Raw genomic sequence first — 56,644 nt, 5'->3', positions numbered from 1 at the left:
AAATGGATGCTGACGCTGGGGATTGTGCTGGCTATTGTCACGCTGCTCGCCAGCATAGGCCTGCTCACGCTTTCCGGCTGGTTCCTGTCGGCCTCGGCCGTCGCGGGGTTCGCCGGATTATACAGCTTCAACTACATGCTTCCGGCTGCCGGGGTTCGCGGTACCGCCATCACCCGTACTGCCGGACGCTATTTCGAACGGCTGGTCAGCCACGACGCCACTTTCCGCGTGCTGCAGCACCTGCGTATCTATACCTTTAGCAAACTGCTGCCCCTCTCCCCTGCCGGGTTGGCGCGTTTTCGTCAGGGAGAATTGCTTAACCGCGTGGTGGCGGATGTCGACACGCTGGATCACCTTTACCTGCGGGTGATATCCCCGATCGTGGGCGCGTTTGTGGTGATTGTGGTGGTCACGCTGGGGCTGTCTGTTCTGGATGTCCCCGTTGCGCTGACGCTGGGTGGGATCATGCTGCTGACGCTTATCATTCTGCCGCCGCTGTTTTACCGCGCCGGGAAATCCACCGGGGAAAACCTGACGCGCCTGCGCGGGGACTATCGTCAGCAGCTGACCGCCTGGCTTCAGGGGCAGGCGGAGCTGACCATTTTTGGTGCCAGCAAGCGCTACCGCGCCCGCATGGAAAGTACGGAGCTGAACTGGCATGAAGCCCAGCGCCGCCAGTCGGAACTGACGGCCTTCTCTCAGGCGCTGATGATGCTGATCGGCGGCGTGGCGGTGATAGCCATGCTGTGGCTGGCATCCGGCGATATCGGGGGAAATACACAGCCGGGTCCGCTTATTGCCCTTTTCGTCTTCTGTGCGCTGGCCGCGTTTGAAGCGCTGGCCCCGGTGACGGGCGCATTCCAGCATCTGGGACAGGTCATCGCTTCTGCCCTGCGCATCACCCAGATTACCGAGCAGAAACCTGAAGTCACGTTCAGTGCCGGGCAGACCGTGGTACCAGAGCAGGTTGCACTGACGCTGGAAGATGTCACTTTCGCCTACGACAAACAGGCGCAGAACGCGCTGGACGGTATTACCCTTTCTGTGAATGCTGGTCAGCGGATTGCGATCCTCGGCCGTACCGGCTGCGGTAAGTCGACACTGCTGCAGCTGCTGACCCGCGCCTGGGATCCGCAGCGCGGCCAGATTCGTTTTAATAACACGTCGCTGACTGATTTTAGCGAGCAGGCCTTGCGCAAAACGGTCAGCGTCGTTCCGCAGCGCGTGCATCTCTTCAGCGCCACCCTGCGCGATAACCTGCTGCTGGCAGCCCCAGAGGCCACGGATGATGCGCTTCGCGCCATGCTGGAACAGGTCGGTCTGCATAAGCTGCTTGAGGACGAGGGATTGAACAGCTGGCTGGGCGAAGGTGGCCGTCAACTCTCCGGCGGTGAACTGCGCCGTCTGGCCATTGCGCGCGCGCTGCTGCACGATGCGCCGCTGATGCTGCTTGACGAGCCCACCGAAGGGCTGGATGCCACGACCGAGAGCCAAATCCTTGATTTGCTGGCCAATGTCATGACCGGTAAAACCGTCCTGATGGTCACGCACCGCCTGCGCGGACTGGCGAGTTTTGATCAGATAATTGTGATGGACAACGGACACATTATTGAGCAAGGTAGTCACGCAGAGCTGTTGGCGAAACAGGGTCGCTACTACCAGTTTAAACAGCGTCTGTAGACTATATTTGTAGCGTCCTCACTCGCGTACTGGAGTTTTGCTGTCATGCGCCTGGTCCAGCTTTCTCGTCATAATATCGCTTTCCCTTCTCCGGAAGGGGCGCTGCGTGAGCCCAATGGGCTGCTGGCCCTTGGCGGTGACCTCAGCCCTGCGCGGTTATTGATGGCGTACCAGCGCGGAATCTTCCCCTGGTTTTCTCCCGGCGACCCCATTTTATGGTGGTCTCCCGATCCGCGTGCCGTGCTGTGGCCAGAGCAGTTTCACCTGAGCCGCAGCATGAAGCGTTTCCATGCGAAATCCCCCTACCGCGTCACCCTGAACCACGCCTTTGGACAGGTCATTGAAGGCTGTGCCGAAGACCGCTTTGAGGGAACATGGATTACCCGCGATATCATTACCGCCTACCACCAGCTTCATGAGCTTGGCTACGCTCACTCCATCGAGGTATGGGACGGTGGAGCACTCGTCGGCGGCATGTATGGCGTGGCGCAGGGGACGCTGTTTTGCGGCGAATCGATGTTCTCCCGCGCGGTGAATGCCTCGAAAACGGCGCTGCTGGTCTTCAGCCAGGCGTTTGCCCAGCGCGGTGGACGCCTGATCGATTGTCAGGTGCTCAACGAGCACACGGCTTCTCTCGGCGCCGTTGAGATCCCGAGACGCCAGTACATCGAGCATCTGGATGCCAGTCGTCAGGAGAAGCTCCCCCGCGACTTCTGGATACCGAGAACGCTCTTTATGCCCAATGCCTAAATGTTTTCCGCATATTTTTTGTGAGGGTGTTATAATTATGCCGCAGAGTAGCTTCTGCCTGTTGCCCCGCCGCCGTTTGGGACCCTCGCTTCAGATAACGTCCTGACGTTTATCCTGTTGTCTCCCCTTTACGAATGCGCTTCCTGTTCGGTTGTACCGTGACGCTTGGGCAATGCGCCGAAACTGTTTTGCTGCGTTTTAATCGCGCAATTCTTTACTTAATTGATGAATTTCGGCATTATCTTGCCGGTTCAAAACTTGGTAGTGATACCCCAGAGGATTAGATGGCCAAAGAAGACAATATTGAAATGCAGGGTACCGTACTTGATACGTTGCCTAATACCATGTTTCGCGTAGAGCTGGAAAACGGTCACGTGGTAACTGCGCACATCTCCGGTAAAATGCGCAAAAACTACATCCGCATTTTGACGGGCGACAAAGTGACTGTTGAACTGACCCCGTACGACCTGAGCAAAGGCCGCATTGTCTTCCGTAGTCGCTAATTGTTTTCGCCTGTAATGGCAGATGAATATTAAATAAGGCCGGGGTTTTCCCCGGCCTTATTTTTTTGTGGTGCAGTTGATTATTTGAACAATTATTTAGCCGTTCGTTCCAGCTTCAGGGCTGTCTGTTCGACAGTGTAGAGAGTAAAGGGAGACCTTATTTTCTATTTTGCTAAACTGCGTGTACGGCAGTGCACCTTCTTTCCCTACGCGTGAGCTGGCTGTTGCCTTTCTAAGCTGTCTGTACGGCAGTGCACGGACGGGTTACCGAATACGAACAGATGCGCTATTTCTAAGCTGCCTGTACGGCAGTGCACAAGTCTGGCTGGCGCGCCACGCCGTTTGGTCATTTCTAAGCTACCTGTACGGCAGTGCACGGCGACGCCCCCAGGGCGCCCCCAAGGCATAGTTTCTAAGCTGCCTGTACGGCAGTGCACAATTCAACTACGCGGAAGACGCGGAAGTGATGTTTCTAAGCTGCCTGTACGGCAGTGCACAAACCGGAAACCGGTGTGCAAAACAAGCGCCTTTTCTAAGCTGCCTGTACGGCAGTGCACCACAACCAGCGTTTGACCATTTGCCCCCTGGCTTTCTAAGCTGCCTGTACGGCAGTGCACACCCCACCCGTCTGCCGCTGCCATTTCTTTGCTTTCTAAGCTGCCTGTACGGCAGTGCACGGGAGGCAATGCCGCACACATCGAGCCTTTGGGTTTCTAAGCTGCCTGTACGGCAGTGCACATCCTGATAACTGGCAATCAGGCCGGGCTCGTTTTCTAAGCTGCCTGTACGGCAGTGCACACTTGCCTCATGCATAATCCCTCTCATGTTATTTTCTAAGCTGCCTGTACGGCAGTGCACATCGAAAGCGAGCTGACATACGGCGGCACAGATTTCTAAGCTGCCTGTACGGCAGTGCACAGCGCCGAGGCAAAAGCCGCAGGGATAGCAATTTTCTAAGCTGCCTGTACGGCAGTGCACTGGTAGTCGATAGCTCGCGCACTGCTGAGCATTTTCTAAGCTGCCTGTACGGCAGTGCACTGCCATTTCTTGGCGGCGTGGTTTGCGAGCTTTTTCTAAGCTGCCTGTACGGCAGTGCACATTGCGCCCGCTTTGCCTTACTCCAGCTCTTTTTCTAAGCTGCCTGTACGGCAGTGCACGTAAAACGCTGGCGGCGGTTTCGCGTGCTGCTTTTCTAAGCTGCCTGTACGGCAGTGCACCGAATAATTTCAGTATAACGAGTGCCGCCGCGTTTCTAAGCTGCCTGTACGGCAGCGCACGTGGGCGGTTGGTATCTCCGCAGACTCAACCATTTCTAAGCTGCCTGTACGGCAGTGAACTTGGCTTCCAGCTCATCTAGCAGCGCCAGCACTTTCTAAGCTGCCTGTACGGCAGTGAACGGTAACAGTCAGGGTTTACCGCCATGTTCATGTTTCTAAGCTGCCTGTACGGCAGTGAACTGGGTCTGTTTTCAGGAGACGAGCACGTTCACTTTCTAAGCTGCCTGTACGGCAGTGAACGCAATGACTGAGGAACGGAGGACTGGCCACGCTTTCTAAGCTGCCTGTACGGCAGTGAACCGTTGCGCAAGCCCGTATCTGAATCGGGAACCGTTTCTAAGCTGCCTGTACGGCAGTGAACATTTTTTGCATGGATAATCGCCATATATGTTTTTTCTAAGCTGCCTGTACGGCAGTGAACAACCGGGCTAGTGTCGAACGTCGAAGCCCGGATTTCTAAGCTGCCTGTACGGCAGTGAACATGAAGCTGCTTATGGATGGCATGACCCGGCATTTCTAAGCTGCCTGTACGGCAGTGAACATATAAAAACAGTGTTCGAGGTATGCATCATGTTTCTAAGCTGCCTGTACGGCAGTGAACACATGACTGACGTGATTTCCAACATGCAAGAATTTCTAAGCTGCCTGTACGGCAGTGAACTTAAAAAGTTTGGCGAAGGCCTTGTTGAGCTCTTTCTAAGCTGCCTGTACGGCAGTGAACGCCATAAGAAAGGCCGGCTTTCGCCAGCCCTTTTTCTAAGCTGCCTGTACGGCAGTGAACACTTATCGCGGAGCGCTAAAAGGTCGCTGATCTTTCTAAGCTGCCTGTACGGCAGTGAACACGACGCGGGAGCGGTAGAGTCGATTTTCAGCGTTTCTAAGCTGCCTGTACGGCAGTGAACAATGATAATTAGCGCGTTAGTGTCAGCAAGACTTTCTAAGCTGCCTGTACGGCAGTGAACAGTCGTCAATCAGGAATGTGTTTTCCTGGTCATTTCTAAGCTGCCTGTACGGCAGTGAACTTCCCGCCCGGTGGCGGGGGTTGGGACGGCATTTTCTAAGCTGCCTGTACGGCAGTGAACTATACGTGTATGTGCCATCGTCCGGCGGAGTATTTCTAAGCTGCCTGTACGGCAGTGAACTTGTCGAAAGCTTGCTGCCCTTGCTGCTGAATTTTCTAAGCTGCCTGTACGGCAGTGAACTGAAAGGAAACAACGCCATCTTATTGTTAGCAAACAAAATAATCAACTTATACGCATAAAACCCTTTTTTCTGGAACGCAAATCCACACCATATAAATCAATATGTTACGTAAGCATCAGAAAAAAGGGTTTAAACCAATGGCGTCAGAGGCCCTCCCGACGCCTCGGATAGCACTCAGGAAATAATGTGAATTACCGTTTCTGCACTTTGAGGCGCAACGACATCTGCGACCATCGAATGCGCAATGTCATGAAGAAGCCCCGTGAGGTGCGGCAACATATCGCGGTCAAAATGCGACACCAGCAGCACATGGTTTAACGCCCGGCTGTAGTCACATTTCGTTTCGGTATCTTCCAGCAACCACTCTTTTTGTCGCGGTTGTTCCGCTTCGTCCTCAAATTCCACCACCTGAAAATCACGCATGGATTCTGTGAGGCCGAATTTCACCTCTTCCAGGTAAGCTCCGAGGCAACGGCAAACGGGCTGCGTTTGGGGGAGTGATTTGCAGTCGAGAAGGATTTCGGTGAGCAGTTTGCAGCGCTCGGCAAGGGTTGGAAGATCGGGGTTGAGGGAGAGTTCGGTGTAGAGCTGTGAAAAATTGTTATGTTCCATTTGGTTATGACTCCGTGTGAAATGATGAGATCTCCACCCGAACGCCAACTCAGGTGGCAGACTGAACCGGTTTGGCGTACCGACCCACACGGGAAAATCGGCGCTTCAAAAGAAGCCCCGGTTCAGCCCACCATAATTGAGTCTGCGGATTATATCGCTAGCTTTCAAAAGTGTGAACGAACCTGATGATAGTTGACGTATCAACATCATTTCTCGTGTGTAATCAGGACGCCAATCCCGGCACCTGATTTTGCAGGTGCGCCGCCATTTTATTACTGTGGATTTATCCAGCAACTGACTTCGAAAGAAACTGGAAAGCGCCTCGCAAAATTCCTCTGCGGTCTGTTACCCTCACCCCACCCCTCTCCCACAGGGCGAGGGAGAAAAGCAGGCATAAAAAAACCGGGCATTCGCCCGGTTTTTAACATTAACGTTCAACTCACTCAGTGAGCCGCTTCCGGCTTGTGCTTCGCCGCACTCTGGAAATCGTACGTCAGTTCGTTCTTCGCCTGGTCCAGCGCCACGGTCACCTGGCCGCCGTCCACCAGCGAGCCAAACAGCAGCTCGTTCGCCAGCGGTTTCTTCAGGTTGTCCTGAATCACACGCGCCATCGGACGGGCGCCCATCGCACGGTCGTAGCCTTTCTCGGCCAGCCAGTTGCGGGCCTCCTGGCTCACTTCCAGCGACACGCCTTTCTGATCCAGCTGAACCTGCAGCTCGACGATGAACTTGTCCACGACCTGATGGATCACCTCGGTAGACAGGTGATCGAACCAGATGATGTTGTCCAGACGGTTACGGAACTCCGGCGTGAAGATCTTCTTGATCTCCTCCATCGCATCGGTGCTGTTATCCTGGTGGATCAGGCCGATAGATTTACGCTCGGTTTCACGTACCCCGGCGTTGGTGGTCATCACCAGCACCACGTTACGGAAGTCCGCTTTGCGCCCGTTGTTGTCGGTCAGCGTCCCGTTGTCCATCACCTGCAGCAGGATGTTGAACACGTCCGGGTGCGCTTTCTCGATTTCATCGAGCAGCAGTACCGCGTGCGGATGCTTGATCACCGCGTCGGTGAGCAGGCCGCCCTGGTCAAAGCCCACGTATCCCGGAGGCGCACCGATCAAACGGCTGACGGTGTGACGCTCCATATACTCGGACATATCAAAGCGCAGCAGCTCGATGCCCAGCGCTTTGGAGAGCTGAACCGTTACCTCGGTTTTCCCCACGCCGGTCGGGCCGGCAAACAGGAAGGAACCGACAGGCTTGTGCTCATGCCCCAGCCCGGCACGGGCCATCTTGATCGCTTCGGTTAAGGCCTCAATGGCTTTATCCTGACCAAAGACCAGCATTTTCAGGCGATTGCCGAGGGTGCGCAGCGTGTCGCGGTCGCTCTGAGAGACGCTTTTCTCAGGGATACGCGCGATGCGGGCCACCACGGACTCAATATCCGCCACGTTAACGGTTTTCTTACGCTTGCTGGCCGGCATAAGACGCGCACGTGCCCCTGCCTCATCAATCACGTCAATCGCCTTATCCGGCAGATGACGGTCGTTGATGTATTTCACCGCCAGCTCCACCGCCGCACGCACCGCTTTCGCGGTATAACGCACGTCGTGGTGCGCTTCGTACTTCGGCTTCAGGCCGTTGATGATCTGCACCGTTTCCTCGACGGACGGTTCGGTCACGTCGATTTTCTGGAAGCGGCGCGCCAGCGCACGGTCTTTCTCAAAGATGTTGCTGAACTCCTGGTAGGTGGTGGAGCCAATCACGCGGATCTTGCCGCTGGAGAGCAGCGGTTTGATCAGGTTAGCCGCATCCACCTGGCCGCCGGAAGCCGCACCCGCGCCGATGATGGTGTGAATCTCATCGATAAACAGGATGCTGTTGGTGTCCTGCTCCAGCTGTTTTAACAGCGCCTTGAAGCGTTTTTCAAAATCACCGCGGTATTTCGTGCCCGCCAGCAGCGAGCCGATATCCAGCGAGTAGATGGTGCAGTCGGCAATCACTTCCGGCACGTCGCCCTGCACAATGCGCCAGGCAAGCCCTTCGGCAATCGCGGTTTTACCCACGCCAGATTCCCCCACCAGCAGCGGGTTGTTCTTGCGGCGACGGCACAACACCTGGATCGCGCGCTCCAGCTCTTTATCGCGACCAATCAGCGGGTCGATACCGCCAACGCGAGCAAGCTGATTAAGGTTGGTGGTGAAGTTTTCCATACGATCCTCCCCGCCTGCTTGCTCTTCATTGTTATTGACCTGATTGCTGGAATCCGAGGCCTGGTTAGGCTCGTCTTTGCGCGTTCCGTGAGAGATAAAGTTAACCACATCGAGGCGGCTGACTTCGTGTTTGCGCAGCAGATAGGCAGCCTGTGACTCCTGCTCGCTGAAGATGGCGACTAAGACGTTTGCGCCAGTCACTTCGCTACGTCCGGAAGACTGGACGTGGAATACCGCGCGCTGCAGCACACGCTGGAAGCTGAGCGTCGGCTGCGTGTCGCGCTCCTCTTCACTGGCTGGCAGCACCGGTGTGGTTTGTTCGATGAAGGCTTCGAGTTCCTGACGTAGCGCCACCAGATCCACGGAGCAGGCTTCCAGCGCTTCGCGGGCAGATGGGTTGCTAAGCAGTGCGAGCAGTAAATGCTCGACGGTCATAAACTCATGTCGGTGCTCACGCGCTCTGGCGAAAGCCATGTTTAAACTGAGTTCCAGTTCTTGATTGAGCATAGGCACCTCCCCCAATTTTATGCCTTATCAGGCCTTTTCCAGCGTACACAGCAACGGATGCTCGTTCTCCCTCGCATAGTCGTTCACCATCGCCACTTTGGTTTCCGCCACTTCGGCAGTGAAGATGCCGCAGATAGCTTTGCCACGATAATGAACGGTAAGCATCAGTTGCGTTGCACGTTCTACATCATAAGAAAAGAACTTTTGTAGCACGTCAATAACAAATTCCATCGGCGTGTAATCATCGTTCATTAACATAACTTTATACATAGATGGCGGTTTTAGCGCGTCACGCACTTTGTCTTCCGCCAGCTGGTCAAAATCCAGCCAGTCGTTGGTCTTACCCATTTTGCATAACCACTTTGAATCTACCTCAGATGTTAGATAACAATCATCTATTACTGTCATCCGCGATGTCTGTCACAAACTGTTGCAATAGCGTTAACTGCTTCAAACTTTGGTTGATTATTGTCCCATCTCCAGCGCCAAACGCTTGACGACTTCTTTCGTTTCTCTAAATTGTACAAGCGTGAGATGGCGAGGTTTTGAACAGCCCCCACTCCACCACCGGTTCATTCCATCTTAACTTATAAGATTTACGAAGGATGTCGAAGCATGGAAATGGGTACTGTTAAGTGGTTCAACAACGCCAAAGGGTTTGGCTTCATCTGCCCCGAAGGCGGCGGCGAGGATATCTTCGCTCACTATTCCACCATTCAGATGGATGGTTACAGAACGCTCAAAGCCGGGCAGTCCGTCCGGTTCGATGTACACCAGGGACCAAAAGGCAATCATGCAAGCCTTATCGTCCCCATTGAAGCAGAGACGGTTGCATAGCTCTCTGTTTTATTGTGTACATCCCGCAGTCAAAATGCCAGCCCGATCGGCTGGCATTTTTATTTTCGGGTTATTCCCGAGCCAGCGCATCCACCGGATCCAGCCGCGCCGCGTTGCGGGCGGGCAACCAGCCAAACAAAATGCCGGTAAAGGTTGAACACAAGAATGCGGTAATAATGGCCACCGGCGAGAAGCCAATCTCCCAGCCGGGTAAAAAGAGCTGGAGTGCGAAGGCGATCATCATCGAGAGCGCAATCCCCATCGCACCGCCGACCAGACACACCAGCACGGCTTCAATCAAAAACTGTTGCAGCACGTCGCTGGCTCTGGCCCCGACCGCCATGCGGATGCCAATCTCCCGGGTTCGCTCGGTTACCGACACCAGCATGATGTTCATCACCCCGATACCGCCGACGACCAGCGAAATCACCGCCACCAGTGTGAGGAACAGCTGAAGAGTACGTGTGGTCTTTTCCGCCGTTTTCAAGAGGCCGTCCATATTCCAGGTGAAGAAATCCTTCTTCCCGTGGCGCAGGGTTAACAGCCGCTCAAGCTGCTGCTCGGCCAGCGCGCTGTCGTAGCCCTCCTTCACGCGCACGGTGATGGAGTTGAGCCAGGACTGCCCCATAATCCGCCCGGAGATAGTGGTATAGGGCAGCCAGACGCGCAGGATCTTGCTGCTGCCAAACATCGACTGTTTCTCTTCCGCCACGCCGATGACCGTGGCAGGCATGTTGCCGACCAGGATCACTTCGCCCACCACGTTGGCTTTATTGGGGAAGAGCTGTCTGCGCGAATTCGCGTCCAGCACCACCACCTGCGCCCTGCCCGCCAGCTGCTCGGCGTTGAAGGTGGCGCCTTCGCTGAAGGTCATGCCGTAGACGTTGAAATAATCCCCGCTGACGCCGTTCGCGCTGGCTGCCACGTCAACATTGCCCACCCGCAGGCGCAGATTCTGCGACACCGCAGGCGTGGCGGAGTTGACCCACGGCTGCTTCTGAATGGCCGCCAGATCGTCGTATTTTAGTGCCTGCTGATACTGCGGCTCGTCGTCCCCGAAGTCTTTGCCGGGATAGACGTCAATGGTATTGGTGCCAATAGCGCGGATATCAGCCAGCACCAACTGCTTGGCCGCATCGCCCACCACCACAATCGACACCACCGAGGCAATACCGATGATGATGCCGAGCATGGTCAACAGGGTACGCATTTTATTGGCCGCCATCGCCAGCCAGGCCATGGTCAGCGCTTCACGAAAGCCGCTGGAAAACTGTCCCCAGCCGGTTGATGCCGGGAGCACTTCTTTCGGCGCCGCAGCCCTGGACTCACGCGGCGGCGGGTTGCTGACCAGCTCGCCGTCATGGATCTCAATGATTCGCTCCGCCTGCGCCGCCACCTGCGGATCGTGGGTCACGATGATCACGGTGTGCCCCTGATCGCGAAGCTGGTGCAGGATCGCCATCACCTCTTCGCCGGAATGGCTGTCGAGTGCGCCGGTCGGCTCATCCGCGAGGATCACCTGCCCGCCGTTCATCAGGGCACGGGCAATACTCACGCGCTGCTGCTGGCCGCCGGATAGCTGCGAGGGCTGATACTCCACCCGCTCCGCCAGCCCCAGACGCGTCAGCAGCATCTGCGCGCGCTCGAGCCGTTTTTTCCGCTCGACGCCCGCATAGACCGCCGGAACTTCCACGTTCTGCGCGGCATTGAGGTGAGAAAGCAGATGGTAACGCTGGAAGATAAAGCCGAAGTGCTCCCGGCGCAGCTTCGCCAGCGCGTCGCCATCCAGCGTGGAGATATCCGTTCCGGCCACGCGATAGGTCCCGCTGGTCGGCTTATCCAGACAGCCGAGAATGTTCATCAGCGTCGATTTACCGGAACCCGATGCCCCGACAATCGCCACCATCTCGCCCGCTTCCACGCGCAGGGAGATGCCCTTCAGCACCTCCACCGGGCCATCGCCCGACGGATAGCTGCGGCGAATGTCCTTCAGCTCAAGCAATGCCGTCATTTCGCCGCTCCGGGCAGGCTTTCACTGACAACAACCTCCTCACCCTCTTCCAGCCCTTTCACCACCACCACGTCGGTGTCATTGCGCGCGCCAATCACCACTTCACGCTCGCGCGTTTCGCCGTTGCGCAGCACTTTCACTTTATAGCGGCTCTCCCCGGCGGATTCACCCAGCGCAGAGAGCGGAATGGTCAGCACGTTCTTCAGACCGGTCAACTGAATATGCACCTGCGCGGTCATGTCGAGACGCAGCACGCCCTTCGGGTTCGGCACTTCAAAACGGGCATAGTAGAAGATGGCATCGTTCACTTTTTCCGGCGTCGGCAGAATGTCCTTCAGCACGCCTTCGTAGCGCGTCTGCGGGTCGCCCAGCACCGTAAACCAGGCGTTCTGCCCCGGCTTCAGATGGATCACATCCGCCTCGGAGACCTGGGCTTTGACCAGCATGGTGCTCATGTCCGCCAACGTCAGAATGTTTGGCGCCTGCTGCGCGGCAATCACCGTCTGCCCCTGCAGCGTGGTGATCTGAGTGACCTCACCGGCCATCGGCGCCACGATCTGGGTGTAGTCGAGGTTGGTTTTTGCCGTATCCAGCGAGGCCTGGTTACGTTTGATTTGCGCGTCAATCGTGCCAATCTGCGCCTGCTTCACCGCCAGTTCCGTGGTGGCCGTGTCTAAATCCTGCTTCGAGATCGCCTGGGTTTTGGCCAGCGCCTGCCGACGGGTCAGCGTCACCTGGGCCAGGTTACGCTCTGCCTGCGCCTGCGCACGCTGCGCGCGCAGCTCCATCAGCGTGGCTTCCACCTCGCGGATCTGGTTCTCAGCCTGTTCAGGATCGATCACGCCGAGCAACTGGCCTTTTTTCACCTTATCGCCAATCTCAACCGACAGCGTTTTCAGCTGACCGCTGACCTGCGCGCCGACGTCAACCTTGCGCAGGGCATCAAGCTTGCCCGTCGCGAGGACGTTTTGCTGCAGTTCGCCCGGGCGAACAATCAGCGTCTGATACTGCGGCACTGGCGCATTCAGCACCTGCCATAGCCAGTATCCACCGGCTAACACCACGACCGCCAGCAGCAGAAACAGCGTTCTGCGTTTTCCCTTGAGGTTCATAAATATTCCAAATAAATGTTCTGGCAATGATAAATGCTGATTCTATCTAAACGACTCCTCAACGAAACCCCTGTTCTCCGAAATCGTCACAATTTGTTTACGAGACGTTGAACGTTCGCCTGCTGAAATGGAAATCTTCATCAAGAAGCAGGATCTAACATGTCTTCCATCGTCGATACACCTTTTTCAAACCTGCCACAGCCTGCATCGGGTTGGCAGCTCTTCAGTCATCTGGCTTCCGGTAAGCTCACGCCAGGGCTGGCGTGGCAAAACCCCGCCTATCGACGTAAATTCATGCTACGTTCGCTGGCGACGCCTGTAAGTACCGCTCGCCTGTTGACGAGCCTTGCAAAACAGCCGAGCCTGATGCAAATGCTGCAGGTACAGCCAGGACTGCCGTGCCGTCTGCATCGCCCCTGGCTGACGGTGAATATGGATCGCCAGCAGGCCCTCGAGTCCCTTAACTGGCACTATCAAACGATGAGCCGCCATATGCCGGCGACGCTGCTGTCGGGCTATCTGTCGAAAAAGGGCTTCACGCTGCTCACCTTAACCGGTAAAGATGAAGAGCAATTTACCGTCCGCCTGTGCGCCGATGCGTTTCTGGATAAAGAAGGGGAAGCCACCCTCGCCTTCTGCGACCATCAGAATACGGTGCTGGCCGAGATGACCTTCACCCTGTGCCAGTTTGAGGGAAAATCGACGCTGTTTATCGGCGGCCTGCAGGGCGCAAAAGCCCACGTTCCCCATGAGCTGATCCAGGGCGCGACGAAGGCCTGCCATGGTCTGTTCCCGAAACGTCTGCTGGTCGAAGCCGCCATGACGCTCGGCACCGCCTTCCCGGTAGAACAGATTGTCGCCGTCAGTAACGACACCCATATTTATCGCAGCTGGCGCTACCGCAAGAAAAAAGAGGGGAAACTGTTGGCCGATTACGACAGTTTCTGGATCTCCATCGGCGGTGAAAAGCAGGATAGCGGCAACTTCATGCTGCCCCTCGTCATGCCGCGCAAACCGATGGAAGAGATCGCGAGTAAAAAGCGTTCCGAATATCGCCGCCGCTACGCGCTGCTGGATAGCCTGATTCAGCAGGTGAACCAGGCGACTCAACGTTAATCCGCTCTCCCGCGTGCCAGCCACAGCACGCGGGAGAACATCTTCCGCAACAGGGTCGGCACCGCCTCCACGCCCCGTCTCCCCGCTTCCGTCGCCACCTCAATGGCTAAATCCGGTTTTGAAGAACGATGAATAGCTTTGGCGATCACGCGCCGCATGTTCATCGGGACATCGACCGGCACCATGGCAATTCGGTGGAATACGTCGTCGAACCCCTGACGATACATAAAGTGCTCCATGTCCATGGCGGGCAGCATGGTTAGATGGTCGCGCTCTTCTTCTCGCTCGTTATTCAGCAGGCTGCGTACGGTCGAGGCATATTTTTTGCCCGCCTCATCACCGTCGACCAGAACGTGCCACTCGATCCCCATCCGGCGGGCAAATTTGATCAGCGGCTTGAGTCCCGACTGGGCGAATTCAATCACCTTAATGCCTTCCGCATCAAAATGGTGGCCGCACTGGCGCGCCAGTTCGTTGATGACCCAGGTTTCCGTCTCTCCCTCCACCAGCAGCCAGCAGCGGGCAAAGAGCGACGACGCGCGGTTAAAGCGAATATGAAACGCGATGCGCCGCCCGTCTTCCGCGTTCAATCCCCCCGGCCCTAAGCGGTAGGCGGAGACGCGGGAAGATTCACGCACCAGACGACAGACGTGCTCTACCGGCGTCAGCGATAATAATTCACCGGAATTGGTGGTCGTAATGCGCTGGAGCGGCAGCAGGTTCAGCAGATGCCATGCCACGGAGAGCATGATGGGATGCAGGCGCGTTTCCGGGTCTTCCACCAGCAGCAGCGGCCGGGCGTCCCGGTCAAGACGAACGGTGCCTTTAGCCTGCAGAAGCGTTGAAAACAGCCCCAGCAAAATCACCCGATGAGTACGACCGCCGGGCCGGTCGATCATCCGGTTAATGATATCGAGGTAGCGCCAGCTGCGCTGCTCGTCATGAGAGCGGCGGCGCATCAGGCGATGGCGCGACTCCGACGTCCCCTGCTCGGAAAAATAGTGCTCCAGAAGCTGTACCATCGCGGACAGCCCCTGACGAATTTGACCATCGGTCAGATTTTGCGGACGCGACACCAGCTCTCTTGCCAGAAAATCCAGCTCGCGGGCGGTGACTTCCACTTCCGGCATATTCGGGACGGTACCGTTACGTATACGCCGCATAAAACGCGCGTCGCGCAGGCGCAACACCGGCGTCAGGCGGATCAGGTGGCGGGCCAGATCGTCGATATTGTCCAGCGGGATCGGACTGGCTTTCTCATCAAGAAAATCACGCAGGGTCAATACGCCCTCGTTTTCCGCCATTTCACCCTCCAGCCGATAGAAAATTCGGTGGAAGCCGTCATCGCACGGCACCCAGCAGGGTGACAGCGGGCGGAAGCGACGCACCCGATGCCGTCCGGGCTCGGATTCGCGGAACGTCAGGATGATATGCAGGTGCTTCTCGCGCCCCGTCACGTCGCCGGGCGGGAACCAGAAGTCGTCGCGAACGAAGTGATACAGATCGTCTTCGGGCGAAAGCAGTAACGTCAGCGCATCCAGCAGGCTGGACTTACCCCACGCGTTCTCGCCGATCAGGACGTTGTTCTGTTCCAGCTGCAGCGACAGGCGGTTAATACCGCGAAACCCGACAATTTCCACACGTTCGAGAAGCATAAATCCCCCGCGCAATGAACACTTTTTCCTTTAAGTTATCAGCAGTATAGCGGGAGGCGCCTTGTCACGACAGCACAACATTCACCGTGGCGAGAATTGGTCTATGCTCTATTTACCGCTGATTTGAACAAGGATTGACATCACATTGCCTTAAATCAAATTAATCGAATTTATTTAAGTGGCGAAGGGGTGTTGTTGGTTTTTAAAATACGGACTCTTTGAGTTGTCATCCCTTTATGGCGATATATCCCGTGCGCGGGAAAGCGTGCGGAAAATTATTTGAGGTGGTTATGTTTAGAAAATTGGCTGCAGAATGCTTTGGTACATTCTGGCTGGTATTTGGTGGCTGCGGTAGCGCCGTTCTGGCAGCAGCATTCCCGGAATTAGGTATCGGTTTTGTCGGCGTCGCGCTGGCATTTGGTTTGACCGTATTAACCATGGCCTTTGCCGTGGGGCATATTTCCGGCGGTCATTTTAACCCGGCAGTAACGTTAGGTTTATGGGCCGGCGGTCGTTTTCCGGCGAAAGATGTGATTGGTTATATTGTCGCCCAGGTGGTTGGCGGTATTATCGCAGCGGGCGTTCTGTACGTGATTGCCAGCGGTAAAGCCGGGTTCGACGCGGCGGCCAGCGGCTTCGCCTCTAACGGCTTCGGCGAGCATTCTCCGGGCGGTTATTCCATGCTGTCTGCCATCGTGATTGAAATTGTGCTGACCGCAGGCTTCCTGCTGGTGATCCACGGCGCAACCGATAAACACGCGCCAGCAGGCTTTGCCCCTATTGCGATTGGTCTGGCGCTGACCCTTATTCACCTGATTTCGATTCCGGTCACCAACACCTCCGTTAACCCGGCACGCAGTACCGCCGTCGCCATCTTCCAGGGCGGCTGGGCGCTTGAGCAGCTGTGGCTGTTCTGGGTCATGCCGATTATTGGCGGTATTCTGGGTGGCGTGCTGTACCGCACCCTGTTGGAAAAACGCGATTAATTGCGCGCGGTGTCGGGCGGCGCTAACGCTTACCCGACCTACGTGAAAGTGCACTTGTAGGCCGGGTAAGGCGCAGCCGCCACCCGGCTTTTTTATTGCTCCTTTACCTGACAGCCTTTATTGGGTAGTGTCTCTGGCGCTCAACAGATACTCAAAAGGACCGGCTGTTCATGTTTTCAGGACTCCTCATTATTCTGCTGCCCCTGATTGTGGGCTACCTTATTCCGCTGCACAGAGAATCCGCATTACGGCTCATCAACCGTTTTCTCAGCTGGATTGTTTACGTCATTCTTTTCTTTATGGGGATAAGCCTGGCCTTCCTGGATAATCTGGCGACGAATTTGCTTTCCATCCTGCATTATTCGGTGGTCACCGTGGTGGTTATTTTGCTGTGTAATATCGCCGCATTATTCTGGCTTGAGCGCACCGTTCCGTGGAAAAACCATCATCATCAGGAAAAGCTGCCTTCCCGAATTGCGATGGCGCTGGAATCATTAAAACTGTGCGGCGTCGTGGTGCTCGGTTTTCTGCTTGGGCTGACCGGCTGGGCGTTTTTACAGCACGCAACAGAGGCCAGTGAATATACGCTGATCTTCCTGCTGTTCCTAATCGGTATCCAGCTGCGAAATAATGGCATGACGCTGAAGCAAATTGTTCTGAACCGTCGGGGAATGATGGTCGCGGTCATTGTTATCGCCAGCTCCATGGTGGCGGGCGTGATTAACGCTTTTATTCTCGACCTGCCGCTGAAAACCGGCCTCGCGATGGCGTCAGGTTTTGGCTGGTATTCCCTCTCCGGTATTTTGCTGACCGAATCATTCGGTCCGGTGATCGGCAGCGCCGCCTTCTTTAACGATCTGGCGCGTGAACTGATCGCCATAATGCTGATCCCGGGACTGGTTCGCCGCAGCCGCTCTACCGCGCTGGGCCTGTGCGGCGCGACGTCGATGGACTTTACCCTGCCAGTGTTACAACGCTCTGGCGGGCTGGAGATGGTGCCCGCCGCCATCGTTCACGGCTTTATTTTAAGCCTGCTGGTTCCGGTTCTGATGGCCGTCTTCTCGGCCTGATACTTCTTTGGCGGTAGGGTTCCTGCCGCCAAAATTGCGCTAAATCAATCTCCCTCTATTTAGTAGCAAAAAGCCCTTTTCACCGTTCTGGCACAGGCATAACCTTAAACATGTATATTAAATATAACTTTAACAGGTGTGATTATGTTTTGTGTGCAATGTGAACAAACCATCCGTACCCCGGCAGGCAATGGCTGCTCTTACGCACAGGGTATGTGCGGCAAAACCGCAGAAACATCTGACCTTCAGGACCTGCTGATTGCGGCCCTGCAAGGCCTTTCCGCATGGGCGTTTAAAGCCCGCGAATATGGCATCATCGACCACTACGTCGACAGCTTCGCCCCGCGCGCCTTCTTCTCCACGCTAACCAACGTTAACTTCGACTCTCCGCGCATTGTTGGCTATGCCCGCGAAGCCATTGCCCTGCGTGAAGCGCTGAAGGCGCAGTGTCTGAAGGCGGACGCCAGCGCCCGCGTGGAAAACCCGATGTCAGACCTTCAGCTGGTGAGTGACGATCTGGGCGAGCTGCAGCGTCAGGCGGCAGAATTCACGCCGAATAAAGACAAAGCGGCGATTGGCGAGAACATTCTCGGCCTTCGCCTGCTGTGCCTGTACGGCCTGAAAGGCGCGGCAGCCTATATGGAGCACGCGCATGTGCTCGGTCAATACGACAACGACATTTACGCGCAATACCATAAAATCATGGCGTGGCTGGGCACCTGGCCTGCCGATATGAACGCGCTGCTGGAATGCTCGATGGAAATCGGGCAGATGAACTTCAGGGTGATGAGCATTCTGGACGCCGGTGAAACCAGCACCTACGGCCATCCGACCCCAACGCAGGTCAACGTCAAAGCGACCGAGGGTAAATGTATCCTGATCTCCGGTCATGACCTGAAAGATCTCTACAACCTGCTGAAGCAGACCGAAGGCACCGGCGTTAACGTCTATACCCACGGTGAAATGCTGCCGGCGCACGGCTATCCGGAGCTGCGTAAGTTTAAGCACCTGATCGGTAACTACGGCAGCGGCTGGCAGAACCAGCAGGTGGAATTTGCCCGCTTCCCTGGCCCTATCGTGATGACCTCTAACTGCATCATCGACCCGACCGTGGGCGCGTATGACGACCGCATCTGGACCCGCAGCATCGTCGGCTGGCCGGGCGTGAGCCATCTGGAAGGTGACGATTTCGGTCCGGTGATAGCGCAAGCGCAGCAGATGGCAGGCTTCCCGTACAGCGAGATCCCGCATCTGATCACCGTCGGCTTCGGTCGTGAAACCCTGCTCGGTGCCGCTGACTCGCTGATCGATCTCGTCAGCCGTGAAAAGCTGCGCCACATCTTCCTCGTCGGCGGCTGCGACGGCGCGCGCGGCGAGCGTAACTACTTTACCGATTTCGCCACCCGCGTGCCGGAAGACTGCCTGATCCTGACCCTAGCGTGCGGAAAATACCGTTTCAATAAGCTGGACTTCGGCGACATCGAAGGTCTGCCGCGCCTGATCGATGCGGGCCAGTGCAACGATGCTTATTCGGCCATCATTCTGGCCGTTACCCTGGCAGAGAAACTGGGCTGCGGCGTGAACGACCTGCCGCTGTCGCTGGTGCTCTCGTGGTTTGAGCAGAAAGCGATTGTCATCCTGCTGACCCTGCTCTCTCTGGGCGTGACTAACATCGTGACTGGCCCGACCGCGCCAGGCTTCCTGACGCCGGACCTGCTGGCGGTGCTCAATGAAAAATTCGGTCTGCGCTCCGTGACCAACGTTGAAGACGATATGAAGCAACTGCTGAGCGCGTAAGGAGTAACTCATGACCATGCCAACCTCACACTGCCCGTGGCGCATGCAGGTTCATCACATCCATCAGGAGACGCCGGATGTGTGGACGCTGTCGCTGCTGTGCCACGACTACTATCCGTACCGTGCGGGTCAGTATGCGCTGGTTAGCGTTCGCCATTCGGCAGACACCCTGCGCGCCTACACCCTTTCTTCCACGCCGGGCGTGAGCGAGTACATCACGCTTACCGTCCGTCGCATTGAAGGCGGAGCCGGTTCAGAATGGCTGACCCGGGACGTGAAGCGCGGGGATTATATCTGGCTGTCCGATGCGCAGGGTGAATTCACCTGTGACGACAAAGCGGAAGAGAAATTCCTGCTGCTGGCGGCGGGCTGTGGCGTAACGCCGATTATGTCAATGCGCCGCTGGCTGGCCAAACACCGCCCGCAGGCCGACGTGCAGGTGATCTTCAGCGTGCGCTCTCCGGAGGATGTGATTTTTGCCGAGGAGTGGCGTGATTATCCGGTGACGCTGGTGGCTGAGCACAACGCGACGCACGGTTTTGTGCCCGGTCGCCTGAGCCGCGAGCTGCTGCAAAGCGTGCCGGATATCGCGAACCGCACCGTGATGACCTGCGGCCCGGCGCCGTACATGGCTATCGTGGAAGAAGATGTGAAAGCGCTCGGCGTGACCCGCTTCTTCAAAGAGCAGTTTTTCACGCCGGTGGCGGAAGCAGCAACCAGCGGGATTACGTTTACCAAACTGCAGCCTGCGCAGACCTTCTTTGGCCGCGTGGGAACCACGCTGCTGGAGGCGCTGGAAAGCAACCACGTGCCGGTGGTAGCGGCCTGCCGCGCCGGGGTGTGCGGCTGCTGTAAAACGAAGGTGGTTTCCGGGGAGTACACCGTCACCAGCACCATGACGTTGTCCGACGCGGAAATTGCCGAGGGTTACGTGCTGGCATGCTCGTGCCATCCACAGGGTGATCTCGTCCTCGCATAAAGGTTATGCTTTCGATCGTAGGCCCGGTAAGCGTCAGCGCCACCGGGCTTTTTTGCCGGGTGGCACTGCGTTTACCCGGCCTACTACCGCCCTACCGCCACGCAGGCGCTTTCCCCAGCGCAAACCGCCCTGCGCCTAAAAACGCCACCGCCAGCGAGCCGATAAAGAAGTACACCAGGCTTTCAATCGCCCATGCGCCAACCTTATCAAGGGCGAGCGTTTCCCCCATTCCCACCATCAGCCATGCCACGATCATCGTAAACGCCAGCACCAGCGCGGCCGGGCGCGTAAAGAGCCCGACAATAATCAGGATCGGCGCCACCACTTCGCCAATCAACACGCCGTAGGCGATAAACCCCGGCAGCCCTTTCTCCACCAGCATGCCGCTGATAAAGCCCACCCCACCAAACAGCTTATGCAAACCGTGAAAGAGCATCAGCCCGCCGACGGCAAGTCGTAACAAGAGTTTGCCAAGATCGTCGCACGATAGCTTTTCATTAACAGCAATTAACAATGATTTAACCATTTGAAATGATTCCTGTTTTCACTGAGGTATCACCAGATTATGCCGAATAATTGCACGTGAAAAGCACCTTTTAATTGGGGGGATTTGACGGGCAATACGGAGACTTTCTTCTAAGCTTGTAAGCGTTATCACAAAAAGGAGACGGACAACCATGAAACAAACCGTGGCTGCATATATAGCGAAAACGCTCGAACAGGCTGGCGTAAAACGTATCTGGGGCGTCACCGGCGATTCCCTGAACGGACTCAGCGACAGCCTCAACAAGATGAAGACCATCGAATGGATGCCGACCCGCCATGAAGAGGTTGCCGCGTTCGCCGCAGGTGCTGAAGCGCAGCTTACCGGTGAACTGGCCGTCTGCGCCGGATCCTGCGGTCCAGGTAACCTGCACCTGATCAACGGCCTCTTCGACTGCCACCGCAATCACGTGCCGGTGCTGGCGATTGCCGCCCACATCCCCTCGTCCGAAATCGGCAGCGGCTATTTTCAGGAGACGCATCCGCAGGAGCTGTTCCGTGAATGCAGCCACTATTGCGAACTGGTTTCATCCCCGGAGCAGATCCCGCAGGTTCTGGCGATCGCCATGCGCAAGGCCGTGCTGAATCGCGGCGTTTCGGTGGTCGTTATTCCGGGCGACGTGGCCCTCAAGGCTGCGCCAGAAGGGGCCAGCACCCACTGGTATCACGCGCCGCAGCCGGTGGTAACGCCAGCCGAGGAGGAGCTGAAAAAGCTGGCGCAGCTGCTGCGTTACGCCAGCAATATTGCCCTGATGTGCGGCAGCGGCTGCGCGGGCGCGCACAAGGAGCTGCTGGAATTTGCCGGTAAGCTGAAAGCGCCGATCGTCCACGCCCTGCGCGGCAAAGAGCACGTCGAATACGATAACCCGTACGACGTGGGCATGACCGGACTGATCGGTTTTTCTTCCGGCTTCCACACCATGATGAACGCCGACACGCTGATCCTGCTCGGCACCCAGTTCCCGTACCGCGCGTTCTACCCGACGGACGCCAAAATCATTCAGATTGATATCAACCCGGCCAGCATCGGCGCGCACAGCAAGGTCGATATGGCGCTGGTGGGCGACATCAAATCCACCCTTGCCGCCCTGCTGCCGCTGCTGGAAGAGAAAACCGATCGCAAGTTCCTCGATAAAGCGCTAAGCGACTATCGCGATGCCCGTAAGGGTCTGGACGATCTCGCCAAACCGAGCGACAAAGCCATTCACCCGCAGTATCTGGCGCAGCAGATCAGCCATTTCGCGGACGACGATGCCATTTTCACCTGCGACGTAGGCACGCCAACCGTCTGGGCGGCACGCTACCTGAAAATGAACGGCAAGCGCCGTCTGCTCGGCTCGTTCAACCACGGCTCGATGGCTAACGCCATGCCACAGGCGCTGGGCGCAAAAGCGACAGCGCCGGAGCGCCAGGTGGTGGCGATGTGCGGCGACGGCGGGTTCAGCATGCTGATGGGCGATTTCCTGTCGGTGGTGCAGATGAAGCTTCCGCTGAAAATCGTGGTCTTTAACAACAGCGTGCTGGGCTTCGTGGCGATGGAGATGAAGGCTGGAGGCTATCTGACGGACGGCACCGAGCTACACGACACCAACTTTGCCCGCATCGCCGAGGCCTGCGGCATCACCGGCATCCGCGTGGAGAAAGCCTCCGAGGTGGATGAAGCCCTGCAGCGCGCCTTCTCCATCGACGGCCCGGTGCTGGTGGATGTGGTCGTCGCCAAAGAAGAGCTGGCCATCCCGCCACAGATCAAGCTGGAGCAGGCCAAAGGTTTTAGCCTGTACATGCTGCGCGCCATCATCAGCGGTCGCGGTGACGAGGTGATCGAACTGGCAAAAACCAACTGGCTCAGGTAAAACATCTGGCATCGCCTTTTTAAATATAAGGACATGCCATGATTGATTTACGCAGTGATACCGTTACCCGCCCGAGTCGCGCCATGCTCGAAGAGATGATGGCCGCCCCGGTCGGGGACGACGTCTACGGCGACGACCCGACGGTAAACGAACTGCAGCGCTATGCCGCAGAGCTGAGCGGAAAAGAGGCCGCCCTGTTCTTGCCCACCGGCACGCAGGCTAACCTGGTGGCGCTGCTCAGCCACTGCGAGCGCGGTGAAGAGTACATTGTCGGCCAGGGCGCGCATAACTACCTCTACGAAGCCGGCGGTGCCGCGGTGCTCGGCAGCATTCAGCCGCAGCCGATTGACGCCGCGCCGGACGGCACCCTGCCCCTTGATAAGGTCGCGGCGAAAATCAAAGCTGACGATATTCACTTTGCCCGCACCAGGCTGCTCAGCCTTGAAAACACCCACAACGGCAAAGTGCTGCCGCGCGAATACCTGAAAGCCGCATGGGAATTTACCCGCGAACGCAGGCTGGGCCTGCACGTGGACGGCGCGCGCATCTTCAACGCCGTGGTGGCGTACGGCTGCGAGCTGAAAGAGATTACACAATACTGCGACTCATTCACCATCTGCCTCTCTAAAGGGCTGGGCACCCCAGTGGGTTCCCTGCTCGTCGGCAATACCGACTACATCAAGCGTGCCAACCGCTGGCGCAAAATGACCGGCGGCGGCATGCGTCAGGCGGGTATTCTGGCAGCTGCGGGGCTGTATGCCCTGAAAAACAATGTGGCGCGCCTGAAGGACGATCACGACAACGCCGCGTGGATGGCGGCACAGCTGCGTGAAATTGGCGCCGACGTGATGCGCCACGACACTAACATGCTGTTCGTCCGCGTGGGCGATGACCACGCCGCTGCGCTTGGCGAGTTCATGAAAGCACGTGGCGTGCTGATCAACGCCTCGCCTGTCGTGCGTCTGGTCACGCATCTCGACGTCAGCCGCGAGCAGCTGACCGAGGTGGTGAAACACTGGCAGGCGTTTTTACAGCGATAAGGAGCAGCACGTGCCGCAACGCATTCTGGTGCTCGGCGCCAGCGGGTATATCGGTCAGCATCTCACCGCGGCGTTAAGCCAGCAGGGGCACCAGGTGCTGGCTGCGGCACGCAACACCGAACGCCTGCAAAAACTCAGTTTAGCGGGCGTTACCTGTCACAACGTTGACCTCAACTGGCCAAAGTCGCTTCCCGCGCTGCTGGACGGGGTCGACACCCTTTACTACCTGGTGCACAGCATGGGCGAAGGCGGGGATTTTATCGCCCACGAGCGTCAGGTGGCGATGAATGTCCGCGATGCCCTGCTGCAAACCCCGGTGAAGCAGGTGATTTTTCTCAGTTCACTCCAGGCACCTGAACACGAGCAGTCCGATCACCTGCGCGCCCGCCAGCTGACGGCGGACATCCTGCGGGGGGCCAATATCCCCGTCACCGAACTGCGCGCCGGGATCATCGTCGGCGCAGGCTCTGCCGCCTTCGAAGTGATGCGCGATATGGTCTACAACCTGCCGGTGCTCACGCCGCCGCGCTGGGTCCGTTCGCGCACCACGCCGATTGCGCTGGAGAACCTGCTGCATTATCTGGTGGCCCTGCTGGATCATCCGGCGGAGCAACACCGCGTGCTCGAGGCGGCAGGCCCGGACGTGCTGAGCTATCAGGAGCAGTTCGAACATTTCATGCGCGTCAGCGGACGCCGCCGCTGGCTGATCCCCATTCCCTTCCCGACCCGCTGGATTTCGGTGTGGTTTTTGAATGTGATCACCTCGGTGCCGCCGACGACCGCCAAAGCGCTTATTCAGGGGCTGAAGCATGATTTACTGGCCGACGATCGCGCGCTGCGCGCCTTAATTCCCCAGGACCTGATCCGCTTTGACGATGCCGTGCGCAACACGCTCAAGGAAGAAGAAAAGCTGGTGAACTCCAGCGACTGGGGTTACGACGCCCAGGCGTTTGCCCGCTGGCGGCCGGAGTATGGTTATTACCCGAAACAGGCGGGCTGTACGGTGAAAACCGGCGCCAGCCTGGCCGCGCTGTGGGAGGTGGTGAACCAGATTGGCGGCAAAGAACGGTATTTCTTCGGTAATCTCCTCTGGCAAACGCGCGGGGCAATGGACCTGCTGGTGGGCCACCGGCTGGCAAAAGGCCGTCCGGCACGCCCGTATCTTGAGGTGGGTGACGCGGTTGACAGCTGGAAGGTGATTATTGTCGAGCCGGAAAAACAGCTGGCGCTGCTGTTCGGCATGAAAGCCCCGGGGCTGGGCCGACTCTGCTTTACCCTGAAAGACAAAGGCGATCATCGTGAACTGGACGTCCGCGCATGGTGGCATCCGCACGGAATGCCGGGTCTGTTCTACTGGCTGTTGATGATACCTGCCCACCTGTTTATCTTCCGGGGCATGGCGAAACGCATTGCGCAACGGGCAGAACAAAAGACGGAAAAGATCTAAATAAAACTCTCTTTCTTTCACCTTTCCCATTGCATAGCGCCGTAATTCACGAAAGAATGCGCACGAAATTCTTTTCAACACAGTGGATAGCTATGAAGGTACTGGTTACCGGGGCGACCAGCGGCTTAGGCCGAAATGCGGTCGAATTTCTGCGCAATAAAGGCATCAGCGTCAGGGCTACCGGTCGCAACGAAGCGATGGGTAAACTGCTGCAAAAAATGGGCGCAGAGTTCGTCCATGCCGACCTGACGGAGCTCGTCTCCTCGCAGGCGAAAGTGATGCTCGCCGGTATCGACACGCTATGGCACTGTTCCAGTTTTACCTCCCCGTGGGGGACCCAGGAAGCCTTCGATCTCGCCAACGTGCGGGCCACCCGCCGTCTGGGTGAATGGGCCGTTGCCTGGGGCGTGCGTAACTTTATTCATATCTCGTCACCGTCACTCTATTTCGACTATCACCACCATCGTGACGTGCAGGAAGATTTCCGCCCTGCCCGTTTTGCCTGTGAATTTGCCCGCAGCAAGGCGGCCAGCGAAGAGGTCATTGACCTGCTGGCGCAGTCAAACCCGCATACCCGCTTTACGGTCCTGCGTCCGCAGAGCCTGTTCGGGCCGCACGACAAGGTATTTATTCCGCGTCTGGCGCAGATGATGCACCACTACGGCAGCGTGCTGCTGCCGCGCGGCGGCGATGCGCTGGTGGATATGACCTATTACGAAAATGCCGTTCACGCCATGTGGCTGGCCAGCCAGCCGGACTGCGATAAGCTGATCTCCGGTCGTGCCTATAACATCACTAATGGCGAACCCTGCACGCTGCGCAGCATTGTGCAGCGGCTGATCGACGAGCTGCAGATCGACTGCCGTATCCGTTCTGTTCCCTATCCCATGCTGGATATGATTGCCCGCAGCATGGAGCGCTTTGGCAGTAAAACAGCCAAAGAGCCTGCGCTGACGCATTACGGTGTCTCTAAACTCAACTTTGACTTCACGCTGGATATTTCGCGGGCGGAGAATGAGCTGGGGTATAAACCGGTTGTGACGCTGGATGAAGGGATTATGCGCACGGCGGCGTGGTTACGGGATCACGGGAAGCTTCATCGCTAGCCTTTTTGCCCGGTGGCGGCTTCGCCTGACCGGGCCTACAACTGCTCCGTACTGCCCCATCGCCCCATTAGCCTCATGTACGAAAACGGCAACCCGAGGGTTGCCGTTTGCTTTTACAGAGCTGTCCAGGCATCTGCCCACGCCAGGCCAGCGCCTGGTTCGTAGTATGCCGGAGAGTTGTTACACCAGCCGCTGTACGGGAACGGTTTGCACTGGAACAGTTTACCGTGGTTGTTCACGATATCACCTGCGTTGTACTTGCTGTTCGCGCTCCACGCGGCGTAAGAGCCGGAAGTGCCTTCGTCCTTAGACGTGGCTTTCGCTTTCACGTTCAGCAGGTAGGACGTGGTGCTGGTCAGTTCGCCATCACTGACGGTCAGGCCGATTTCGTACTGCTGAGCCGTTGCAGACTCTGGTGCCTTGAAGGTCACCACCGCTTTGTCCTGACCGGTCACGGTCTGGCCATCCTGGGAACGCCAGGTGTAGGTCAGCTTGTTACCGTCGGCGTCTGTGGAGCCTTCCGCGCTCAGGGAAACCTGCGCACCCGCTTCAACTGCCCCGATTGGGCCCGCAATCTGCGCCACAGGGGCGTGATTCACGGTTGCCGGTTCAACAGGGGTGGTATCTTCCGCTGGCGTGGTATCCGCTGGCGGTGTGGTGTCTGCCGGAGTTTTGTCTTCGCCTGGGGTCACTGCCGAGCCGTCATCGTTAATGATGTTCACGTTATAGAACTTCTTAACGCAGTTGGTGTAGTCACCCTCTTTGAACGCGCTGAACGGCGTCTGGTAACCCACCAGCTGGCAGGAGTAGGTCTTACCGTCCGGCGTATCCGGACTCCATCCCCAGTCCTGCTCCCAGTAGATCTTCAGCGCACCGGAGCCGCCTTCATCGAACTGCTTCATGTTGGCGCAGCCCAGCACTTCATTCGCCGGAACTGGCACTTTCAGGTAGTTCGCGAACTCTTTGTAGTACTTGATGCGGTTTTCAGACTGGGCAATCTCGGTCGGACCACCGCACTCTACGCCACCGTTGATGATCTGGGTGGTCACGCCGAAGCCAGGAACTAGGCCGTTGGCTTTATCGTGATCGTTTGGCTGCCAGGTGCCATCGATAACCTGCAGCATGCTTGGTTTTGGCGGCTGCGGATAGGCGAAGAAGAAGATCGCACTCGCCAGGTTCAGCCAGGTATCCGCCACCAGCTCAGGTTTGTCGAGCAGGGTGCGGACGGTGCCAAACATCGCTTCCGAGAACGGACCGTAGTTGTAATTGTAAGACAGCTGCTTCGCGCCGCGGCCAAAGTAGCTTACGAAGTCGCCGTCTTTGTCCTTACCGCATGGCCAGGTCTGTCCTTGCCAGATGTCAGGGTTACATTCGCCGTTATAGCCGCCTTTCTGGCCTTCGGTCCAGCCCATTTCACGAACGTGAACCAGGGCCTGACGCCATTCGGCTTCCGGACGCCAGCTTTCATGACCGCCGGTTTCCTGCGCAAAGTGGGCAAACATGGTCGCCAGCTCTTTGCGGCAAATGGCGTCGCTGTCGCGACCATCGTTATAGGTCTTACACAGTGCCGGGAATTTACCAACAGCCTTCAGGAAGTTACTGTAGGTGTAAGACTGAGCGCGCAGCGGGAAGAGATATTCCCAGTCGCTGGCCTTCACGATCCCTTCCACGCGCTTGACGTTGTCAGGGTTCGACGCACGACCTGGCTCAATCTGCTCAACGAGGCTGTTGTCCAGAGTCGCAATGGTGTCTTTCACCGAAACCATCAGCGGGAAATTGGTCAGCTCTTTTTCCTTTTTCGCCAGATCGCTGGCTTTCATGGTGTACGGCTCGCTGCTGGCCGCCTGCAGTGATGCAGCCTGCGCCATAAAGGGTGCAATGCATGCTCCCGCCACGAGAACGCTCAGTAATGTCCTTTTCGTCATTTCAAATAATCCTGTATTTAAGCAACTAGGGTGAGTACATTCCCGGCTTATGTATTACTCCCTTAATAAATAAGCCTGAGAGTGTGGTTCTTTTTCATTTTCTGAAGAACACCAAAAGGAATTCTTCAAAAAACAAAAATGACGCCATCGTTATTTACCCGACTTTATTTGCTGATACTTCGCCCACACTTTATGGGCATAACGCATGCGCTGCGGATAATTTTCTTTTTTCAACCCGGCGTTATAGGCACCTACCGCTTCCCAGTTATAGCCATACACTTTTATCATCCCGGACAGGATGGACGCGCCGACCATAATGGAGGTACAGGGCTCCGTCATAAGCTGGTTCTCATCAATCCCCTGACGCTCTAACTCGCTGAAGTGCGAGCTATTAATCTGCATCAACCCGACGTCACGCGTGCCGTCGTGGTTCCAGCCTACCGCGTAGGGATTCATTCCGGATTCCACTTTGGCAATCGCATATAACAGCCACGGATCGACGTGATAATAATGTCCGGCGTTATCCCAACAGTTCGCAAATACGCTTTGACTAAACAGCAGTAAAAATAAAATCACGCGTTTCATGAGCACCTGCTCTTAAATACTGAACCTCTTCCTGCTCATAATTAGCGATCATTCTGAAGTGTTGGTCACACCCGAAGTGGGGTGTGACCAACCATTGCGGGTTGATATCATTCCCGCAATTCACGGTTCAGAAGGTTATTTGCAATCGGTTGATGCGCCTTCTTTCACCCATACGTCGCTGTTGGCCGGGTTATCACCCTGCGTCCACCATTTCGCACGGTAAACGTTGCCCTGGTAGGTCGTGGTTTCGCCGCCGTTGTATGCCAGGTCAGAGCGCCAGTTCATCTTCACGTTGCTTACCATTTCCCATGCGTCCACGCCGAAGTCAGGCTGGTTGCCCTGCGTCCAGTATTTCGCTTTCCACACCAGATGGTCGAAGCTGACGGTATCGCCCGTGTTGTAGATTTTGCTGGATTCCCACGCCGGATATTTGCTGGCGTTGGCGTCAACAGGCTTATCGCAGCTGCCGGTCGCCGTACCTTCATCAGATGGCGGAGTCACCTCGTCTGACGGTGGCGTCACTTCATCCGCAGGCGGGGTGACGTCTTCTGCCGGAGGCGTCACTTCGTCAGCCGGTTTTGGCGTGACCACGACCTGGACGTTGGACTGAACGCTGGTCTTGCCATCGCTCACCACCACGCTCAGGGTATAGGACGACTCAGAGCTCACCTCAGGCGCGGTGATGTTCACGTTCGCGCTATCGGTACCGGTCGCGTGCATATCAGCCGGTACGCTCCAGGCGTAGGTCAGCGCATCACCGTCTGGATCCGCCGCCTGCGCGTGCAGGGCATAAGTTTCGCCTGCCTGCAGGGTGACGTTCTGCATTGGGTTAATCACCGGCGCCTGGTTCGCTTTTGGCGCTTTGTTAACGACCTGAACATCAGCGGAGTTGCTCAGCCCCTTCGCGTCGGTCACGGTCAGTCGGAACGCCAGCGTCTGGTTGCTGGTGACAGCCGCCACATTGAAGGAAGCCTTCGCTTTGGTGCTGTTGGTGAGGGTCACCGATGGGCCAGAGATCTGGGTCCATTTGTAGGTAATGGCATCACCGTCTGGATCGGTTGAAGCCGAACCGTCCAGGGTCACGGTAGCCGGACCGGTTACCGTCTGGTCAACCGCGGTGGCAACCGGCGCATGGTTGGTCACGACCGGATCAACTGGCGCAGAGCCGCCCATCAGGCTTTCGTTCATCGCGTTCAGGATGTCGCCGGTATCGGAGTCGATAGACCAGGCGAAGAGGCCACCCAGGTTTTTCGACAGCACGTACTTCCCTTTTGCCGTGGTAGAGCGTGCATCTTCATAGGAGATCAGATCCCCCGTTGCCTTATTGAAGACGTACGGCGCTTCGGCAGTCGCATCGTAGCCGGATTCCCAGCCTGGCTTGCCTTTGTACTCGTTCATAATCTGACGATAGTCCACTACGCCCGGTTCCCAGGTGCCTTTCACCATGCCGGTTGCGGTACCGGTGAACGGATTGTCGCCGGTGTAGCCATGCACGCCCGTCCAGCCGCGGCCATACATGCCCGCACCCACCACGATCTTGCCTGGCTGTACGCCCTGAGCAAGCAGCGCGTCCACGCCGTTCTCGGTGGTGTAGTTCGTGTCCGGACGCCATGACGGCGCGCGCAGCGCTGCCTGGTGGCCCAGCTCGGTGTTGCTCCAGCCGCCGTAGAAGTCGTAGCTCATCAGGAAGATATGGTCGAGATCACGCTGAGCGGTGGTGTAATCCACGTCTTCGATCTTGTCGCGGCCTGCACCCACAGCGCTGGTCAGCTCATAGGTACGACCCGTCTGCGCGGAGAGCTCGTTCAGCATGGTACGCAGATCGTGAATCAGCGCCGTGTAGGTGGCTTTATCCTGCTGCGGGTTGCCTTTGGTTTCAGTCACGCCGCCGCCGCCCGGGAATTCCCAGTCGATGTCCACGCCGTCAAAGAATTTCCAGGTCTGCAGGAACTCCTTCACGGAGGCCACGAAGCGAGAGCGGATTGCCGGGTCGCCCATGTGGTAGAACGGGTCGGACAGGGTCCAGCCGCCGATGGATGGCAGCACTTTCAGGTCAGGATGCGCTTTTTTCAGCGCCATCAGCTGGCCAAAGTTCCCTTTGTACGGGTCGTCCCAGTCGGCGACGCCCGCCTGCGGTTTTTGCAGAGCAGCCCACGGGTCATGGATGGCCACGGTAAAGTCCGGACGTCCGGCGCAGTCGCGCTGCAGCACGGAGAAGCTGTTGCCGCCCTCAACGGTTTTCAGGCCGTCGTTAATGCCGTCGCCGCCACAGATTGGAATGAAGCCATAGAGGATGTGGTTAAGGTTTGCTGCCGGGATTTTATCAACCGGGAAGTTACGATCGTAAACGCCCCATTCAGGGAAGTACGCCGCAACCACTTTATCAGGATGTTTGGCGAACGTTTTGTTGTTCTCCTGCAGCGGTGCGTTCAGCGGCAGCAGATGGCTGCCGTCAGTATCCGCCACGATGATCAGCTTGCTGGCGCTTTTGGTACAGCCGCTGGCGTTACAGGCTTCCACCTGTTCCTGATAACGTCCGCCTTTTTTCACCTTAAAAGTGGCTGAGCCGCTTGCACCGGCTGCACCGGTCCACACGGTTTGACCATCGAGCAGCACTTTTGCAGAGGTTGGCGCGTCGCCGCTCCACACGTTCCACTCGACTTTCACATCCACGCCGTCGTTATGCACCTTGACGAGGCTGTTGTAATCCTGCGCGGCCTGATCCACTTCCACCAGCGCAAATTTGTCATTGCCGTAGCCGATGGTCGGTGCACCTGGCGCAGCTGCGAATGCAGAACCGGTTGCCGCTGCAATAAAGAGCGCCAGATATTTAGGCTTAATAAATTTCATTTTTATTTCCTGATAAATTTATTCGTAAACGTAATTGACCCATGTCTTCCTTTAAAACATGGAATATTATTCACATAGTGCGTTTTTTTAAATACGCAGACAGCCGTTACCCAAACCTTAAAGACGCGTTGTATTCCTCCATTAAAAGATACAAGCTAAAACTCCGTGTAGCTTATGCCTTTTACGATACACTGAGGATAAAAGGTCGTCCTTCTCTTTCCCCGTCGAAAAAATTGATAAAAAAACTTGACCCGGTTATTTAATATGTGAGCACAAATAACTGGCTGGTATAGAGTGCTATTCCAGCAAAAGCCAGATAAGGTCCGAAAGCGATAGTGAGGTTATTTTTATTTAATTTATTTAAAAGCAAATACCCCACGATGCCGCTTAATGCGGCAATTAATTCAATCTCAGGCAGCGCCTGCCAGCCGCACCAGGCGCCCAGCGCCGCCAGCAGCTTAAAATCGCCGTAGCCCAGCCCTTCCCGGCGGGTGAGTAGACGAAACGCCCAGTACACCAACCAGAGCGAAAGATAGCCCGCCACCGCGCCCAGCAGCGCATCGCGCAGGGGCAGTCCGTGGCTGAAGGCGTGGAACAGCAGCCCGGCCCACAGCAGCGGCTGCGTCAGGCAGTCGGGCAGCAGCTGGTGCTGTCTATCAATCATCGCCAGCGGCAGCAGAAAGGCCGCCAGCACCCACAGCGAGAAAAGGGATGCTAAGCCCGGTATCCACCAGGCGGTGACGCCAAAGAACAGCGCCATCACCAGTTCGAGTAAAAATAACCGCAGCGGAATCGCCGACTGACAGCAGCGGCAGCGTCCCCGCAGCGCCAGCCAGCTCAACAGCGGGATATTCTCCCAGGCGCGCAGCGCATGCTGGCAGACGGGACAGTGCGATGCCGGGAAAAGCAGGTTGCTGCGGCACGCCTCCTCCATCACCATCCCCGGCACGCGGTCCACCACGACGCCGAGAAAGCTCCCCAGGATCGCGCCGAGCACGCCGCTCATCGCGGCAAACCCGACGGGATAACTCTCCCGGACGAGCATCAGCCCGTTCATGCCACTTTTTTCCAGGTCAGCTGGATTTCGGCCTTCACGTCGCTCAGGTGATCCACCGGCGTGAGGTTTATTTTCTCCAGCCTGACGCCGGAGGCGAGGTTCATCTCACGCAGCCAGTTTTTTAATTCATAGACGTTGACCCGGTTCACCACAAAGGCCAGGGTCTGACCGTCCTGGCGAATATCGGTCAAGGTCAGGTTAATTTCATGCGCGCTATTCTCCACCACACTGCGTGGATTATCAGTTTTCACCTGTAGCACCGGTAGATGGTTTTTATCAATTTCTGTTTTCATCCAGTTTACCGTTTCAGTTTGTCGCGCCAGCGTCGCCTGGCTATTTTTTATCATGTTATCCAGGGGTATTACCCCCGCGTAATAGATGACGGCGCCGAATAAGGCTCCCGCCGCTATTTTTAAAATGCGTTGTTCTCTGACGCTGTATTGTTGATAACGAGATTTAAGCTGTGCAATTCGCCCTTTCATTTATATTTCCCTGTAATCATGGCCGTATACGGCGCGTCCTTTGAAATAGGCTGTAACGTAAAATCAAAATTCGCGCTGGCCTGATGAATGAAGTCCTGTAACGCCTGCTCGTTTTGCGCACTCACGCTTAACGTCAGGCCCCCCTGCGTGTCGTCATATTCAAGCAGCGTAATTTCCATTGACGGAACGGACTGACGGATTTTTTCCAGCTCGTCCATCTGCAAAAAAATGCCCTTAGGCTGCTTCTTGATGTTCTGCCCGAAGTGGTACTTGATGTTGGTCTGCTGGCGCATGCTAGGAAAATGGTGCTGATAGAGCTGGACCATCTCCTGCTGGACCTGATTTTCCTGATCGACCAGCATCCACGCCAGGGCGATGCGGGGGCCGAGCAGCAGGCCCAGAGAGAGAAGCCCCATCGCCGCGACGGCGGCCTTCATCCCTTTCGCCGCCCTCGCGCTGGTCGCCTTCGCGCTGAACGCACCGTGCAGCAGGTTGACGCGGCACGCCTGCCACTGGGGCTGGATCAGCACCAGCGGATGTTCGCCCGCCAGCTGGTCGTCAACCTCAACGCCTGGCGGGATCTCCCCGTAGCAACGCACCTCGCCGTCTCCGGCTTTTTGCATCAGCAGCGGCAAGAGACCCGCCTCAACGTTACAGGCGGTATGCGGGGATAAGCGCAGCCAGTAGTTCTCCTCCTGCGCGACCAGCGTGCTTCCGCCCGTCGTCACCGGCAGCAGCCAGGCGTCCGGCAGGGCCTGAATCACCTTCAGGCCCGCCTCGTGAAAGCGGGTCAGCCACTGCTGCAGGCGGGCGGTATCTATCGCCACGGCGTCCACCTCGGCGCCTTTTTTGTTCAGCACCGTCCAGTGGAGATCGTCCACCTCGCCGATCAGGGTCTCCTCCGCCATCCACGAGAAGGCGGTCGCCTGCGACGCGACTTTCTTCGGCAGCGTAAAGTGGCGGAAGATCATCTCGCTGGCGGGCAGCAGCAGACAGATGCGCGCGGCCAGCGGATGATCGGCAAGGGTATGCAGCGCCTGCGGGGTGTCCAGGGTTGTAACCTGTTCGCTTCCCGACTCACACCACATGATTTTCCCGTCCTCACGGCTGTCGGGACGAACAAAAAGGACCTGTTTCATAGCGTTCTACTTTTCTTATTCAATCATTCGGTAACGACGTTGCCACGTCACAATTTCACCGGCTTCGTTATTCACCTGAAGCTGGCTCACCACGCGAAGCGTTAACTCATCGGTATTGCCGGTATAGTTGACGCGGAAATACCGGCTGTTGATGGAGAGAACCTCAGCCACCTGCGGGAGATCGTCCTTCAGCTGCGGGAAGGCCTGTTCCAGCGCTTTGCTGAAGACTTCCATACTTTCCCAGCCGGTCTCCGGCCGCGACGCAATCAGGCGAACGGCATCGTCCGCGGTCAGTTTTCCCGGGAACAGGGCTGCCAGTAAGGGAGCCTGCTCCGGCGTCAGGGTATTGACATCCACCTTGCTGGCGGAGTCCGGCAGCGCGCATAACAGCTTGCTCACCTTCGGGTACGCCGCAGCAGGAAACGCCGGCAGCAGCTTTATCTCGGCAAGGGTGCGCATCATCTGATTCGCTGGCTGACGCGCCGGCACCACGCCAGCCCAGGCGTCCGTCTCCGCGCCCTCTTTCACCGTTGTGGTGTCGCCGTCGAGATAATCCACCAGCTGCTGATAAACCTCTTCCGCCGTCGTCTGGCTGACGCCGCCGTCCGTCAGGATCTGCTCGACAATCTTCTCTTTTCGCGGCTTTTCCGGCACGGCTGACGCCGTTTGATCCTGAGCCACTTTGTCTGCGGCCAGCAGGTTATTGACGTTGAAGCAGTCCTGCGCGTCCTCGACCTGACTGACCACCGTATAGTCTTCACCCTGCGTCTCCAGCGGCTGGTGCCAGTCGCCCTCCAGGTCGAGCGGTTTGCTCTCGCCGCTGGCGTCGCTCTGCAAGCGATCTTTCACCACCTTTTCCTGCGCCTGCATTGCCCAGCGCAGCTGCTGCTGGCTTACCTGATAGTGGGTTTTCTGCAAATTACGGCAGAACTGCTGGCTGATTTTGGCCGCCAGGGCCGACATCATGACCAACAGGATCAGCACAACCAGCAGGGCAACGCCGCGTTGTTGATGTATCCGGCTCATGGCTTCACGTCCGGCGCAGGCGCAGGTTGCGGGGCGGGCGTATTTTCCGCCGCCGGTGCCGCCGTTTCGGTACCCGGCTGCGGTGCCGCCGCTTCCGGCATATCTCCCGGCGTGGTAAACACCCAGCGCCAGGTCTCGCCATTTTCCATGGTCAGCGTGAGCTCCACGCCGTCTGGCAGATGGGCGGACTCACCCCAGCTTTTTTGCCAGCCCTGGCGATAAAACCGCCACTGCATCGATTTCACCTCGCTGGCAATCGGTACTTCATCGGGTTTGACGTCTGCCGGGCTGTCAATGACCGGCCAGACGTCGCGATACAGGCGCCCCTCTTCCAGCCGCCAGCGCACGCGCTCCAGCTGGACCGTGCCGCTCACGCCGTTCAGCGTGGTGAATTCAACCGCATCGCCATCCTGCAAAAACAGATCCGGCTCGTTGCGCGGCGCCCGCGCCTGCAGCTGGAAAAAATCGCGCTCCATCAGGCTCCAGGCACGCTGAAGCTGGTTGAGCTTTGCCGCACTGGCATCCGTGGCTGAACTGGTGCGCATCGCGCCGTCCAGAATTTGCCAGGCCAGGGTGCTGATGACCGCGAAGATAGTCAGCGCAATCATGATCTCCAGCAGGGTAAAACCGCGCTGGCGTCGGATCGTCTTCACTTGCTCTCTTCTCCCGGCCCGATAATCTGAAGCGAAATGACCGGCTGGCTTTCATCACCTTCGGCGTAAACGCGGATGGCATTGGCCCAGCCGCTATTGGCGGTTTTCACCCGCTGCTTGTGCCAGTACCAGCTGCGTCCCCCCATAATTTCCGTCCCCTGCTCCTCGGCATCGGGAAAATCGGCTTTACCAAGCTGGGCTTCTGCCAGCTGATTTTCCGCAACCCAGCTGGCCTGCAGCGTGTCGGCCAGCCCGTGGGTGAAGCGTACGTTCAGGGAGACGGAATTCATCAGCGCCAGCGCGGCGGTGGAGAAAATGACCAGCGCCACCATCACCTCCAGGAGCGTCATCCCGTTTTGCTTAACCTTGCCTTTAGTCATCGTTTTCTACCGATACCGGGGCAGCGCCCTGCGACACCACGCGGAAGTGATGCTGTTTGTCGTAACTTTGCAGCGTCAGCGTAAAACGGCCAATCTCGCCGTCCGGCAGAAAGAGGATCTGGGGGTCGGCCTCGACGGTCGCCGCCAGACGCTGAGGCGAAAGCGATACGTGCATCTCTTCCGGGAAATCGCCCTTCGTGGTAATACGGCCTGCGGATAATGGCACCCAGCGACGTTCGCCGTTTTTATCGTCGAGCGTGACCAGCTGATAGTTATCGGTCGTGATGACCAGCCCGACAATATTTCCGTCCATTACCGCGCGGTCTGAACCATAATCAACGAGGGCTTTTAATTGCTGACCAAATATATCCGCACCGCTGCGTGAGGGTATTGTTGATACAACCATCATGGCGCAGCTGGCAAATATCACCAGCGCCAGAATAATTTCCAGCAACGTAAAGCCGCGTTGACGCTTCATTATTTCTCTTTCTTATCCAGAGACCAGTTCGTAATATCGTCTGCGGTATTGGCTTCGCCATCAGGACCGGCAGAGAAGACGTCTACGGCGCCGTGTTCACCCGGGCTGACGAGCAGATAATCGTTACCCCACGGGTCCTGCGGCAGGCGGCGAATATAGCCGTCGGCGCGGTAGCCGTTGGGAATGGGCGCGATCTCAGGTTTGGTCACCAGCGCCTGCAGGCCCTGCTCGGTGGTCGGGTAGCGGTGGTTATCGAGCTTATACATATCCAGCGAGCCTTCGAGCGCAACAATATCGCTGGTCGCCTTTTGCGCGTCCGCTTTTTCTTTATTACCCATTAAATTTGGCACCACCATACTCGCTAAAACGCCGAGAATAACGATCACCACCATTAATTCGAGCAAGGTGAACCCCGCCTGGCGAGCCAGACGTTTTGTTTTTATAGCCATGATTTAACCTACCATATTATTAAGTTGCAGAAGCGGCTGTAATATTGACAGCACGATGAATAAAACAATCGTCGCCATGGAGACCACCAGCGCCGGTTCAAATACCGACAGCGTTAACGTAATACGATGCTGTAGCGCCGACTCCTGGTTTTCCGCCGCGCGGTCCATTAAGTTGCCTAATTCGCCGCTCTCTTCACCGGAGGCAATCATGTACAGCATGGTGGGCGGGAATAATTTCGCCTGCTCCAGCGCGGCATAGAGCGATGCCCCCTGGCGCACGGTATCCGCCGCCTGCTCCAGCACCTGCCGGGCGTAGAGGTTTTCGATACCGTCCATCGCGATATACATCCCTTCGAGCAGCGGCACGCTGCTCGCCTGCAGGATGCTGAGCGTGCGGATATAGCGGGCGCTGTTGATGGCGCACACCAGCTTTTTAATCGGCGAGCCGTTCACCAGCCAGCTGTGCCAGCGAAAGCGGTTTTTAGCGTTTCTGAGCCAGGCCTTAAAGCCGATAACCCCACCGGCCAGGATCCCGACAATATAGATGCCGTACGCCTGCAGGAAATCGCTCACCGCAATCAGCGTGCGGGTGGTGATCGGCAGCTGCTGCTTCATGTGGGTGAACTGCTCGATCACCTGCGGCACCACCGCCACCAGCAGAATGCTAATGACCGCGATGGCCACCACCGTCAGGGTGATCGGGTAGACCATCGCCTGCGTCAGCTTGCTCTTCATCTTCTGGCGCTGCTCGTTGTACTCCGCCAGCTTCTCCAGCACGTCGCCGAGGTGGCCGGTTTTTTCACCGGCCATCACCAGCGTGCAGTAGAGCTTGTCGAAGGTGCGCGGGAACTGGCTGAAGGCGTCGAACAGCGTATGCCCTTCCACCACCTTCTCGCGGATCTCCACCACCATCGCCGCCAGCTTTTTGTCCTCCGTCTGCTTCGAGATCGCCTTCAGCGCGCTCTCCAGCGGCAGAGCGGCGTTGACCAGCGTGGAGAGCTGACGGGTAAACATCGACAGCACCGGCGTGGAGAGCTTTGCCCCGGTTTTCGCTTTCCCGGACGCCGCCGCCTCGCGCGTTTCGGAGATGCTGACGGGCATCAGCTTTTGCTCACGTAACGTCTGGCGAACCTGCTTTTGCCCTTCGGCCTGCAGCGTGCCGCGTCGGGTTTTGCCCGCCGCATCTGTTGCCGTCCATGCGTAGAGGGCCATTACTCATCCCCTCCACGCTCGGCGGTGACACGCATCACCTCTTCCAGAGAGGTGACGCCGCTAATCACCTTCAGCAGCCCGTTTTCGCGCAGGCTGTAGGCCTGCTTAAAGAGCTGCGTTTCGATGGACATCTCATCTTTATCTTCATGGATGGCGCGACGCATGGCGGTGTCCACCACCAGGAATTCATGAATACCCGCACGTCCCTGATAGCCGCTCTGCCGGCAATGCTCGCAGCCCACCGCGCGATAGATCGCTTTCGGCGGCGTCGCCATGAAGCTGAACAGCGCTTTTTCATTGGCGTCCAGCGGACTGGTGGTGCGGCAGTGCGTACACAGCCGACGCACCAGACGCTGGGCAATGACACCGAGCAACGATGAACCGATTAAAAACGACTCCAGTCCCATATCCCGCAGACGGGTGATAGCCCCGGCGGCGCTGTTGGTGTGCAGCGTAGACATGACCAGGTGACCGGTGAGCGAGGCCTGCACCGCAATTTGCGCGGTTTCGCCGTCGCGAATCTCCCCGATCATCACCACGTCCGGGTCCTGACGCAGGATGGCGCGCAGCCCGCGGGCAAAGGTCATGTCCACGCGCGGGTTCACCTGGGTCTGCCCCACCCCTTCCAGCTCGTATTCAATTGGATCTTCCACGGTCAGGATATTGCGTTCGTGGCCGTTCAGCGCCGAGAGAATGGCGTACAGGGTGGTACTTTTCCCGGAGCCCGTGGGCCCGGTGACCAGGATGATGCCGTGCGGGCGGTCAATCAGCCCTTTTAACTTCTCCAGCTCTTCATCAATCAGGCCCAGCTTGTTGATGTCGGGCTTCAGATTGCTTTTATCGAGCAGACGCATCACCACGCGCTCGCCGTACTGGGACGGAATGGTCGAGACGCGCACGTCTATCGCCTTGCGGCCAATGCGCAGGGAGATACGGCCATCCTGCGGCAGACGTTTTTCGGCGATGTCGAGTTTTGACATGACCTTGATGCGCGATACCAGCAGCGGCGCGAGCTTGCGCGCGGGCTGGAGAACCGGGCGCAGGACGCCGTCAACGCGGAAGCGAATGCTCAGCGTGCGTTCGAACGTTTCAATGTGGATATCCGACGCGCCGTCCTTCACCGCCTCGCCGAGAATGGCGTTGATCAGGCGGATCACCGGCGAGTTTTCGTCGTTATCGAGCAGATCTTCGTTATCCGGGATCTCCTCGGTTAACGCCATCAGGTCGATATCCGCGTCCATATCGTCCACCAGCTGCTGGGAGACGCCGCTGCTCTGCTGCCAGATTTTGGCCAGCATCTCCTCAAAGGCCTCAGGGGCGAGGATCGTCGGCACGAAGGGGCGTCCCAGTACCCGGCGCATCTCCAGCAGGGCAAACGCGGGAGCATCCTCGCGAATGTAGACGTCGTTGTTGTAAAACAGGACGCCGTTATCCTTTGCGTAACTGCTGCTGCAGAGCGTTTTACTCAGTTCATCCACGTTGCGCCCTCCGCCTTAGTTTTTAAACGGATTGCGCGACGTGCTGGCGCGGGTTGTGGCCGGCGCGGCGCTGGCCGACGGGAAGGCTGGTAGCACCGCGCTGTCGGACGGTTCAATAATACCGAGCTTCTTCTCCTCCACGCGCTGCTGCTGGCGGGCGCGGATCTGGTCATATTTCTCTTTCGATGCCGCGCTGAAGTTATCGTCGTCGCGCAGGACGGTGGTATGGATAAACACCATCAAATTGCGCTTCGAGGTATCCTGCGAGGTGTAGCGGAACAGCTGACCAACCAGCGGGATATCGCCAAGCAGGGGCACTTTGGAAACCGACTGCTTGGTGACGTTTTCCATCAGGCCGCCAAGCACCACCGTCTGGCCGCTGTGTACCATCACTTCGTTGTTGATGGTGCGGGTGTTGAAGGTTGGGCCAAGGCTGGCGTCCTCCGTCGCGCTGTTGTCGACGCTGGAGACTTCCTGCTCAATCTTCAGGTGGATCATGTCGCCATCGTTGATCTGCGGCACAATTTTCAGCTTGGTACCGACCGTCTTACGCTCAACGGAGTTAAAGACGTTGTCGCCGCTGGTGGTCTGCGAGCCGGAGAGCACCGGCACATCCTGCCCGACGTTGAACGACGCTTCTTTGTTATCCAGCGTGACCACGCTTGGGGTGGAGAGAATGTCGTTCTTGCCGTCGGTGGAGAGCGCGGTCATCAGGGCACCGAAATCGCCGTTAAAGAAGCCGGTCGCAAGGCCAGTGAAGCTCGCCCCCTTCATGGTGCCGTTTTTAATCTGGCTGATAGGCAGACCGGTTGAGCCGAACTGTACGCCGCCGTGCTTGCTGGTCCACTGCACGCCGAGATCCAGGCCGTTACCGTCCTGCACTTCCGCGATGATGGCTTCCACCAGCACCTGTGGACGACGGATGTCGAGCTTGTCGATCACCTTCTCCAGAGAGTTCATCACGTTAGGCTGGGCGGTAATCACCAGCGAGTTGGTTGCCTCGTCGGCGGTAATGTTCAGATCGCTGGACGCAGGCGCGGCTTTCGACTTCGGCGCGCCCGCCTTATCCTTCAGCTGCTCGCCAATGCCGGTCAGGACCGGAACCACCTTGGTGGCGCTGGCATACTTGAGATAGAAGACGCGGGTATTCCCCTCGTTATTCTGCTCGCGATCCAGCTGATGGATCAGGGAGCGGGTACGCATGCGCGCGTCTTCCGAGCCGCTGATCACCAGGCTGTTGGTTTCGTCATCTGCCACCACTTTGGTGGCCAGCTGCGGCGCGTTCTGCCCCTTCTGCTCTTCATTGTTGAGGTTGTTCAACATGTCGGAGAGCTCTTTAGCGGACGCAAAGCGCAGCGGCACAATCTCGCGGCGCTGAATACCGTCTTTGTCCACGCGCTGAACCAGATCCACCAGGCGATTGACCACCGAGGCTTTACCGGTTAGCAGCAGCACGTTGGACGGCTCGAAGTGCACCACGTTCCCGATGCCGGTGGCATCGTTGAGCTGGCGCAGCAGCGGGGCCAGCTCGCGCACCGGCACGTTTTCCATGCGCACGACGCGGGTGATGATTTCGTCGCCTTTGCCCGGATTTTTACCGTCGGCCAGCGGCGCACCGGCGGTGCGGGCAATGCTTGAGCGCACCACCTTGACCATGCCGTTATCCATCGGGATCACCGACAGGCCGTACAGGTCCAGCACGCTCAGGAAGAACTGGTAATACTCATCTTCCGTCAGCACGTTATAGGTTCTGACCGACACCGTGCCCTGAACGGACGGATCGACCAGAATGGTTTTGTTCAGATTGCGGCCTACCGTATCAATAAACTCGCGGATATCGGTATTTTTAAAGCTGGCGCTAAAGTTAGCTGCGAGCAGCGAACTGGAATATAACGACAATGCGGTCAGCGCCACGCACGCCCAAGGAAATTTCTTCATGTCTGTACACTTGTTAATTGTTTAGAACATTGACCCGAATATTTTCAAGGTGAGCGTGACGTCTGACGACGACCTCCGCTTCTTTCATTTTCGACCAGTTGGCAATAATATTTTTTGCCTTTGCTGCATCGGTCATATCGACAGAATTGACTTTTACCGCCACATCGCCTTTTTCCAGCCCGGAATGGCTGTAGAAGGCAGAGGCATTCCTTGGATTAATGTTGTAGCCTTCCAGTTGGCCCTTTTCGATAAGTGGTTTTAACACCAGATAATCATCCAGATGCACGCTTTCCGCACCTGCATCTTTCGTCGATTTGGTTACCGGACCGCTGTCAACGCCGCCCTTAAAATAATCAGGTTTATTTAACGCCAGTACCTGCGTAGCACCTTCATAATTAACCACCACATTGTCTTTGTTAATTTCCTGAATAAAGGCATCGTTAAAACCGGTCAGCGCCTCGCCTTCGCGATAGCTCTTCTGTCCCCCCGGCGTTTTGATCACGGCGAAGGAGAGCCAGGCATCGTCGCTGCGGACGATCCCCTCAATTTCGGCGGCGAGCGGGGCTTTCGCGGCCGCAGGCAGGCTATCCTGACGCACGGCGGCGGTGAAAAGTGAAAAAGCCTTTTCTTCCTGACGTCTTTTTTGCGGTTTCGCCGCTGCGTTCGCCAGCTTATTCGTCACTTTTTTATAATCTTTAAAAATGACGTAGCCTTGCTGACCGCAAAAAATCAGCAATACAAACATAATACAGGGCGTTATCCACCGTGAAAGAAGTGAGAACCTCATTATTCATCTGGCCTTTAGCAAAGCGAAAATAAGCAGCATCATGCTGCGCCAATATGTGGCATAAATAGTAATTAGCGGCCAGATAATCGACCACCTGCTTCGCCGTTAACTTTGATAAAGAAAAAGATTGACCGTCAAAAAGAGCGGTGTTAGAGGTAGCCAACAGGTTATTTTTACCCTGTCCGTAAATTGACCATGATGCAGCCTTGCCGTACTTTTCCGGACCATTGCTATTCATGCCCAGAGACGGTAAGTCGCTATGTATCAGAGTCATTTTAAATTTAATCACCCGCCTTTTCGAAAAATCACCCGCGCCTCGGGCGATTTCTTCGTGCCGTATCATCAGGATATTTTCAACCTGCTGAAAGAGAAAACCCAACAGGCGGGGATTATTGGGCTCTTTGCTGACGATGCCCCGCTGCTGGGCCAGTTCAGCGACGCCCTGAAATCCACTTCCCCTGGCGTTATTGCTATCAATGCGTTTCCAAAACTGAGTGCCAGTAGCCTGCTGTATAAACTCAACCCGGGAACGAAAGAGAGCAAAAACCGGCTTCAGGCGGTGGATACCATCCTGCACCAGTGGCAGGGAGGGAAAAGCAGGACGAAAGTGTTGGTGATTAGCCATACCGATGCCATGAAAGAGACCTGTCGGGAGGTGCTGGCTCTGCTGCTGACGCGTGCGCAGGAGCTGGAGTTTCGCCTGTCCGTCGTGCTGATGGGGCCAGCGGATCGGGATGCCGCGCTGATGCAGCAGCCTGAACTGCGTGAATATGCGCATACCTGTCACACCCTGCGTCCCCTTACCTGTCGGGAGTTTCTCAGCTACGTTCAGGTGCAGTGTGAAGCGCACGGGTGTGAGCACGCGCCGTTAACCCCGGCGCGGGTGCGTAAAATGCATGCCCTGACTAAAGGGAATATCAGCAAGCTGAACGAGCTGGCGCACCTGTCGATGCTCGCCGCCTGGACCGAACGTGCAGCCCAGGTCAGCCCGCGTCATTTGCGCCTGGCGGCAGGTGAAATCCTGCCTGCGAAAAAACACGGTAAGCGCCTGGCTACCGTGAGCGTATTCGCCTCTGTGCTGTTCGCCGCCTGCGGCTGGTATTTGACCTCTTCGATCGGTGCAAGACTTCCGATTCAACTGCCGGTGCCTGCCAGCTGGAAACAGCAGACGCCAAAAGTTCAGGCGCCGGTGGTGCCGGTTATCGACAACGAGGTGGTTAACCAGCCGGATGCGATGCATCAGCTCTATCTGATGTGGGGGTATGACGCCTCGGCGGAGGATGCCCTGTGCCAGAACGCCGCGAAGGTGAACCTGATGTGTAAGCAGGGGAATGCTTCCCCGGATGCGCTGGCACAGGAAGGGTATCCGTGGGTGAGTGAACTGAAAACCGGCAACCACCTTAACTATGCCGTGGTCGCCCGCGTCGGGGATAACTCACTCGACCTGCTGATGAACAACCGCACCTGGCAGGTAAGCCGTCACTGGTTTAACCAGCATGCCACCGGCAACTATACCCAGCTCCACCGCCTGACGCCGGAAGGCAAAGACGCCATCAGCGCCGCCAGCGACGGCAAAGAGCTGGCCTGGCTTGACCAGCAGTTGAGCCAGGCCCTTGCCGAACCGGTAACCCACGCGCAAACCTGGACGGCGGAGATGATGAAACGCACCCGTGAGTTCCAGCAAAAAATGCATCTGCGCGTCGACGGCATTCCCGGGGAAGATACGCTGATGCAGTTAATGCGTGACACCAACACCACGCCGAGCGTGCTGCTTCAGACCACCCACGCCGCGCCGGACGCGAAAACGCAGGAGAAGCATTCCTAATGTCTACCATCTGTCTTGCGGCTCAGCGCAGCTACGTTTCCGGGGAAGCGGTCTGGTTTTCGTACCGCATGCCCAGCCTGAGAAAGATCGTTTCTAACGCCTTGTTAGGAATAGTAAGCCTCTGCGTCATGCTGATGGCGGGGCTGTACGCCCACGTTTACTGGCAACTGCGCCACCCTGCGCCGGAGCCGGTAAAAAAAGTGCACGTGGCGAAGCCTGAAACGCAGCTTTCCGACATGCACTACGTGTATGTGAGTAAGCCGTTCCCGCATCCGCACCCGAAACCCGCGCCGGTGCAGGCCGACGTCCCTGCCATGCAGGATCTGCCGATTAACAGCGACGACGCCGACTGGCAGCAGGCGCCGGACGGCACGGTGCCGCATGATACCTCGCGGGATACCCTCCCCGGCACGCAAGCGCACGACGATGCAGCCCCCGCCCGCACGGACGGTGATGACGGTTCATTAACCGAGCTGTTTAAGCAGGCGTTAAAAGAACAGGAGCAGGATTATTCGCAAGGCAAAATACCCGCGCCGCCGGTTGACGAAACGCAGGATAATGCTCAGGCCAGCACATTACATAAAGAAAGTTCCCGGTCTCCGTTAAGTGAAAAAGGAGACCGGCTGGAATAGTTAATATTTTTCAGGCAGGTTGGTGATGTTAAGGAGTCGACCCTTTTCCACCACAATATATTGACCTTTTTTCAGGTCGGAGAGAATTTTGATAATGGTGCTGCGTGCCAGGTTGGTGTATTCCTGAATATAATCATAAACGTTAATATCGCGTTGATGATGGACAATCAGTTCATTAATCTCCAGCAAAAACTCGCGCACAACAGAATAGGCGCTGCGGGCGACCAGCACGTCATCACGCTTGCTCAGCATGCAGATATACCAGGCCAGCACTTTGGTAAGCTCAGGCCATAAGCCTTTCTCCGTCATAAGCTGAGAAAAGGCGTCTTTTGGAATCGAACGCACCACGGTATTCGAGCGGACCAGGCCATACATATGGGATGAATGATAAAAAATGGAAGAGAGTCCAAACACGCACTGCCCCTGCAGGGTGAACATGCAGAGCTCGTCGGATTCGCGGCGAAATTCCACTTCACCGCTGACGATAACATGAATAAATTCATTGTCGACGGTGGTAATTTTTTGCCATTTCTTTAACGTTTTTTCTTCATATCCTTCTGTTGCGGAAATAATGTTTTCCATTTCATGATGCGGACGCAATTTTCTGCCGTAAATGCTTAACATTGTTATACCCGAATTAAGATGTTAATTTTAGATAAAAAGGGGCCACGGTGGAACCACCGAACTATTCGTATAATCCTGATAAAAACTTCTGGAAGAAGTGAAATAAGAGCAATAAGCAGGTGTTATTTTTTGTTATTACTTAGCAAACTATACGTCTATCTTAAATGAGGGTATTTTTAAGTCAATTAACTAAAAATGAATTGAGAATGTACTTAAGATTAATCTCATAGAAAATAAGGTAATATGACCTGGTCAGGGGGCAGTCCTGAAGGACTACCCCTGCCCGTATTTCTCTAAAAGCGCCTCGGCGATGGCCAGGGTTTCTACGTCAGCCACACCGTTCCACAGCGCGGGGCGGAAGTGCATCTGAAACGCGCAGATCACCCTCTTCTGCTGCTGTTTCGTGGCGTTGTCCGGCACCTCATAGCCATAGAGTTTCAGCACATCGAGCAGCGCCTCTCGTTCGACCTCCTGATAGCGCGGCCGTCCATTGATATAGAACGCCACGCGGGCAGGATCGGGCCAGGCACCTATCCCCTGCTGAGCCAGCTGCTGCCACGGAAACAGCGGACCGGGATCGTCTTTACGCTGCGGGGCGATATCCGAATGGGCCACCACATTTTCAGGTCTGATGTTGTAGCGGGTAATAATGTCTTTGGCGAGCGGCACCAGCGCCGCAATCTGCGCAGGCGCAAACGGAGTAAACGTTTTCACGCCGTCGCGCATTTGCCAGCCGCGGTTCTCGAGCTCAATGCCGACAGAGGTATCGTTGATGCGATTCGTGCCGCGCCAGAAGCTGATACCCGCATGCCAGGCCAGCTCGCTCTCGGGAACCAGCTGCCAGATGCGCGGCTTGCCGTCCGCCGCCGGGGGGCTGGCAGGGATCAAATAGTGAGAGCTGACGTTTTTATCCGTCAGCGTGGCCAGCGAGCTGTCAAAATCATCCGCGGTGTAGTGGATCACCAGCACCTTGATGCGCGGGTAAGCCGCCTGCGCCTGATGACGCGTATCCAGCTCGTAGGCGCCTTTATCAACGATCCCCTCTTCCGTGACGCATCCTGCCAGCAGCAGCGCCAGCAGGAAGGTGGCAAACAAACGCGTCATCGCAGGGTTTTCACCGCCGTACCGCTCACGCTCACCATCAGCATGCTGGCATCTTTACCGACCGTTTCGTAGTCGATATCAATCCCCACGACCGCATCCGCGCCGAGGGCTTCCGCCTGCTCGCCGAGCTCTTTGAAGGCGATTTCGCGGGCTTTGCGCAGCTCTTTTTCGTATGCACCCGAGCGGCCACCCACGATATCGCGGATACCGGCAAAAAAGTCACGGAAGATATTGGCGCCGAGAATCGCTTCGCCGGTGACCACGCCGCAGTACTCGGTAATTGTCTGCCCTTCCAGGGTTGGCGTTGTTGAAAACTGCATGGTTTCTCTCCTTCTTTAGCGTTCAATGCCTTAGGCACAGCATTATCGGTTCGTTACGCTATGATTGAAAGGATAGTTAATAAATAAGGAAATCAACATGCGCTATTCAGCTTTAACACTTTTGGTGCCCTGCGCGCTGGTGCTCAGCGCCTGTACCACCACGGTCACGCCTGCCTTTAAGGATATTGGTACCCGCAGCGGCCCCTGCATTGAGGGCGGCCCGGACACCGTGGCGCAGCAGTTCTATGATTATCGCCTCCAGCACCGCAGCAACGATCTCACCGGCCTGCGCCCGTATCTGAGCGATGGCCTGGCAAAACTGCTTAATGATGCCACCCGCGATCCGCAGCACAACGCGCTGCTGAAATCCGATCCGTTCTCCAGTCGCACCACGCTACCGGACAGCGCCGAAGTGGCCAGCGCGTCAACCATCCCGAACACGGATGCCCGTAATATTCCGCTACGCGTGAAGCTGACGCAGGGCACCCAAACCTGGCAGGACGAAGTGCTGATGATCCGTGAAGGACAGTGCTGGGCGGTGGACGACGTACGCTACGTGGGCGGCAGCGTTCATGCCCCGGCAGGCACGCTTCGCCAGTCGATTGAGAACCGCTGATTCATCAATGATAAAAATGTTACCCCCGTAAAATGTCCGGCATTTCTTGCGGAATGCCGACATTTATACTCGCCGACCTTGCCGTTCGCTATTTTGTGCTATGTTTAAGAGGAAATACGGGTTATATTTAACTTTTAACGCAGAAATATTGCATAACTATTCTGTCAACGGTACTATCTGCGGCCTCAATTGCTATAGATTGCCTGGATGAGTAAAGACTGCCCCGATGAGTATTAAACTAAACGGCATTAACTGCTTCTACGGCGCACACCAGGCGCTGTTTGACATCACGCTAAACTGCCCGGAAGGCGAAACGCTGGTTTTGCTTGGCCCAAGCGGTGCAGGTAAAAGCTCCCTTCTGCGTGTTCTTAATCTGCTTGAGATGCCCCGTTCAGGTACGCTCGCGATTGCCGGTAACCATTTTGATTTCGCGAAGACGCCGTCTGATAAGGCGATTCGCGAACTGCGTCAAAACGTCGGCATGGTCTTCCAGCAATACAATCTCTGGCCGCACCTGACCGTGCTGCAGAACCTGATTGAAGCCCCGTGCCGGGTGCTGGGGTTAAGCAAGGATCAGGCGATTGCGCGTGCCGAAAAGCTGCTGGAGCGTCTGCGCCTTAAGCCCTACAGCGACCGCTACCCGCTGCACCTGTCCGGTGGTCAGCAGCAGCGCGTGGCCATTGCCCGTGCGCTGATGATGGAACCCGCGGTGCTGCTGTTTGATGAACCGACGGCGGCGCTGGATCCGGAAATCACCGCCCAGATCGTGAGCATCATTCGCGAGCTGGCGGAAACCAACATTACGCAGGTTATCGTCACCCACGAAGTGGAAGTGGCGCGCAAAACCGCCAGCCGTGTGGTCTACATGGAAAATGGGTATATCGTTGAGCAAGGTGATGCGAGCTGCTTCGCTAACCCGCAAACCGATGCCTTCAAAAACTATTTATCTCATTGATTGTGTCAGGGGAAATATAATGAAAAAAGTATTACTTGCCGTGCTGCTTGCTGGCGTTACCCTTTCTGCTACCGCAGCCCAGACCATTCGTTTCGCGACGGAAGCCTCTTACCCTCCGTTTGAGTCCATTGATGCGAACAACAAAATTGTGGGCTTCGACGTGGACCTGGCTAACGCCCTGTGTAAAGAGATCGATGCAACCTGTACCTTCAGCAACCAGGCGTTCGACAGCCTGATCCCAAGCCTGAAGTTCCGCCGTATCGACGCCGTGATGGCCGGTATGGACATCACCCCCGAGCGTGAAAAGCAGGTGCTGTTCACCACCCCTTACTACGACAACTCCGCCCTGTTCATTGGTCAGAAAGGTAAATTCACCTCTGTCGATCAGCTGAAAGGCAAGAAAGTGGGCGTGCAGAACGGCACCACGCACCAGAAATTCATCATGGATAAGCATCCGGAAATCACCACCGTTCCGTATGACAGCTACCAGAACGCGAAGCTGGATCTGCAAAATGGCCGTATCGACGGCGTATTTGGTGATACCGCGGTGGTGACCGAGTGGCTGAAAGCCAACGACAAGCTGGCGCCAGTGGGCGACAAAGTGACCGATAAGGATTACTTCGGTACCGGTCTGGGGATTGCCGTTCGTCAGGGCAACACTGAGCTGCAGCAGAAATTCAACGCTGCGCTGGAAAAAGTGAAGAAAGACGGCACCTACGAAACCATCTACAAAAAATGGTTCCAGAAGTAATTCCTGATGAATGAAATTTTTCCTTTAGCAAGCGCCGCCGGGATGACCGTCGGCCTTGCCGTTTGCGCACTGATTATCGGCCTCGTGCTGGCGATGTTCTTTGCGGTGTGGGAATCCGCGAAATGGTTCCCCGTCGCCTGGACAGGCTCCGCGCTGGTCACCGTGCTGCGTGGGCTACCGGAAATTCTGGTGGTCCTGTTTATCTATTTCGGCTCCTCACAGCTGCTGCTGACGCTGTCTGACGGCTTCACGATCAATCTTGGCTTTGCGCAGATCCCTGTGCAGATGCAGATTGAAAACTTCGACGTCAGCCCGTTCCTGTGCGGCGTGATTGCCCTCTCCCTGCTCTACTCCGCGTACGCGTCGCAAACCCTGCGCGGTGCGCTGAAAGCCGTGCCGCAGGGACAATGGGAATCGGGTCAGGCGTTAGGGTTATCGAAATCCGCCATCTTTTTCCGTCTGGTCATGCCGCAGATGTGGCGCCATGCCCTGCCGGGGCTCGGCAACCAGTGGCTGGTGCTGCTGAAAGATACCGCGCTGGTGAGCCTGATTAGCGTTAACGATTTGATGCTGCAAACCAAAAGCATCGCCACCCGTACCCAGGAGCCGTTTACCTGGTACATTGTGGCGGCGGCGATCTACCTGGTGATCACGTTGCTCAGTCAGTACATCCTCAAGCGTATTGACATGCGAGCGACGCGCTTTGAACGGAGACCAGGCTGATGCTTGAATACTTTCCCGAGTTGATGAAAGGGCTGCACACCAGCCTGACGCTGACCGTGGCGTCCATTATCGTGGCGCTGATCCTGGCCCTTATCTTCACCATCATCCTGACGCTGAAAACGCCGGTGCTGGTGTGGATTGTGCGCGGGTACATCACCCTGTTTACCGGTACGCCGCTGCTGGTGCAGATCTTCCTGATTTACTACGGCCCGGGCCAGTTCCCGTCACTGCAGGCGTATCCGGTTATCTGGCATCTGCTCTCTGAGCCGTGGCTGTGTGCCCTGATTGCCCTTTCGCTGAACAGCGCGGCCTATACCACCCAGCTGTTCTACGGGGCGATCCGCGCCATCCCGGAAGGCCAGTGGCAGTCCTGCGGGGCGCTGGGCATGAGCAAGAAAGACACGCTGGCAATCCTGCTGCCGTACGCCTTTAAGCGCGCGCTCTCCTCCTATTCCAACGAAGTGGTGCTGGTGTTCAAAAGCACCTCGCTGGCCTACACCATCACCCTGATGGAAGTGATGGGTCACGGACAGCTGCTGTATGGACGCACCTATGACGTGATGGTGTTCGGCGCGGCGGGCGTGGTGTATCTGGTGGTGAACGGTCTGCTGACGCTGATGATGCGCCTGATCGAGCGTAAAGCGCTGGCGTTTGAGCGCAGAAATTAACCACACGAATGCATAAAACGGTATTCATGGAGCGGGTAACCTGATGGGTTATCCGCTTTTTTTTGCGATAAAAATAATACTTAATCATTTTTATTGCATATAAATTCATTAACTGGCATTGTACATCCAGGCCGCAGACACGGCGCATCAATAAGACAGACGGGAGCATTACAATGAAAAAGTTAGTTCTGGCCGCATTACTCGCCACCTTCGCCGCTGGCGCATCCGCTGCGGATAAAATCAATTTCGGCGTGTCCGCCACCTATCCGCCGTTTGAGTCGCTGGATGCCAGCAACCAGATCGTCGGTTTCGATATCGATCTGGCGAAAGCGCTGTGCAAACAGATGCAGGCCGACTGCACCTTTACTAACCATGCTTTTGACAGCCTGATTCCGTCGCTGAAGTTCAAAAAATACGACGCGGTGATCTCCGGGATGGACATCACACCTGAGCGCAGCAAGCAGGTGGCGTTCACCGACCCGTACTACGCCAACTCGGCGGTGGTGATTGCGAAGAAAGGCGCGTATACCTCTTTCGATCAGCTGAAAGGCAAACGCATCGGGATGGAAAACGGCACCACGCACCAGAAATACCTGCAGGACAAACATCCTGAAGTGAAGACCGTGGCCTATGACAGCTACCAGAACGCGATTATCGACCTGAAAAATGGCCGTATCGACGGTGTCTTCGGCGACACCGCTGTGGTGAACGAGTGGCTCAAAACCAACCCGCAGCTGGGCACCGCAACGGAAAAAGTGACCGATCCACAATACTTCGGCACGGGCCTCGGCATCGCGGTACGTCCGGATAACAAAGCCCTGCTGGAAAAACTGAACGGCGCGCTGAAAGCGATAAAAGCGGACGGGACGTACCAGAAAATCAGCGACCAGTGGTTCCCGCAGTAATGTCTTTTGCCGGGTGGCGGCTTCGCCTTACCCGGCCTACGGGGGGTTTGTAGGCCGGGCAAGCGCAGCGCCGCCCGGCACTCTCTCATAACGGCACAAAGAACCTGAACCGTGCCCCGCTCACCGACTCCATTAGCCTGATCCCGCCCCCGTGCAGCTCCAGCATCCGTTTCACGATTAATAGCCCCAACCCGCCGCGATTCTCCCGCGAGGCCTGGGTATTAAGCGCCGACGGTCGCTGGAACAGATCGTCGCGCAGCGAGGCATCCACGCCCGTTCCGCTGTCGGACACTTCGACCTGCAGCTGTTCATTTTCCTGCCACACCGCCAGGCGAATTTCCCCGCCACCCGGCGTATGGCGCATCGCGTTATCCAGCAGGTTGGTCACCACGCGTTCAATCATCGACACATCGGCGTTTACCATCGGCAGCGGCCCCGGTACGTCAATATGGAGATTGACCTCTCGCGTGCGGGCCGTGAGCTCAAACTTCTGCGCCACGTCGGAAATCAGCTCCGCCATCGCGAACCGCTCGCGCTGGGGTTTAATGCCGCCGTGCTCCAGGCGCGCCAGCTCAAACAGCTGCTGCGAAAGATGCCGGACTTTTTGCCCCTGACGCAGCGCGGTGGCGAGATACTGCTGGTGTTCCTGCGGCGTCAGGGTGGCGGATTTGAGCGACAGAGTTTCGAGATAGCCCAGCAGTGAGGTCAGCGGCGTGCGGAGATCGTGCGAAATATTAGCGATAAACTCCCGACGCTGGCGATCGCTGTCGGCCAGCCGATCCCACTGTTGGGTGATTTTGCGCGCCAGCTCGATAAAGCTGTTGCGCAGGATCGCCACTTCATCTTTTGCCGCCGCGTCCGGCGTCTGTGCCGCCAGCAGCCTGATTGCGCTCATGCTGTCCTGCTCCAGCCCGGCGACCTCCACCGTAAGCTGTTTGACCGGACGCGTGACCCAGTACCAGACCAGCAGCCCTGCCAGCAGCCCAAACAGCGCGACCCACAGCAGTGACCACAGGACGGTACTCCACAGCGCCTTGTGCCAGGCCATTTCCGCCAGAGCGTTTGACTCCTCGCCCTGCAAGATAATGTACAGATAGCCTTTTAGCTCGCCGTCCTGCCGCAGCGGCGTGGCGCTGAAGACTTTTTGATTTTGACTGCGCGGATCGTCGCCCAGTACCGGCATGGTGGTGCCGCTCAGGAAGCTCTGCACCGGCGCCAGGTCGATTTTTTGCCGCTGAATATGGCCCGGCGGTGCGGCATCGGCGAGGATATCGCCGTCAGGAGAGATAACGTACAGCTCAACGCTCGGATTAAAGGTCATCAGCCGGCCAAACAGCGGTTTCAGCGCGCTGCGGTCGATCCGGCCCTGCGCGTCCAGAATCGGTTCGCGCTGGACGATCTGCTGCGCCAGCCCACCCGACAAACGCTGCACCATTGCGTTACCGTACTGCATGCTGCTGTAGAGCTGTACCGCGCAGGCGACGGCGGCGCAGAGCATCATCAGCAGGATGAAGAGCAGCGTCAGACGCTGGCTCAGGCTAAAGCGACGCATCATGCTGCGGCTCCGCAAATTTGTAGCCCTTGCCCCAGACGGTGCGAATGATCTCCGGCTCGGCGGCGTCCTTCTCTATCTTGATGCGCAGGCGGTTGATATGGGTGTTGACGGTGTGCTCATAGCCTTCGTGCTGGTAGCCCCAGACCTGCTCCAGCAGCGCCAGACGGGAGAACACCTCGCCGGGATGACGGGCAAAGAAGTAGAGCAGTTCGAACTCGCGCGGGGTGAGGTCCACCACCTGGCCGTGAAGCAGCACGCTGCGCGCCAGCGGATCGATGGTCAGTCCGTGCGCCTGAATGTGTCCGTCGGTTTGCGCCTGCCCCATCGCCTGCTGGCGACGAAACAGTGCTTTGATGCGCGCAATCAGCTCCTGCACGGAGAACGGTTTTGCCAGATAGTCATCGGCGCCGGTTTCCAGCCCGGTGATGCGGTCGGTTTCGCTGCTGCGGGCGCTGATGATGATCACCGGCAGGTAGCGCGTCATCTGACGGATGCGGCGGCAAATCTCCAGACCGTCCACGTTGGGCAGCATCAGGTCGAGGATCACCGCATCCCACGTCTGTGCTTCAAGACGCTGCAGGGCGTTGCCCCCGTCGGGCTCGTGGGTGATGGCGTAGCCTTCGTCTTCTAAATTGAGTCGCAGAAGCGCCGCGATATCGTGGTCGTCTTCCACCAGCAGGATCTGCTTCATGGGTAAGCCTTCATTCATTTCTTATGCCGTAAGCTTACCTGATTTCGCCGGGATGAAGAGTTCACATTTTGTTGAAGATTTGGAAGGTAACAAACCAACATACTGAGGATGTTTATATGTCGATCGTCTCGTCTTTTTCAGACACACTTCTCACACTTCCTGTTAATCACAATACCGATTTCACCGATCTGGCCGACAACCGCCAGCGCTACTGCGAAGCGCTGGTTGAAGAAACCGATCCTGCCAGAAAAATCGCGCTCTGTGGCCGCCTCGCCACCTGTCTTGCCTTGCTCCGCCCGATGCTGCTGGAACCTGTGCCGGAGCATTTGTATGAACGATTAACGGTGGACGTTTTCCCAGAAAGAGAACCTGCATTCAACGCGGAGCCTGATCAACTGTGCCGTTATTGTGAGGAGATTACGCAACTCTTAATAGGGGGTACTTGCGCCGGAGTCAGCCCGCGTGATGGGTGATCTGCTCTTTGAGCTGACAGGCTATTTTGCCGACCAGTTGAAAGCGCCACGCTGGCTTAAAACAGAGGCGGGAGTCGCATTTCTGGGTTGAGCAAACAAAGCCGGGTGGCGGCTACGCCTTACCCGGCCTACTCCGGATCGTAGGCCCGGTAAGCGCAGCGCCACCGGGCGATGTTGAGGATTAGTGCGTTTTCACCAGCAACGTCAACACTTCATAATGCGCGGTATGCGGGAACATATCAAAAAGCTGAACGCGTTCAACGCGATAGCCCGGTAGTTGCGCAATGTCTTTCGCCATGGTCTGCACGTTGCAGCTGGAATAGATGATGTATTCCGGCGCCATCTGGCTCAGGTAGTCGCACAGCGCATTGCCGATGCCGCGGCGCGGCGGGTTGACCAGCACCAGCTCCGGCACGTTGCCTTGGCCGGTCGCGAACTGCGTGGAGTCGAGCACCTGGAAGTGCAGATTCGTTAACCCCAGTTCGGCGGCGGACTGCTTCGCGCAGGCAATCGCTTCGGTAGAGATCTCAATGCCGGTGAGCTGCATCTCCGGCGTGGCGCAGTGCAGGCCAAACCCGCCCACGCCGCAGAACAGATCCCACATGTGGTGAACGTTCAACGCACGCACCCAGTCACGGGCGGTAGCGTACAGGCTGCTTGCCACGGTCGGGTTGGTCTGGAAGAAGCTTTGCGGGCGGATCCACAGCGGCACGCCGTTAAAGCTCTCCGCCAGCGCGTGCTGGTCGGTGAAGAAAACCTCTTTCTCCCCTTCCATGATCGCCATATGCACCGGCTGAATGTTCGCCGTAATGACCTTCAACTGCGGAAGCTGCGCCTGCAGCCACGGCAGCGCCGCGCGCAGCTGCGCCAGCTTGGTTTCAGAGCGCAGCACGAAGCGCAGCATCATGCCGCCGTCTTTCTGGCTTTCGGTCAGCAGAAGGTATTTCAGCTCGCCGCGCTTGCGGGCCACGTTATAGGGCGTTAACCCCGCCCGCGCGATAAACGGTTTCAGTACGGCAAAGACGGGCTCAAACGAGGTTGGATACAGCGGGCAGTCGGTTAAGTCTTCCGGCGTGCCGTCGCGGTGCAGCATCCCCAGCAGCGGTTTTTCTACGCTGCCGCTGACCACCATTTTGGCTTTATTGCGAAAGCCCTGCTCAGGGCCGCTGACGGGTGCGCACCACTCGCCCACCGCGTGTTCTGCCAGCAGCTGTTGCAGGTCGGCCATTTTGGCGGTGAGTTGTTGAGAGACCGGTTGTTCTATCCACTGACAGGAGCGGCAGCGTCCGGCGGCATAGAGTGCGCACTGCATATGAAAACCTTAAAAATCACGAGGGCTGCGATTATACACATTATTGCAGGCGGAAGAACCGCCGACTGGAGGCCGGAACGAAGAGAAGAAAGAGCACCAGCATGTCCGGCAGTTTTTGCATAAACAGCGCGCGCAGGATCTCGCGTTTGGATTCACCGGCAATGCTGAACAGCTCCGGGTAGCCATAGCCCAGCGAAGCGGCCCACAGATAGCTCGCCGCGGTAATCTGCGTCAGCATATAGACCCAGCGCGCCCAGTTGCGCCCTTTAACCAGCGAAAACGCGCAGTAGATCTCGATAAACACCAGCACCAGACTGCTCAAAAAGACCAAAGTCAGATTCCACGTCTGCACGCTGCGGTGAATGAATTCACCGATGCCGCGCACGCCCAGGGTATTCAGAATCATCAGCACGTCCAGGCAGCGGATCATAATAATGGCGAGCGCCGCCACCTGAACCAGTGCAGGTACGTTAGGACGTGCGTGCGTAATACGTGATTTTTTTAATAATCCCAATGTTTTACTTCCCTGAAAAACAGTGCCGCGTCATGCGCGGCACATCACTGGAAATTTTAAATCCTTCAGCCGCGTCTTGCACGCTGGATATCGCGCACGCGCTGTTTTTCCGCGCGCGCCATCAAATACCAGGCGATAAATCCGACAATTCCGACCACACCGAGGATGATAGAGGCCAGGGCGTTGATCTCCGGGTTGACCCCCATGCGCACGCTGGAGAAGACCAGCATCGGCAGC

Annotated in this window: 52 protein-coding genes, 1 pseudogene and 1 CRISPR repeat array (2 of these 54 running past the window's edge); of the genes and pseudogenes, 22 read left to right on the top strand and 31 right to left on the bottom strand. The window is 57.0% G+C overall.

The genetic code is table 11. The features are described 5' to 3' along the window. The 3 genes from cydC to infA all read left to right on the top strand — a co-directional run. A protein-coding gene (gene cydC, locus LJA86_RS03040; RefSeq protein WP_229225629.1) for a heme ABC transporter ATP-binding protein/permease CydC crosses the window boundary here: on the top strand, positions 1-1,680 show its 3' portion. Its footprint begins 42 nt before the window's first position; the window shows 1,680 of its 1,722 coding nt (coding positions 43-1,722); its start codon lies beyond the left edge, outside the window; its stop codon occupies positions 1,678-1,680. A 45-nt stretch (positions 1,681-1,725) separates the two neighbouring features. After that, entirely contained in the window at positions 1,726-2,430 is a 705-nt protein-coding gene (aat, locus tag LJA86_RS03035) for a leucyl/phenylalanyl-tRNA--protein transferase (protein ID WP_045908398.1), read from the top strand. Positions 2,431-2,714: 284 nt separating this feature from the next. Continuing rightward, the gene (gene infA, locus LJA86_RS03030; RefSeq protein WP_002211347.1) at positions 2,715-2,933 is read left to right on the top strand and encodes a translation initiation factor IF-1; all 219 of its coding nucleotides are present in this window, start codon (positions 2,715-2,717) and stop codon (positions 2,931-2,933) included. 169 nt (positions 2,934-3,102) lie between these two features. Beyond that, positions 3,103-5,412: direct repeats of the CRISPR family, unit length 28 nt; unit sequence TTTCTAAGCTGCCTGTACGGCAGTGAAC. 175 nt (positions 5,413-5,587) lie between these two features. Here the strand turns inward: infA and LJA86_RS03025 are convergent. The 3 genes from LJA86_RS03025 to clpS form a co-directional block, all read right to left on the bottom strand. After that, a complete protein-coding gene (locus tag LJA86_RS03025; protein ID WP_229225628.1) occupies positions 5,588-6,025 on the bottom strand; it encodes a hypothetical protein in 438 nt (145 codons plus the stop codon). A gap of 443 nt (positions 6,026-6,468) precedes the next feature. Continuing rightward, a complete protein-coding gene (gene clpA, locus LJA86_RS03020; protein ID WP_014831269.1) occupies positions 6,469-8,748 on the bottom strand; it encodes an ATP-dependent Clp protease ATP-binding subunit ClpA in 2,280 nt (759 codons plus the stop codon). 27 nt (positions 8,749-8,775) lie between these two features. Beyond that, a complete protein-coding gene (gene clpS, locus LJA86_RS03015; protein WP_006174393.1) occupies positions 8,776-9,096 on the bottom strand; it encodes an ATP-dependent Clp protease adapter ClpS in 321 nt (106 codons plus the stop codon). Positions 9,097-9,363: 267 nt separating this feature from the next. Here clpS and cspD point away from each other — a divergent pair, with 267 nt between their 5' ends. After that, positions 9,364-9,585 (top strand): cold shock-like protein CspD, encoded by a 222-nt coding sequence (gene cspD, locus LJA86_RS03010; RefSeq protein WP_008499993.1) that lies wholly within the window; start codon positions 9,364-9,366, stop codon positions 9,583-9,585. Positions 9,586-9,655: 70 nt separating this feature from the next. Here the strand turns inward: cspD and macB are convergent, their stop codons facing one another. Next, positions 9,656-11,596: a macrolide ABC transporter ATP-binding protein/permease MacB gene (gene macB / locus LJA86_RS03005; protein WP_045908399.1), complete on the bottom strand. Its 1,941-nt coding sequence runs from the start codon at positions 11,594-11,596 to the stop codon at positions 9,656-9,658. Continuing rightward, positions 11,593-12,708 (bottom strand): macrolide transporter subunit MacA, encoded by a 1,116-nt coding sequence (gene macA, locus LJA86_RS03000; protein WP_229225627.1) that lies wholly within the window; start codon positions 12,706-12,708, stop codon positions 11,593-11,595. Before macA ends, macB begins: the two co-directional genes overlap by 4 nt. A 159-nt stretch (positions 12,709-12,867) precedes the next feature. On the opposite strand from macA, the gene LJA86_RS02995 reads away from it, so the two are divergent. Then, positions 12,868-13,824 (top strand): VirK/YbjX family protein, encoded by a 957-nt coding sequence (locus tag LJA86_RS02995; protein ID WP_229225626.1) that lies wholly within the window; start codon positions 12,868-12,870, stop codon positions 13,822-13,824. Here LJA86_RS02995 and LJA86_RS02990 read toward each other — a convergent pair. Further along, complete coding sequence (locus LJA86_RS02990; RefSeq protein ID WP_048027155.1) at positions 13,821-15,479, bottom strand: ATP-dependent endonuclease; 1,659 nt, start codon at positions 15,477-15,479, stop codon at positions 13,821-13,823. The two genes, LJA86_RS02995 and LJA86_RS02990, sit on opposite strands and share 4 nt — an antisense overlap. A 290-nt stretch (positions 15,480-15,769) precedes the next feature. Here LJA86_RS02990 and aqpZ point away from each other — a divergent pair, with 290 nt between their 5' ends. The 4 genes from aqpZ (at position 15,770) to hcr (ending at position 20,311) form a co-directional block, all read left to right on the top strand. After that, positions 15,770-16,465 carry an aquaporin Z gene (gene aqpZ / locus LJA86_RS02985; protein ID WP_014883193.1) on the top strand — a complete coding sequence of 232 codons (696 nt, stop codon included), beginning with the start codon at positions 15,770-15,772 and terminating at the stop codon, positions 16,463-16,465. Positions 16,466-16,635: 170 nt separating this feature from the next. Continuing rightward, entirely contained in the window at positions 16,636-17,535 is a 900-nt protein-coding gene (locus tag LJA86_RS02980) for a lysine exporter LysO family protein (protein WP_048027153.1), read from the top strand. Positions 17,536-17,679: 144 nt separating this feature from the next. After that, on the top strand, positions 17,680-19,332 hold the full coding sequence (gene hcp / locus LJA86_RS02975) for a hydroxylamine reductase (protein ID WP_111966990.1): 1,653 nt from the start codon (positions 17,680-17,682) through the stop codon (positions 19,330-19,332). A gap of 10 nt (positions 19,333-19,342) precedes the next feature. Beyond that, complete coding sequence (hcr, locus tag LJA86_RS02970; RefSeq protein ID WP_126534819.1) at positions 19,343-20,311, top strand: NADH oxidoreductase; 969 nt, start codon at positions 19,343-19,345, stop codon at positions 20,309-20,311. Positions 20,312-20,402: 91 nt separating this feature from the next. On the opposite strand, the gene LJA86_RS02965 is transcribed toward hcr, so the two are convergent. Next, positions 20,403-20,837 carry a DoxX family protein gene (locus tag LJA86_RS02965; protein ID WP_045908406.1) on the bottom strand — a complete coding sequence of 145 codons (435 nt, stop codon included), beginning with the start codon at positions 20,835-20,837 and terminating at the stop codon, positions 20,403-20,405. A 151-nt stretch (positions 20,838-20,988) separates the two neighbouring features. On the opposite strand from LJA86_RS02965, the gene poxB reads away from it, so the two are divergent. The 4 genes from poxB to LJA86_RS02945 all read left to right on the top strand — a co-directional run bounded on the left by poxB (position 20,989) and on the right by LJA86_RS02945 (position 26,300). After that, positions 20,989-22,707: a ubiquinone-dependent pyruvate dehydrogenase gene (poxB, locus tag LJA86_RS02960; protein ID WP_023343670.1), complete on the top strand. Its 1,719-nt coding sequence runs from the start codon at positions 20,989-20,991 to the stop codon at positions 22,705-22,707. A 38-nt stretch (positions 22,708-22,745) separates the two neighbouring features. Continuing rightward, complete coding sequence (gene ltaE / locus LJA86_RS02955) at positions 22,746-23,747, top strand: low-specificity L-threonine aldolase (RefSeq protein ID WP_229225620.1); 1,002 nt, start codon at positions 22,746-22,748, stop codon at positions 23,745-23,747. A 10-nt stretch (positions 23,748-23,757) separates the two neighbouring features. Then, on the top strand, positions 23,758-25,194 hold the full coding sequence (locus LJA86_RS02950) for an SDR family oxidoreductase (protein ID WP_229225619.1): 1,437 nt from the start codon (positions 23,758-23,760) through the stop codon (positions 25,192-25,194). A gap of 92 nt (positions 25,195-25,286) precedes the next feature. After that, complete coding sequence (locus LJA86_RS02945; RefSeq protein WP_032649241.1) at positions 25,287-26,300, top strand: NAD-dependent epimerase/dehydratase family protein; 1,014 nt, start codon at positions 25,287-25,289, stop codon at positions 26,298-26,300. 113 nt (positions 26,301-26,413) lie between these two features. Here the strand turns inward: LJA86_RS02945 and LJA86_RS02940 are convergent, their stop codons facing one another. The 16 genes from LJA86_RS02940 to LJA86_RS02865 all read right to left on the bottom strand — a co-directional run bounded on the left by LJA86_RS02940 (position 26,414) and on the right by LJA86_RS02865 (position 43,013). Continuing rightward, a complete protein-coding gene (locus LJA86_RS02940; protein WP_045908411.1) occupies positions 26,414-28,225 on the bottom strand; it encodes a chitinase in 1,812 nt (603 codons plus the stop codon). Between the two features lie 150 nt (positions 28,226-28,375). Further along, positions 28,376-28,810: a type III secretion system invasion protein IagB gene (iagB, locus tag LJA86_RS02935; protein ID WP_048027141.1), complete on the bottom strand. Its 435-nt coding sequence runs from the start codon at positions 28,808-28,810 to the stop codon at positions 28,376-28,378. 135 nt (positions 28,811-28,945) lie between these two features. After that, positions 28,946-31,660 (bottom strand): glycosyl hydrolase family 18 protein, encoded by a 2,715-nt coding sequence (locus LJA86_RS02930; protein WP_069719526.1) that lies wholly within the window; start codon positions 31,658-31,660, stop codon positions 28,946-28,948. A gap of 259 nt (positions 31,661-31,919) precedes the next feature. Further along, entirely contained in the window at positions 31,920-32,717 is a 798-nt protein-coding gene (locus LJA86_RS02925; RefSeq protein WP_229225617.1) for a prepilin peptidase, read from the bottom strand. Continuing rightward, a complete protein-coding gene (gspM, locus tag LJA86_RS02920; RefSeq protein ID WP_045908415.1) occupies positions 32,714-33,199 on the bottom strand; it encodes a type II secretion system protein GspM in 486 nt (161 codons plus the stop codon). Before gspM ends, LJA86_RS02925 begins: the two co-directional genes overlap by 4 nt. Continuing rightward, positions 33,196-34,338 carry a type II secretion system protein GspL gene (gene gspL / locus LJA86_RS02915; RefSeq protein WP_229225616.1) on the bottom strand — a complete coding sequence of 381 codons (1,143 nt, stop codon included), beginning with the start codon at positions 34,336-34,338 and terminating at the stop codon, positions 33,196-33,198. The genes gspM and gspL overlap by 4 nt, the downstream gene beginning before the upstream one ends. Positions 34,339-34,353: 15 nt before the next feature. Further along, entirely contained in the window at positions 34,354-35,364 is a 1,011-nt protein-coding gene (gspK, locus tag LJA86_RS02910; protein ID WP_229225614.1) for a type II secretion system minor pseudopilin GspK, read from the bottom strand. After that, a complete protein-coding gene (gspJ, locus tag LJA86_RS02905; protein ID WP_229225609.1) occupies positions 35,361-36,017 on the bottom strand; it encodes a type II secretion system minor pseudopilin GspJ in 657 nt (218 codons plus the stop codon). Before gspJ ends, gspK begins: the two co-directional genes overlap by 4 nt. After that, positions 36,014-36,397 (bottom strand): type II secretion system minor pseudopilin GspI, encoded by a 384-nt coding sequence (gspI, locus tag LJA86_RS02900; RefSeq protein ID WP_196346053.1) that lies wholly within the window; start codon positions 36,395-36,397, stop codon positions 36,014-36,016. The genes gspJ and gspI overlap by 4 nt, the downstream gene beginning before the upstream one ends. Beyond that, positions 36,390-36,875 carry a type II secretion system minor pseudopilin GspH gene (gene gspH, locus LJA86_RS02895; RefSeq protein WP_048027127.1) on the bottom strand — a complete coding sequence of 162 codons (486 nt, stop codon included), beginning with the start codon at positions 36,873-36,875 and terminating at the stop codon, positions 36,390-36,392. The genes gspI and gspH overlap by 8 nt, the downstream gene beginning before the upstream one ends. Then, positions 36,875-37,324, bottom strand: coding sequence for a type II secretion system major pseudopilin GspG (gene gspG, locus LJA86_RS02890; protein WP_008500018.1), 450 nt, complete (start codon positions 37,322-37,324; stop codon positions 36,875-36,877). Before gspG ends, gspH begins: the two co-directional genes overlap by 1 nt. Before the next feature lie 3 nt (positions 37,325-37,327). Next, entirely contained in the window at positions 37,328-38,536 is a 1,209-nt protein-coding gene (gene gspF, locus LJA86_RS02885) for a type II secretion system inner membrane protein GspF (RefSeq protein ID WP_045908421.1), read from the bottom strand. After that, positions 38,536-40,014, bottom strand: a complete 1,479-nt coding sequence (gspE, locus tag LJA86_RS02880; RefSeq protein WP_324254935.1) for a type II secretion system ATPase GspE — start codon at positions 40,012-40,014, stop codon at positions 38,536-38,538. Before gspE ends, gspF begins: the two co-directional genes overlap by 1 nt. A gap of 15 nt (positions 40,015-40,029) precedes the next feature. Further along, complete coding sequence (gene gspD / locus LJA86_RS02875) at positions 40,030-41,952, bottom strand: type II secretion system secretin GspD (protein WP_045908423.1); 1,923 nt, start codon at positions 41,950-41,952, stop codon at positions 40,030-40,032. Positions 41,953-41,965: 13 nt separating this feature from the next. After that, positions 41,966-42,697: a type II secretion system protein GspC gene (gene gspC, locus LJA86_RS02870; protein ID WP_048027121.1), complete on the bottom strand. Its 732-nt coding sequence runs from the start codon at positions 42,695-42,697 to the stop codon at positions 41,966-41,968. Then, on the bottom strand, positions 42,648-43,013 hold the full coding sequence (locus tag LJA86_RS02865) for a hypothetical protein (protein ID WP_229225608.1): 366 nt from the start codon (positions 43,011-43,013) through the stop codon (positions 42,648-42,650). The genes gspC and LJA86_RS02865 overlap by 50 nt, the downstream gene beginning before the upstream one ends. On the opposite strand from LJA86_RS02865, the gene LJA86_RS02860 reads away from it, so the two are divergent. Together LJA86_RS02860 and LJA86_RS02855 are read left to right on the top strand one after the other, a co-directional pair. Beyond that, positions 42,999-44,564 (top strand): ExeA family protein, encoded by a 1,566-nt coding sequence (locus tag LJA86_RS02860; protein ID WP_048027119.1) that lies wholly within the window; start codon positions 42,999-43,001, stop codon positions 44,562-44,564. The two genes, LJA86_RS02865 and LJA86_RS02860, sit on opposite strands and share 15 nt — an antisense overlap. Beyond that, entirely contained in the window at positions 44,564-45,196 is a 633-nt protein-coding gene (locus LJA86_RS02855) for a hypothetical protein (RefSeq protein WP_229225606.1), read from the top strand. Before LJA86_RS02860 ends, LJA86_RS02855 begins: the two co-directional genes overlap by 1 nt. Here the strand turns inward: LJA86_RS02855 and LJA86_RS02850 are convergent, their stop codons facing one another. From LJA86_RS02850 to LJA86_RS02840, 3 genes are all read right to left on the bottom strand, one after another. Further along, a complete protein-coding gene (locus tag LJA86_RS02850; RefSeq protein ID WP_045908427.1) occupies positions 45,197-45,820 on the bottom strand; it encodes a helix-turn-helix domain-containing protein in 624 nt (207 codons plus the stop codon). A gap of 273 nt (positions 45,821-46,093) precedes the next feature. Then, complete coding sequence (locus LJA86_RS02845; RefSeq protein WP_229225602.1) at positions 46,094-46,924, bottom strand: N-acetylmuramoyl-L-alanine amidase; 831 nt, start codon at positions 46,922-46,924, stop codon at positions 46,094-46,096. Further along, on the bottom strand, positions 46,921-47,244 hold the full coding sequence (locus LJA86_RS02840) for a heavy metal-binding domain-containing protein (RefSeq protein ID WP_023310944.1): 324 nt from the start codon (positions 47,242-47,244) through the stop codon (positions 46,921-46,923). The genes LJA86_RS02845 and LJA86_RS02840 overlap by 4 nt, the downstream gene beginning before the upstream one ends. A gap of 97 nt (positions 47,245-47,341) precedes the next feature. Between LJA86_RS02840 and LJA86_RS02835 the strand changes: the two genes are divergently transcribed. The 6 genes from LJA86_RS02835 (at position 47,342) to artJ (ending at position 51,862) form a co-directional block, all read left to right on the top strand. Further along, complete coding sequence (locus tag LJA86_RS02835) at positions 47,342-47,860, top strand: lipoprotein (RefSeq protein WP_167212378.1); 519 nt, start codon at positions 47,342-47,344, stop codon at positions 47,858-47,860. A 226-nt stretch (positions 47,861-48,086) separates the two neighbouring features. Next, positions 48,087-48,815 carry an arginine ABC transporter ATP-binding protein ArtP gene (artP, locus tag LJA86_RS02830; RefSeq protein ID WP_008500030.1) on the top strand — a complete coding sequence of 243 codons (729 nt, stop codon included), beginning with the start codon at positions 48,087-48,089 and terminating at the stop codon, positions 48,813-48,815. Positions 48,816-48,834: 19 nt separating this feature from the next. Beyond that, positions 48,835-49,566, top strand: a complete 732-nt coding sequence (gene artI, locus LJA86_RS02825) for an arginine ABC transporter substrate-binding protein ArtI (RefSeq protein WP_008500032.1) — start codon at positions 48,835-48,837, stop codon at positions 49,564-49,566. Positions 49,567-49,572: 6 nt separating this feature from the next. Then, complete coding sequence (gene artQ, locus LJA86_RS02820; protein ID WP_229225600.1) at positions 49,573-50,289, top strand: arginine ABC transporter permease ArtQ; 717 nt, start codon at positions 49,573-49,575, stop codon at positions 50,287-50,289. Next, a complete protein-coding gene (gene artM / locus LJA86_RS02815) occupies positions 50,289-50,957 on the top strand; it encodes an arginine ABC transporter permease ArtM (RefSeq protein WP_028012513.1) in 669 nt (222 codons plus the stop codon). The genes artQ and artM overlap by 1 nt, the downstream gene beginning before the upstream one ends. Positions 50,958-51,130: 173 nt before the next feature. Next, the gene (gene artJ / locus LJA86_RS02810; protein WP_033145047.1) at positions 51,131-51,862 is read left to right on the top strand and encodes an arginine ABC transporter substrate-binding protein ArtJ; all 732 of its coding nucleotides are present in this window, start codon (positions 51,131-51,133) and stop codon (positions 51,860-51,862) included. Positions 51,863-51,947: 85 nt separating this feature from the next. On the opposite strand, the gene LJA86_RS02805 is transcribed toward artJ, so the two are convergent. Further along, complete coding sequence (locus tag LJA86_RS02805) at positions 51,948-53,417, bottom strand: sensor histidine kinase (protein ID WP_229225599.1); 1,470 nt, start codon at positions 53,415-53,417, stop codon at positions 51,948-51,950. Beyond that, positions 53,401-54,108 carry a response regulator transcription factor gene (locus LJA86_RS02800; protein ID WP_025912904.1) on the bottom strand — a complete coding sequence of 236 codons (708 nt, stop codon included), beginning with the start codon at positions 54,106-54,108 and terminating at the stop codon, positions 53,401-53,403. Before LJA86_RS02800 ends, LJA86_RS02805 begins: the two co-directional genes overlap by 17 nt. Positions 54,109-54,224: 116 nt before the next feature. Between LJA86_RS02800 and LJA86_RS02795 the strand changes: the two are divergent. Then, a pseudogene (locus LJA86_RS02795) lies at positions 54,225-54,672 on the top strand (hypothetical protein). Positions 54,673-54,762: 90 nt separating this feature from the next. Here LJA86_RS02795 and rlmC read toward each other — a convergent pair. The 3 genes from rlmC to potI form a co-directional block, all read right to left on the bottom strand. After that, a complete protein-coding gene (gene rlmC, locus LJA86_RS02790) occupies positions 54,763-55,893 on the bottom strand; it encodes a 23S rRNA (uracil(747)-C(5))-methyltransferase RlmC (RefSeq protein WP_229225597.1) in 1,131 nt (376 codons plus the stop codon). Positions 55,894-55,933: 40 nt separating this feature from the next. Continuing rightward, on the bottom strand, positions 55,934-56,407 hold the full coding sequence (locus LJA86_RS02785; protein WP_045908434.1) for a YbjO family protein: 474 nt from the start codon (positions 56,405-56,407) through the stop codon (positions 55,934-55,936). Positions 56,408-56,472: 65 nt separating this feature from the next. Next, on the bottom strand, positions 56,473-56,644 hold the 3' portion of the coding sequence (gene potI / locus LJA86_RS02780) for a putrescine ABC transporter permease PotI (protein WP_008503447.1). It continues 674 nt past the right edge of the window; 172 of the gene's 846 nt are visible here — the last part of the coding sequence; its start codon lies beyond the right edge, outside the window; it ends in the stop codon at positions 56,473-56,475.

It is taken from the genome of Enterobacter sp. TCD1-1 (assembly GCF_020567405.1).
Lineage (GTDB): Bacteria > Pseudomonadota > Gammaproteobacteria > Enterobacterales > Enterobacteriaceae > Enterobacter > Enterobacter quasiroggenkampii.
The sequence above is the reverse complement of the archived record's forward strand: the minus strand, read 5'-3'. Positions and strand labels throughout refer to the sequence as shown.

Excerpts from the sequence above, each read along its gene's own strand:
- LJA86_RS02940 (WP_045908411.1), bottom strand. The coding sequence starts at position 28,225 with ATGACGAAAAGGACATTACTGAGCGTTCTCGTGGCGGGAGCATGCATT.
- LJA86_RS02845 (WP_229225602.1), bottom strand. The coding sequence starts at position 46,924 with ATGACGCGTTTGTTTGCCACCTTCCTGCTGGCGCTGCTGCTGGCAGGA.
- gspD (WP_045908423.1), bottom strand. The coding sequence starts at position 41,952 with ATGAAGAAATTTCCTTGGGCGTGCGTGGCGCTGACCGCATTGTCGTTA.
- LJA86_RS02990 (WP_048027155.1), bottom strand. The coding sequence starts at position 15,479 with ATGCTTCTCGAACGTGTGGAAATTGTCGGGTTTCGCGGTATTAACCGC.
- aat (WP_045908398.1), top strand. The coding sequence starts at position 1,726 with ATGCGCCTGGTCCAGCTTTCTCGTCATAATATCGCTTTCCCTTCTCCG.
- macB (WP_045908399.1), bottom strand. The coding sequence starts at position 11,596 with ATGACGGCATTGCTTGAGCTGAAGGACATTCGCCGCAGCTATCCGTCG.
- LJA86_RS02980 (WP_048027153.1), top strand. The coding sequence starts at position 16,636 with ATGTTTTCAGGACTCCTCATTATTCTGCTGCCCCTGATTGTGGGCTAC.
- macA (WP_229225627.1), bottom strand. The coding sequence starts at position 12,708 with ATGAACCTCAAGGGAAAACGCAGAACGCTGTTTCTGCTGCTGGCGGTC.
- gspI (WP_196346053.1), bottom strand. The coding sequence starts at position 36,397 with ATGACTAAAGGCAAGGTTAAGCAAAACGGGATGACGCTCCTGGAGGTG.
- cspD (WP_008499993.1), top strand. The coding sequence starts at position 9,364 with ATGGAAATGGGTACTGTTAAGTGGTTCAACAACGCCAAAGGGTTTGGC.
- hcp (WP_111966990.1), top strand. The coding sequence starts at position 17,680 with ATGTTTTGTGTGCAATGTGAACAAACCATCCGTACCCCGGCAGGCAAT.
- LJA86_RS02855 (WP_229225606.1), top strand. The coding sequence starts at position 44,564 with ATGTCTACCATCTGTCTTGCGGCTCAGCGCAGCTACGTTTCCGGGGAA.
- infA (WP_002211347.1), top strand. The coding sequence starts at position 2,715 with ATGGCCAAAGAAGACAATATTGAAATGCAGGGTACCGTACTTGATACG.
- LJA86_RS02930 (WP_069719526.1), bottom strand. The coding sequence starts at position 31,660 with ATGAAATTTATTAAGCCTAAATATCTGGCGCTCTTTATTGCAGCGGCA.
- ltaE (WP_229225620.1), top strand. The coding sequence starts at position 22,746 with ATGATTGATTTACGCAGTGATACCGTTACCCGCCCGAGTCGCGCCATG.
- gspC (WP_048027121.1), bottom strand. The coding sequence starts at position 42,697 with ATGTTTGTATTGCTGATTTTTTGCGGTCAGCAAGGCTACGTCATTTTT.
- LJA86_RS02995 (WP_229225626.1), top strand. The coding sequence starts at position 12,868 with ATGTCTTCCATCGTCGATACACCTTTTTCAAACCTGCCACAGCCTGCA.
- LJA86_RS02850 (WP_045908427.1), bottom strand. The coding sequence starts at position 45,820 with ATGTTAAGCATTTACGGCAGAAAATTGCGTCCGCATCATGAAATGGAA.
- aqpZ (WP_014883193.1), top strand. The coding sequence starts at position 15,770 with ATGTTTAGAAAATTGGCTGCAGAATGCTTTGGTACATTCTGGCTGGTA.
- artM (WP_028012513.1), top strand. The coding sequence starts at position 50,289 with ATGCTTGAATACTTTCCCGAGTTGATGAAAGGGCTGCACACCAGCCTG.
- gspM (WP_045908415.1), bottom strand. The coding sequence starts at position 33,199 with ATGAAAGGGCGAATTGCACAGCTTAAATCTCGTTATCAACAATACAGC.
- LJA86_RS02965 (WP_045908406.1), bottom strand. The coding sequence starts at position 20,837 with ATGGTTAAATCATTGTTAATTGCTGTTAATGAAAAGCTATCGTGCGAC.
- LJA86_RS02925 (WP_229225617.1), bottom strand. The coding sequence starts at position 32,717 with ATGAACGGGCTGATGCTCGTCCGGGAGAGTTATCCCGTCGGGTTTGCC.
- rlmC (WP_229225597.1), bottom strand. The coding sequence starts at position 55,893 with ATGCAGTGCGCACTCTATGCCGCCGGACGCTGCCGCTCCTGTCAGTGG.
- LJA86_RS03025 (WP_229225628.1), bottom strand. The coding sequence starts at position 6,025 with ATGGAACATAACAATTTTTCACAGCTCTACACCGAACTCTCCCTCAAC.
- artP (WP_008500030.1), top strand. The coding sequence starts at position 48,087 with ATGAGTATTAAACTAAACGGCATTAACTGCTTCTACGGCGCACACCAG.
- poxB (WP_023343670.1), top strand. The coding sequence starts at position 20,989 with ATGAAACAAACCGTGGCTGCATATATAGCGAAAACGCTCGAACAGGCT.
- gspK (WP_229225614.1), bottom strand. The coding sequence starts at position 35,364 with ATGAGCCGGATACATCAACAACGCGGCGTTGCCCTGCTGGTTGTGCTG.
- gspG (WP_008500018.1), bottom strand. The coding sequence starts at position 37,324 with ATGGCTATAAAAACAAAACGTCTGGCTCGCCAGGCGGGGTTCACCTTG.
- gspH (WP_048027127.1), bottom strand. The coding sequence starts at position 36,875 with ATGAAGCGTCAACGCGGCTTTACGTTGCTGGAAATTATTCTGGCGCTG.
- artJ (WP_033145047.1), top strand. The coding sequence starts at position 51,131 with ATGAAAAAGTTAGTTCTGGCCGCATTACTCGCCACCTTCGCCGCTGGC.
- LJA86_RS02945 (WP_032649241.1), top strand. The coding sequence starts at position 25,287 with ATGAAGGTACTGGTTACCGGGGCGACCAGCGGCTTAGGCCGAAATGCG.
- LJA86_RS02800 (WP_025912904.1), bottom strand. The coding sequence starts at position 54,108 with ATGAAGCAGATCCTGCTGGTGGAAGACGACCACGATATCGCGGCGCTT.
- LJA86_RS02835 (WP_167212378.1), top strand. The coding sequence starts at position 47,342 with ATGCGCTATTCAGCTTTAACACTTTTGGTGCCCTGCGCGCTGGTGCTC.
- iagB (WP_048027141.1), bottom strand. The coding sequence starts at position 28,810 with ATGAAACGCGTGATTTTATTTTTACTGCTGTTTAGTCAAAGCGTATTT.
- clpA (WP_014831269.1), bottom strand. The coding sequence starts at position 8,748 with ATGCTCAATCAAGAACTGGAACTCAGTTTAAACATGGCTTTCGCCAGA.
- LJA86_RS02840 (WP_023310944.1), bottom strand. The coding sequence starts at position 47,244 with ATGCAGTTTTCAACAACGCCAACCCTGGAAGGGCAGACAATTACCGAG.
- artI (WP_008500032.1), top strand. The coding sequence starts at position 48,835 with ATGAAAAAAGTATTACTTGCCGTGCTGCTTGCTGGCGTTACCCTTTCT.
- hcr (WP_126534819.1), top strand. The coding sequence starts at position 19,343 with ATGACCATGCCAACCTCACACTGCCCGTGGCGCATGCAGGTTCATCAC.
- LJA86_RS02865 (WP_229225608.1), bottom strand. The coding sequence starts at position 43,013 with ATGACTCTGATACATAGCGACTTACCGTCTCTGGGCATGAATAGCAAT.
- LJA86_RS02860 (WP_048027119.1), top strand. The coding sequence starts at position 42,999 with ATGTATCAGAGTCATTTTAAATTTAATCACCCGCCTTTTCGAAAAATC.
- gspF (WP_045908421.1), bottom strand. The coding sequence starts at position 38,536 with ATGGCCCTCTACGCATGGACGGCAACAGATGCGGCGGGCAAAACCCGA.
- gspL (WP_229225616.1), bottom strand. The coding sequence starts at position 34,338 with ATGAAACAGGTCCTTTTTGTTCGTCCCGACAGCCGTGAGGACGGGAAA.
- clpS (WP_006174393.1), bottom strand. The coding sequence starts at position 9,096 with ATGGGTAAGACCAACGACTGGCTGGATTTTGACCAGCTGGCGGAAGAC.
- artQ (WP_229225600.1), top strand. The coding sequence starts at position 49,573 with ATGAATGAAATTTTTCCTTTAGCAAGCGCCGCCGGGATGACCGTCGGC.
- LJA86_RS02805 (WP_229225599.1), bottom strand. The coding sequence starts at position 53,417 with ATGATGCGTCGCTTTAGCCTGAGCCAGCGTCTGACGCTGCTCTTCATC.